Source organism: Vescimonas sp., assembly GCF_057856985.1.
In genome coordinates this window covers 1-42,668 of the sequence record NZ_DBLZXX010000015.1, presented here as the reverse complement: position 1 = coordinate 42,668, position 42,668 = coordinate 1, and the positions used below count along the sequence as shown (strand labels likewise).

The 42,668-nt window shown below is 61.7% G+C and carries 47 protein-coding genes, 3 tRNA genes, 1 other RNA gene and 1 pseudogene; 16 read left to right on the top strand and 36 right to left on the bottom strand.

What is annotated here, in order from left to right; genetic code table 11:
• From ACZM22_RS08900 to ACZM22_RS08860, 9 genes are all read right to left on the bottom strand, one after another.
• Positions 1-911, bottom strand: a 911-nt coding sequence (locus ACZM22_RS08900; RefSeq protein WP_489543804.1) for a winged helix-turn-helix domain-containing protein, incomplete at its 3' end; no start/stop codon positions are given.
• 145 nt (positions 912-1,056) lie between these two features.
• Positions 1,057-1,305 (bottom strand): hypothetical protein, encoded by a 249-nt coding sequence (locus ACZM22_RS08895; RefSeq protein ID WP_489543803.1) that lies wholly within the window; start codon positions 1,303-1,305, stop codon positions 1,057-1,059.
• Positions 1,306-1,631: 326 nt separating this feature from the next.
• Positions 1,632-1,901 carry a Veg family protein gene (locus ACZM22_RS08890; RefSeq protein ID WP_489543802.1) on the bottom strand — a complete coding sequence of 90 codons (270 nt, stop codon included), beginning with the start codon at positions 1,899-1,901 and terminating at the stop codon, positions 1,632-1,634.
• Positions 1,902-1,935: 34 nt separating this feature from the next.
• Complete coding sequence (locus tag ACZM22_RS08885) at positions 1,936-2,058, bottom strand: hypothetical protein (protein WP_489543801.1); 123 nt, start codon at positions 2,056-2,058, stop codon at positions 1,936-1,938.
• Between the two features lie 325 nt (positions 2,059-2,383).
• Positions 2,384-2,962: a cytidylate kinase-like family protein gene (locus ACZM22_RS08880; protein WP_489543800.1), complete on the bottom strand. Its 579-nt coding sequence runs from the start codon at positions 2,960-2,962 to the stop codon at positions 2,384-2,386.
• On the bottom strand, positions 2,959-4,365 hold the full coding sequence (locus ACZM22_RS08875; RefSeq protein ID WP_489543799.1) for an MATE family efflux transporter: 1,407 nt from the start codon (positions 4,363-4,365) through the stop codon (positions 2,959-2,961). Before ACZM22_RS08875 ends, ACZM22_RS08880 begins: the two co-directional genes overlap by 4 nt.
• A gap of 333 nt (positions 4,366-4,698) precedes the next feature.
• Positions 4,699-5,094 carry a hypothetical protein gene (locus ACZM22_RS08870; RefSeq protein ID WP_489543798.1) on the bottom strand — a complete coding sequence of 132 codons (396 nt, stop codon included), beginning with the start codon at positions 5,092-5,094 and terminating at the stop codon, positions 4,699-4,701.
• A gap of 338 nt (positions 5,095-5,432) precedes the next feature.
• Complete coding sequence (locus tag ACZM22_RS08865; RefSeq protein WP_489543797.1) at positions 5,433-6,095, bottom strand: sugar O-acetyltransferase; 663 nt, start codon at positions 6,093-6,095, stop codon at positions 5,433-5,435.
• Positions 6,096-6,109: 14 nt separating this feature from the next.
• Positions 6,110-7,282, bottom strand: a complete 1,173-nt coding sequence (locus tag ACZM22_RS08860) for a PucR family transcriptional regulator (protein ID WP_489543796.1) — start codon at positions 7,280-7,282, stop codon at positions 6,110-6,112.
• A gap of 121 nt (positions 7,283-7,403) precedes the next feature.
• Between ACZM22_RS08860 and ACZM22_RS08855 the strand changes: the two genes are divergently transcribed.
• On the top strand, positions 7,404-7,571 hold the full coding sequence (locus tag ACZM22_RS08855) for a hypothetical protein (protein WP_489543795.1): 168 nt from the start codon (positions 7,404-7,406) through the stop codon (positions 7,569-7,571).
• 53 nt (positions 7,572-7,624) lie between these two features.
• On the opposite strand, the gene ACZM22_RS08850 is transcribed toward ACZM22_RS08855, so the two are convergent.
• Positions 7,625-8,128 (bottom strand): YgjV family protein, encoded by a 504-nt coding sequence (locus ACZM22_RS08850; RefSeq protein ID WP_489543794.1) that lies wholly within the window; start codon positions 8,126-8,128, stop codon positions 7,625-7,627.
• 362 nt (positions 8,129-8,490) lie between these two features.
• Positions 8,491-8,567, bottom strand: a tRNA-Arg gene (locus ACZM22_RS08845).
• A 187-nt stretch (positions 8,568-8,754) separates the two neighbouring features.
• Between ACZM22_RS08845 and ACZM22_RS08840 the strand changes: the two genes are divergently transcribed.
• The 3 genes from ACZM22_RS08840 to ACZM22_RS08830 all read left to right on the top strand — a co-directional run bounded on the left by ACZM22_RS08840 (position 8,755) and on the right by ACZM22_RS08830 (position 10,285).
• Positions 8,755-9,384, top strand: coding sequence for a redox-sensing transcriptional repressor Rex (locus ACZM22_RS08840; protein WP_483268662.1), 630 nt, complete (start codon positions 8,755-8,757; stop codon positions 9,382-9,384).
• Between the two features lie 77 nt (positions 9,385-9,461).
• Positions 9,462-9,611, top strand: a complete 150-nt coding sequence (locus tag ACZM22_RS08835) for a hypothetical protein (protein WP_483268661.1) — start codon at positions 9,462-9,464, stop codon at positions 9,609-9,611.
• A 71-nt stretch (positions 9,612-9,682) separates the two neighbouring features.
• Positions 9,683-10,285: an NUDIX hydrolase gene (locus tag ACZM22_RS08830; protein ID WP_489543793.1), complete on the top strand. Its 603-nt coding sequence runs from the start codon at positions 9,683-9,685 to the stop codon at positions 10,283-10,285.
• 78 nt (positions 10,286-10,363) lie between these two features.
• Here ACZM22_RS08830 and ACZM22_RS08825 read toward each other — a convergent pair whose 3' ends face one another.
• The 3 genes from ACZM22_RS08825 to sfsA form a co-directional block, all read right to left on the bottom strand.
• The gene (locus ACZM22_RS08825; protein ID WP_489543792.1) at positions 10,364-12,130 is read right to left on the bottom strand and encodes a Na/Pi cotransporter family protein; all 1,767 of its coding nucleotides are present in this window, start codon (positions 12,128-12,130) and stop codon (positions 10,364-10,366) included.
• A gap of 323 nt (positions 12,131-12,453) precedes the next feature.
• Entirely contained in the window at positions 12,454-13,032 is a 579-nt protein-coding gene (locus ACZM22_RS08820; RefSeq protein WP_489543791.1) for a manganese efflux pump MntP, read from the bottom strand.
• Positions 13,033-13,049: 17 nt separating this feature from the next.
• Entirely contained in the window at positions 13,050-13,727 is a 678-nt protein-coding gene (gene sfsA / locus ACZM22_RS08815; RefSeq protein ID WP_489543790.1) for a DNA/RNA nuclease SfsA, read from the bottom strand.
• A 180-nt stretch (positions 13,728-13,907) separates the two neighbouring features.
• Here sfsA and ACZM22_RS08810 point away from each other — a divergent pair.
• From ACZM22_RS08810 to ACZM22_RS08795, 4 genes are all read left to right on the top strand, one after another.
• A tRNA-Lys gene (locus ACZM22_RS08810) sits at positions 13,908-13,983 on the top strand.
• 40 nt (positions 13,984-14,023) lie between these two features.
• Positions 14,024-14,098 (top strand) — tRNA-Glu (locus tag ACZM22_RS08805).
• Positions 14,099-14,335: 237 nt separating this feature from the next.
• On the top strand, positions 14,336-15,673 hold the full coding sequence (locus tag ACZM22_RS08800; RefSeq protein ID WP_489543789.1) for an MATE family efflux transporter: 1,338 nt from the start codon (positions 14,336-14,338) through the stop codon (positions 15,671-15,673).
• Positions 15,674-15,731: 58 nt separating this feature from the next.
• Positions 15,732-16,154: an RrF2 family transcriptional regulator gene (locus ACZM22_RS08795; RefSeq protein ID WP_484424195.1), complete on the top strand. Its 423-nt coding sequence runs from the start codon at positions 15,732-15,734 to the stop codon at positions 16,152-16,154.
• A gap of 43 nt (positions 16,155-16,197) precedes the next feature.
• Here ACZM22_RS08795 and ACZM22_RS08790 read toward each other — a convergent pair whose 3' ends face one another.
• The 5 genes from ACZM22_RS08790 to ACZM22_RS08770 all read right to left on the bottom strand — a co-directional run bounded on the left by ACZM22_RS08790 (position 16,198) and on the right by ACZM22_RS08770 (position 22,523).
• Complete coding sequence (locus ACZM22_RS08790; protein WP_489543788.1) at positions 16,198-17,547, bottom strand: peptidoglycan-binding domain-containing protein; 1,350 nt, start codon at positions 17,545-17,547, stop codon at positions 16,198-16,200.
• 15 nt (positions 17,548-17,562) lie between these two features.
• A complete protein-coding gene (locus ACZM22_RS08785; protein WP_483268868.1) occupies positions 17,563-17,943 on the bottom strand; it encodes a hypothetical protein in 381 nt (126 codons plus the stop codon).
• A 113-nt stretch (positions 17,944-18,056) separates the two neighbouring features.
• Complete coding sequence (locus ACZM22_RS08780; RefSeq protein WP_489543787.1) at positions 18,057-19,283, bottom strand: aminopeptidase; 1,227 nt, start codon at positions 19,281-19,283, stop codon at positions 18,057-18,059.
• A gap of 167 nt (positions 19,284-19,450) precedes the next feature.
• Positions 19,451-22,159 carry a M56 family metallopeptidase gene (locus tag ACZM22_RS08775; protein ID WP_489543786.1) on the bottom strand — a complete coding sequence of 903 codons (2,709 nt, stop codon included), beginning with the start codon at positions 22,157-22,159 and terminating at the stop codon, positions 19,451-19,453.
• Positions 22,152-22,523 (bottom strand): BlaI/MecI/CopY family transcriptional regulator, encoded by a 372-nt coding sequence (locus ACZM22_RS08770; protein ID WP_489543785.1) that lies wholly within the window; start codon positions 22,521-22,523, stop codon positions 22,152-22,154. The genes ACZM22_RS08775 and ACZM22_RS08770 overlap by 8 nt, the downstream gene beginning before the upstream one ends.
• Before the next feature lie 136 nt (positions 22,524-22,659).
• Between ACZM22_RS08770 and ACZM22_RS08765 the strand changes: the two genes are divergently transcribed.
• Positions 22,660-23,304, top strand: coding sequence for an RluA family pseudouridine synthase (locus tag ACZM22_RS08765; RefSeq protein ID WP_489543784.1), 645 nt, complete (start codon positions 22,660-22,662; stop codon positions 23,302-23,304).
• A gap of 44 nt (positions 23,305-23,348) precedes the next feature.
• Here the strand turns inward: ACZM22_RS08765 and ACZM22_RS08760 are convergent, their stop codons facing one another.
• From ACZM22_RS08760 to ACZM22_RS08685, 16 genes are all read right to left on the bottom strand, one after another.
• Positions 23,349-24,347, bottom strand: a complete 999-nt coding sequence (locus tag ACZM22_RS08760; RefSeq protein ID WP_489543783.1) for a hypothetical protein — start codon at positions 24,345-24,347, stop codon at positions 23,349-23,351.
• Between the two features lie 162 nt (positions 24,348-24,509).
• Positions 24,510-25,670, bottom strand: coding sequence for a peptidoglycan-binding domain-containing protein (locus ACZM22_RS08755; protein ID WP_489543782.1), 1,161 nt, complete (start codon positions 25,668-25,670; stop codon positions 24,510-24,512).
• Positions 25,671-25,687: 17 nt separating this feature from the next.
• Complete coding sequence (locus ACZM22_RS08750; RefSeq protein WP_489543781.1) at positions 25,688-26,935, bottom strand: DUF859 family phage minor structural protein; 1,248 nt, start codon at positions 26,933-26,935, stop codon at positions 25,688-25,690.
• Positions 26,936-26,938: 3 nt separating this feature from the next.
• On the bottom strand, positions 26,939-27,652 hold the full coding sequence (locus tag ACZM22_RS08745; protein ID WP_489543780.1) for a hypothetical protein: 714 nt from the start codon (positions 27,650-27,652) through the stop codon (positions 26,939-26,941).
• Positions 27,649-29,370, bottom strand: coding sequence for a hypothetical protein (locus ACZM22_RS08740; RefSeq protein ID WP_489543779.1), 1,722 nt, complete (start codon positions 29,368-29,370; stop codon positions 27,649-27,651). The genes ACZM22_RS08745 and ACZM22_RS08740 overlap by 4 nt, the downstream gene beginning before the upstream one ends.
• Before the next feature lie 12 nt (positions 29,371-29,382).
• Positions 29,383-29,742 carry a hypothetical protein gene (locus ACZM22_RS08735; RefSeq protein ID WP_489543778.1) on the bottom strand — a complete coding sequence of 120 codons (360 nt, stop codon included), beginning with the start codon at positions 29,740-29,742 and terminating at the stop codon, positions 29,383-29,385.
• Between the two features lies 1 nt (position 29,743).
• A complete protein-coding gene (locus tag ACZM22_RS08730; RefSeq protein ID WP_483267592.1) occupies positions 29,744-29,947 on the bottom strand; it encodes a hypothetical protein in 204 nt (67 codons plus the stop codon).
• A gap of 66 nt (positions 29,948-30,013) precedes the next feature.
• The gene (locus tag ACZM22_RS08725) at positions 30,014-31,237 is read right to left on the bottom strand and encodes a N4-gp56 family major capsid protein (RefSeq protein ID WP_489543777.1); all 1,224 of its coding nucleotides are present in this window, start codon (positions 31,235-31,237) and stop codon (positions 30,014-30,016) included.
• Between the two features lie 20 nt (positions 31,238-31,257).
• The gene (locus ACZM22_RS08720) at positions 31,258-31,869 is read right to left on the bottom strand and encodes a hypothetical protein (protein WP_489543776.1); all 612 of its coding nucleotides are present in this window, start codon (positions 31,867-31,869) and stop codon (positions 31,258-31,260) included.
• Between the two features lie 22 nt (positions 31,870-31,891).
• A complete protein-coding gene (locus ACZM22_RS08715) occupies positions 31,892-32,173 on the bottom strand; it encodes a ribosomal-processing cysteine protease Prp (RefSeq protein WP_489543775.1) in 282 nt (93 codons plus the stop codon).
• Positions 32,170-33,987, bottom strand: coding sequence for a portal protein (locus ACZM22_RS08710; RefSeq protein ID WP_489543774.1), 1,818 nt, complete (start codon positions 33,985-33,987; stop codon positions 32,170-32,172). The genes ACZM22_RS08715 and ACZM22_RS08710 overlap by 4 nt, the downstream gene beginning before the upstream one ends.
• A gap of 74 nt (positions 33,988-34,061) precedes the next feature.
• Positions 34,062-35,453: a terminase large subunit domain-containing protein gene (locus ACZM22_RS08705; protein ID WP_489543773.1), complete on the bottom strand. Its 1,392-nt coding sequence runs from the start codon at positions 35,451-35,453 to the stop codon at positions 34,062-34,064.
• Positions 35,450-35,827, bottom strand: a complete 378-nt coding sequence (locus ACZM22_RS08700; RefSeq protein ID WP_484424212.1) for a hypothetical protein — start codon at positions 35,825-35,827, stop codon at positions 35,450-35,452. Before ACZM22_RS08700 ends, ACZM22_RS08705 begins: the two co-directional genes overlap by 4 nt.
• 29 nt (positions 35,828-35,856) lie before the next feature.
• Positions 35,857-36,039 (bottom strand): hypothetical protein, encoded by a 183-nt coding sequence (locus tag ACZM22_RS08695; protein WP_483267585.1) that lies wholly within the window; start codon positions 36,037-36,039, stop codon positions 35,857-35,859.
• An 886-nt stretch (positions 36,040-36,925) separates the two neighbouring features.
• A complete protein-coding gene (locus ACZM22_RS08690; protein WP_489543772.1) occupies positions 36,926-37,180 on the bottom strand; it encodes a hypothetical protein in 255 nt (84 codons plus the stop codon).
• Positions 37,181-37,215: 35 nt separating this feature from the next.
• Complete coding sequence (locus ACZM22_RS08685) at positions 37,216-37,782, bottom strand: NUDIX domain-containing protein (protein ID WP_489543771.1); 567 nt, start codon at positions 37,780-37,782, stop codon at positions 37,216-37,218.
• A gap of 136 nt (positions 37,783-37,918) precedes the next feature.
• Here ACZM22_RS08685 and smpB point away from each other — a divergent pair, with 136 nt between their 5' ends.
• The 7 genes from smpB to ACZM22_RS08650 all read left to right on the top strand — a co-directional run bounded on the left by smpB (position 37,919) and on the right by ACZM22_RS08650 (position 42,586).
• On the top strand, positions 37,919-38,386 hold the full coding sequence (gene smpB / locus ACZM22_RS08680) for an SsrA-binding protein SmpB (RefSeq protein ID WP_489543770.1): 468 nt from the start codon (positions 37,919-37,921) through the stop codon (positions 38,384-38,386).
• A gap of 36 nt (positions 38,387-38,422) precedes the next feature.
• On the top strand, positions 38,423-38,962 hold the full coding sequence (locus ACZM22_RS08675; RefSeq protein WP_489543769.1) for a peptidylprolyl isomerase: 540 nt from the start codon (positions 38,423-38,425) through the stop codon (positions 38,960-38,962).
• A gap of 80 nt (positions 38,963-39,042) precedes the next feature.
• Positions 39,043-39,389: a transfer-messenger RNA gene (gene ssrA, locus ACZM22_RS08670) on the top strand.
• A gap of 271 nt (positions 39,390-39,660) precedes the next feature.
• Positions 39,661-40,323, top strand: coding sequence for a hypothetical protein (locus ACZM22_RS08665; RefSeq protein WP_472513349.1), 663 nt, complete (start codon positions 39,661-39,663; stop codon positions 40,321-40,323).
• 60 nt (positions 40,324-40,383) lie between these two features.
• Positions 40,384-41,088 carry a hypothetical protein gene (locus tag ACZM22_RS08660; protein WP_133304363.1) on the top strand — a complete coding sequence of 235 codons (705 nt, stop codon included), beginning with the start codon at positions 40,384-40,386 and terminating at the stop codon, positions 41,086-41,088.
• On the top strand, positions 41,085-42,281 hold the full coding sequence (locus tag ACZM22_RS08655; RefSeq protein ID WP_119979843.1) for an antirestriction protein ArdA: 1,197 nt from the start codon (positions 41,085-41,087) through the stop codon (positions 42,279-42,281). The genes ACZM22_RS08660 and ACZM22_RS08655 overlap by 4 nt, the downstream gene beginning before the upstream one ends.
• Entirely contained in the window at positions 42,278-42,586 is a 309-nt protein-coding gene (locus ACZM22_RS08650; protein WP_489543768.1) for a hypothetical protein, read from the top strand. Before ACZM22_RS08655 ends, ACZM22_RS08650 begins: the two co-directional genes overlap by 4 nt.
• Here ACZM22_RS08650 and ACZM22_RS08645 read toward each other — a convergent pair.
• Positions 42,570-42,665: pseudogene (locus tag ACZM22_RS08645) on the bottom strand (plasmid mobilization relaxosome protein MobC); the annotation flags it as partial. The gene ACZM22_RS08650 and the pseudogene ACZM22_RS08645 sit on opposite strands and share 17 nt — an antisense overlap.
• Between the last annotated feature and the right edge of the window lie 3 nt (positions 42,666-42,668).

Sequence of the window (42,668 nt, the reverse complement as noted above, 5' to 3'; positions counted from 1 at the left end):
CTGGTGTAGCATTCCAGGGCGTGGGCGTAGTCCTCCTTCAGCTCATAGTACAGCCCGCCCCGGCTGAAGAGCGCTTTGCGCTTTTCCTCGGTATACTCCCGTTCCATCTCCCAGCGGAGAAAAGCTCGGAACCCCGACCAGAAGCGGAAGCGCTGGCAGTCGTCGTAGCGCAGCATAGTGGTGTATCGAAGAAGCCAGTCCAGCCGTTCGCCGGCATGGGGATCGCCGCTGACCATCCGCGCCATTTCCAAGTCAAAGCTTTCAAAGGGAGCCAGCTCCAACAGGAAGCGCCGCACCGGCAGGTCAAAGCGCCGGTAGATGGCGGTCTCAAAGTAGAGGAACACCTCCCGGAACACCCGCGCCACCAGCTCCGGTGTCCACGGCTTGTCCGGGGACATGCACCGCGCCGTGATGGCCACACCCAGCGGATAGCCCGCGGATTCTTTCAAAATTCCGTCGATCTCGCTATCTGTTACGTTTGCTCCCGAAAGCTGAAACAGTCGCCGCACATCGTCCGCGTCAAAAAGCAGGTCGTCGGCCTCCAGCACCGTCATCAGCCCCGTGTACTGAAACGCCGTCAGGCAGCCGGGCGGCACACCGCGTGAGAGCAGCACGAAATGGCGCTCCGGACTTGAGCGAATCAATTCGCAAAGAGCCTGCTGTCCGGCTTCCTCCTGCATGAGCTGAAGATCGTCGATCAGCAGAATGTCCCAATCCTGCGCTGACGGTATGATCGTGCAGTCTGGGTCTGCCGCGCTTTGCCGCAGCACATTCCGCCCGCGCAGCAGCGCGTCCGCCAGTACGGTCTTTCCAAAGCCGCAGGGCGCGCTGAAAAAAAGGACTCTGCCGTGTGCCATGAAGCTGTCAAACCGTTTCTGAACGGAGGGCTTTATGATGATATTTTCGGTCATTTCTTCCCTCCCTTTGATACAGAGCGAGATTGTCATAAGCCTTTCGCTACTCATCTTAAGTTATATTATACGAGTCTGTTTCGAAATGTAAATCATCCCAAAGGATGAGACCCACTGCATAACAAACTGCTGTACATGTCAGCATTCATGAAGCATCCAACATTGGCTTCACCTGTATTGGATTTTCCCGTACAGGCACAGGTTTCTGTGCCTGCTCCTTCGGCAGCTCCAAAATGGTGTACTCGATGGCGCCAAGCTGTCCGTTCTCGTTGCGAACGCGCGCCCGGACGAGACAGCCGTGCGCCTCCAGCTCCCGGGCCCCGCCGCTGTCCCGCAGGTGGTAGTTGGACATGACCGTGTAATCTCCGGTCTTTTCGATGTGGAAAACTGCCATATCCGGCGCCTCCTTCCTCTGGTTTTGAAAAGTGCTGATTTTGACGCAAAAAGCCTCCGTCCTGCCTCCCGGACGCTCCCCATGGGGAAACACCCACGCCGCCTTTCAAGCGGCGCTCTGAGAGGAAAAAACAGAGGTTTTCGCACCTCAGAAAGGGAAAAGGCCGCAGCCTCCATAGCAGAGGTTGCGGCCAATCTCTCATAAGGAAATATATCCTTACGAACGGAATGTGTTCGTTTTGCCTGCGCGATTATGCCGCTCAGCACTGTCAGGCGATTTGCACCACCGTATCAGGATGCCCCCAAACCGGTCTACACGCCCACCGTTCAAATATCCAAAAGCTCAATATCGCGCGTCAGCACATCCGCGTATTGCAGCGCATGGCGCTTCGGCTGGCCGGACGAGTCTCCCTCCACCTGAAAGATGTGCCGATAGACGCCCGTGATCTTCACCGGAACATCGCGCAAATGCAGCCTTGGCTGCCGGAGGGACACATTGATGCGGATGTTGGGGTCGCTCCGGTAACGCTCCGAAATGCGCCGCCGGATCTGTTCAAGCTCATAAATTTCACTCATTATATCCACGCTTTCTATCACAAACCCGCCTGACTTCCATCGGGCGGGTTTGGTGTTAGTTGAAGTGTTCGCTTACATCAGCTTTGTCGTTATACTGCTTGCGGACGCGGACCAGCACAGATCCGTCGCTCTGCTCGGTTTCCTCGGTGATCTGATACCGGGTGCGGCTTCTGTCCATCGTCGCCTTGTAGCGGCTCACTTCGTCGTGGTTGACCTTGAACTGCTGCTCACGGGTCAGACCGCAATCGTCCTTCTATGCAAACCCCAGTGTTTGCAGGATGCACGCTGCCTTTACGCGCTTCATTGATTTCACCTCCCTCAGCCTCCGCCCGGTCAGAACGGATGCCCTTTTTCAGAGAGATGATCAGTGAACAAACAGCCTGTGCGCGCCAGTCTGCCGCCAACGCCCACTGCACCGGATGCACTCCCGTGATACCTTCGTATGGCTTAATTTTATCAAATTCGAAACTCGATTTCAAACGAATTTTTGAGAAAATGTCATCTCAATACAGCTCCGCGATGATGTCCACGCACTTGTCGATGCCGATAACGCCGCTGTCCAGCGTCAGGTGGTAGTTCTGGGCGTGGCCCCATTTCATATTGGTGTAGAAGCGGTGGTACGCGGCGCGGCGCTTGTCCTTATCCCGCAAACGCTCCTCCGGGGACTGCTCCCGCTCGCCGTAGACCTCCACGATGCGGTGGGCGCGGAACGCCAGATCCGCATGGATAAAGACCTTCAGGCAATCCGCCTTATCCTGCAAAATAAAGTCAGCGCAGCGGCCCACAATGACGCAGGAACCTTTTGCAGCAAGGTCCGTGATGACCTTGTACTGGTGCTCCCAGAGAATGTCCTCGTTGGTGGGACCGAACATCCGGTTAGAGAAAGCGTTCGAGAGGAAACCGCCGGGAGCGTACTCCCCCGCTTCCTTCACATAATCCGGCGCAAATCCGGTCTCCTTCGTCATCTCCTGAATGATCTCCGCGTCATAGCAGGGGATGCCCAGCTTTTCCGCCACCCTTTTGCCGATGGTGCGTCCGCCGCTGCCAAACTCGCGGCTGATGGTAATAACTCTGTTTTTCATGCGTTCTGCACTCCTTCCACATTCAATTCCCGATAGGTTTTCACGATGATGATGGCCGAGATGATAAAGGTCAGAATATCCGACACCGGCATGGAATACAGTACACCGTCCAGACCGAAGAACACCGGCAGCAGCAGGGCAAAGCCCACGCCGAACACCACCTCGCGGAACATGGACAGCAGTGTGGATGCCAGCGCCTTGCCAACCGCCTGCAAGAAGATAAAGCACGCCTTGTTGACGCAGGCCAGCACCATCATGCAGAGATAGGTGCGGAACGCCTTGATGGCAAAATCGGTGTAGTAGCTGCTCTCGTTGTCCGCGCCGAAAATGGCGATGAGCTGACGGGGAAAGCCCTCCGCCAGCACAAGCGCCACCGCGCCCACCAGCGCCTCGGCCACCAGCAGCTTGGTGAACAGTTCCCGCACACGAAGCTTTTTCTCCGCGCCCATGTTGTAGCCCACGATGGGGATGCAGCCTGCCGCCATGCCAACTACGATGGAAATGACGATCTGGAAGAACTTCATCACGATGCCCACCACCGCCATGGGGATCTGCGCGTACTGCTCCTGCCCGAACACGGCGTCCAGCGCGCCGTATTTGCGGAGCATATTGTTGATGGCCGCCATCGCCGCCACGAGGCTGATCTGGGAGAGAAAGCTGGTGATGCCCAGCGTCAGCATTCGTCCGCAGATGTTCCCTCGCAGGGCATAATCGCCGGACGCGGGCTTGATGATCTTCATATGCAGCAGATACCACAGTGCAAGGACTGCCGTGAACACCTGCCCGATGACCGTGGCCACTGCTGCGCCCATCATGCCCCATTTGAGGACGAAGATGAAAATAGGGTCGAGGATGATGTTGATGACGGCGCCTGCCAGTGTGGAGATCATGGCGAACTTGGGGTTGCCGTCTGCGCGGATAATGGGGTTCATGGCCTGCCCGAACATATAGAACGGGATGCCCAGCGTGATATAAAAGAAGTATTCCTGCGAGTGGTGGAAGGTCTCCTCATTCACCGTGCCGCCGAACATGGCGATGATAGTGTTTGCGAAAATGAGGTATACCGCCGTCAGGACAAGACTGCTGGTGACGCTTAACACCACCGCGTTGCCCACGCTGCGCTTGGCCTTGTCCGCCTCGTTTCTGCCCAGCGCCATGCTGACGAAGGCGCAGCAGCCGTCGCCCACCATGACGGCGATGGCCAGCGCCACCACCGTTAGCGGGAATACCACCGTATTGGCGGCGTTGCCGTAGGAGCCGAGGTAGCTGGCGTTGGCGATGAAGATCTGGTCAACGATGTTGTAAAGCGCGCCCACCAGCAGCGAGATGATGCAGGGGATGGCGTACTGGCGCATGAGCTTACCGATACGCTCCGTCCCCAAAAACTGATTTCCGGTTTCCATATAATTCACCTTTCTTTCAAAAAATAAAAAATGCGTAAGTCCCAACATATCCGGACTTACGCATTTCTGCTACACGATTTGCCTATGAAGTTTTCTCCCATCTTGCCATTTCTCACCCGATTCCGCAAAAAAGCGTGTGGCTGCTCTGCAACTGGATTTACGCAGAAACGCCACACGCTGTACGCTTATTATAGCAGAGGCAAATCGGAATTTCAAATGATTTTTTCACATCCGATGCCGCTTTTTATTCCATATTATTTCGAGAAGACTGCTGCGATGTGATGCTGCACAACAATGCTTTCTCAATCATGTCCACCTTCTGAGACCGTCCCATCAGCCGATAGTATTTGCACCATAACTGCGGCGATTGCAGCGGGATGACTTCTGTCCCAAGCGGCATTTTCTCCACGATCTGTTCTTCACGCAGGGAGCAATCATGACCGTTCCCTCATGCACGATGGCAAAGCCTGCCATGACATCGACCTCGATCGATTCTATGAGGAATTCCATAAAGGTCTTCGTCCGGTACATGGGATTCGGCACGGGGTCAGATGGGCGGAGTTCGCCCATTTCCAATAAAATCGTGCGGACACATTCGGCGTCATGGTCAGCAACCATTAAATCAATATCGTGGAACGCAGAGGTGATGCCCTTGAAATACAGCAGCATCGACGCGCCCAAGTCCCACTGCACATGGGCAGATTCGCATATCTGCTTCATGTCTGCCACCCGATATGCTCATTCTATCAAAAACGCAGAATAATCAAGTTCACCGACGAGCGCGGGCAGCTCATCCGCCCGGACACCTTCACCAAGCGGCTGCGGAAGATCTATGCCGCCCTCCACCACGCTGGACATCTACACCCACGCCTTCGACAAGAACAAAAAGGCCGCCAGCGCGGGATTGCAGGGAATGTTGGAGATATGAGCATTGGATAGCTCAGTTGGATCGCAAAATGTGCAGTAGTGGTCAAATCAGGTTTCAATTCCCATTACTTTTCGCATACAAAAACCGTCTCAAACGTATCGTTTGAGACGGTTTTTGTAATTGCTCCCAGATTTTGTTGTCACCGCTGCGCATCGGGCAGTTCGTTCTTCACATACTTCTCCCATACATGCAGGCGGTCGCGCTCGCCGATCTGCCGCAGCACTCTGGCGGGCACACCGGCAGCGATACTGTTGGGTGGGATGTCCCGTGTCACCACCGCGCCTGCGGCGATGATGCTGCCCGCTCCGATGGTCACGCCACCGCACACCGTCGCACCGGCGCACAGCCAGCAGTGATCCCCGATGGTGATGGGTTCGGCATACTCCAACGCATGGCAGCCGTTGGGGTAATCTGTATAGGCTCGTTCTTCGGCGATAAACGGATGGTTGGGCGTGGCCAGCGTCACATTGGGTCCAATGAGTACATTGTCCCCCAGCGTAATGGGCGCTACATCCAGAAATACGCTGTTGTAGTTGACGAAGCAGTTCCGCCCCACATAGATATTCACGCCGTACTCGCAGTAAAAGGGTGCAAACGCCTCGAAATTCTTCCCTTTTGCGGAGGGGATCAGGCGCTCCAGCGCACGCTGTTTGGTCTTTGCGCACCACAGCGGGAGGCGGTTGAACCGGTCACAGCGGCGCATACCAACCCGGTGCCGCTTGGCAATCTCCGGATCGACAGGCGTATAGAGACGCCCCGACACCATCCGCTCCCATTCACCGATCGTCCTGTTCTTATCCATGATCAGTCACTCCTTTATGTGCGCCTGTACCGGTACAGATACAGGGCCGTTTCCAATGCCAATCGCTTCATCGGATCGACCGGATCGGCCTCCAGCAGCATCCATAGCTGCTGAAGCCGGTAACTCACGGTGTTGTAGTGCAGGTGCAGCTCCCGTGCCATCCGGCGCTGGTTGCCCATACAGCGCAGCCAGCTCGCCAGCGTGTCCAGCAGCTCTTGCCGCCGCGGCTCTGGCTGCCGCAGGAGCGTTCCCAGCTGCCGATGGATATAGGCGTCCGTTTCCGCCGGGGAGGATTCCTCCAGCAGCCGTACCACCCCCGCTGGGTCGTCTGTCACGCAGGGTGCTTCCGATCGCGCCGCCATGCGGAGCGCCGCGCGGGCACTGCGGTCTGCTTTCTGAAAACCCATCGTACCGCCGTAGGGGCGGCTGATGCCGCAGATAACGCCGTGGACGGCGGCAAAGTCCGCCATCACCTGCCACAGCGGTATCTCCAGCGCGAACAGGTCGTCCGCCTCCAGCGCCAGCAGAAAGCCATCCTCCGACAGTGCGCCCCACATGTCCGCGCCCAACGCCCGGCAGCGCTCTTCTGCCTCGTGCAGCCAAGAGCGCCGCTGCAACTCCGGCGCATCAGCCCGTATCCACAACAGGATATGCGGACATTCCAAATGGATACCGGACTCCGCCGCCTGCCGCTCCATCGCTTCGCTCAGCGGCGCGCCAGAGATGAGATGGTGCAGTAGTACGGCCAGCTGCCGCTCCTGCTCCGCCGGTATTCGCCGCCGTGCGATCTCGCGGGACACCGCATCGGCCAACTCGGCAAAGCGCATATCGGTCGGCAGTTGGAGCAGCGGCAGTCCCAGTCGGTCAGCCTTCTCCGCCAGCGCCGCCGGCAGGGGGCTGGGCAGGTAACGCCCCGGCTTGATACCCACACCGGACAGGCCTTTTTCTGCCGCCGTGGGCAGCAGCGCATCCACGGCCTGCGGATCGTCTGCGATGGCAAAGCCAGTGGTGATGAGCAGTTCTCCCTGCGCCAGCCAGCGCGCGTAGTCCGGTGTGTCCGTCAGATTGACACCGCTGACCCTACGGCCAAGTCCCGCCGCGCCGCCGCAGACCGTGCAGCCCGCGAACACGGGCAGGCGCAGCACCTCCTGCAGTGTGGGATAGTCCGCTGTGTGCTGTGATGTCATGGCTTCTGCCCCCTTGTGATACTATCACAATTTTCAGAGAAATGTTCATTTATTTTTGCCAATGGAACAGACCGTCCGTTGTTTTATGATAGCGGTAGTAAAACGAACGGAGGTATATTCCATGGCAAAGCAAATGAAACAGGATACTCCCTCAGTCCCCCGCAAGCGGAGACTGGCCGCGCTGATAGCAGCCACCCGGTGCGCCGGAGAGAAACGTGACACGCTCTCCTGCCATGCCCGCCGCTGCACCGCCTCATCCATGGCGCAGGGTCTGAAGCACTACGCCTGACGCGGCGCACCCCTTCGGCAGACTCCCCCGGCAATGTGCCGGGGGCTGTCCGTTCAGGACCTTCTGGATTCCTTCTTCAGCAGGGACGCCGCCGTGATGATGGTCAGTACCGACTCTGTCACCATGCCGGAATACGACCGTACCGCAATGACATACACCAGCCACGACAGGCCGCTGGCAATGCCCGCCGCCTGTATCACCCGCTGCCTGGACTGGAAGAACGGCAGCAGCGCCACCAACGATGCCACGATGGGCAGTACCGTCACTGGCGTCTCATAGGTCACCACGGCAATCAGCAGAAATACTGCCACGATGGGTATCGCGGTGACCAGTCTACTCCAGTTGAATTTCTCCTGCAATAGGAAAAGCAGCAGCACGACGATCTGGAAAAAGCTGCACAGTGCGCCGGAGCGTGCGTGGAGCAGCGTGTAGTGGATGGCGAAGATCAGGTTGGCCACCACCTGCCACAGCAAGATGGTACGCTTGTCATTCTGCCAGTAGCTGAGACCCATGGCGATCAGTGCGCCGAACCCGATGAGTTGGTAAAATATGTTCATCCGTCGTTCCTCTTAATAAAAAACGCCGCACACCCTGTCGGATGCGTGGCGAAAAATGAAGGCAATGCTCCAGAAAAATCCACACTTGTTTTGGAGTTTCATTGTACCATGGGACAGCCGTATTTGTCAATTGCGGCAAAGGACAACCTCCAAAAGCCATGGGCTTTTGGAGGCGAGTGTGATTGCCCACAACTTTTGTTGTCCGCACCCCCGCATATCGCAAGGAAGGGGGAGCGTGAGGGGGGAACCTTTGACGGGTTCCCCCACTCGTGTTCAATCACCCGCCCGCAGGCGACCGGTTTTGCGCTGCAAAACCGTACCAACACGAAAAAAGACACGCTTCTGCGTGTCTTTTTTCGTGTTGGTACGCCCGACTGGATTCGAACCAGCGGCCTTTAGAGTCGGAGTCTAACGCTCTATCCATCTGAGCTACGGGCGCATATTGGGTTGTGTGCTGTCCATCAGCCAGAGTATTATAGCAGTTCTTCCGCCGGATGTAAAGCGATTGAAAAAACTTTTTTCAAAAAGATTGTTAAAAAAGTTGACAACTATCGTCTCATGCGGTAGAATATCACTATATTTCAGGTGCCCCCGCACCGCATCCTATCCCAAAAGAAGGTTTTTGTATGAAGAAACAGAAGATCTCCGACGCGGTGATCCATCGGCTTCCCCGCTATTACCGCTATCTGGACGACCTGTATAACAAGGGTGTTGTCCGCATCTCCTCCAACTCTCTGGGCGCAAAGATGGACATCACCGCCTCCCAGATCCGCCAGGATCTCAGCTGCTTCGGCGAATTCGGCCAGCAGGGCTACGGTTACAACGTGGCGGAGCTGCGCGCCGAGATCGGCCACATTCTGGGCATCGACAGCGGCCACAAGATCATCGTCATCGGCGCCGGCCACCTGGGCCACGCGCTGCTGCAGAACTTTGATTTTGATAAGGTGGGCTTCCGCATCGACTCCGCCTTTGACGTCTCTCCCGCCCTTGTGGGCACGGAGATCCGCGGCATCACTGTCCGCGCCATGGACGAGCTGGAGGAATATGTCTCCAACTACCACCCCGACGTGGCGGTGCTCACCGTACCTCAGAACGTGGCCCAGTCTCTGGCTGACCGGCTCATCGCTCTGGGCGTCCGCGGCTTCTGGAACTTTACCAATGTGGAGCTGTCTACCGATGAGCCCGGCGTGTTCTTCGAGGACATCCACTTTGTGGACACCCTCCTGACCCTGAGCTACCGTATCTCCCGCCCGTAAGGGCACACTTTCCCGCGACCGGCATACTATGGGAATGAGACCGGCAAGACGGTCAATTCTTCATAGGAGGTCACACTATGTGTAATCAGAATTCCTGCTTTGGCGGCGGCAGCTGCTGCTGGATCATCATCGCCATCATTCTGCTGTTCCTGTTCTGCGGCAACGGCTGCGGGAATGGCTGCGGCTGCGGGAACAACGCCAGCAACGGCTGCGGCTGCGGCTGCTGATCCACTCCGCCGGACCATCGGACTCCCCCGCCTTGCGGCGGGGGAGCTTTTTCAGAAAGGACGTACAAGCCATGGATCTCTCCTCCCTGCGCCGTGCCTACACCGGCCACGTGCCCGACCTGATGGGCGCACGCGGCGGTTCCGCCGTGCTGGTTCCGCTGGTGGACGCGGCGGACGGCCCCAGCCTTCTGTATGAAATACGCTCTGCCACGGTCCGGCAGCCCAATGAGGTCTGCTTCCCCGGCGGCAAGACCGAATCCGGCGAAACGGCGGTGCAGTGCGCCCTGCGGGAGACATGGGAGGAGCTGTCCATCCCGCCGGAAGCGGTGGAGATCATCGGCGAGATGGACTTCCTGCACATCCGCTCCAACTGCCTGCTGCGGCCGGTGCTGGGCCGCGTGGACGGCGCTGCGCTGGCCGATATACGCCCCTGTGCAGCGGAGGTAGCCGAAACCTTTCTGGTGCCGCTGGCCTGGCTCCGCGACCACCCGCCCGCTGTGTATATCCACCGCCAGCCGGTGTCCATCTCCGACTTTCCCTATGAGGACGCGGGCATCTCCGCCGACTACCTCTGGCGGCCCTATTATATGGAGGTGCCGGTGTACCACGGTCTGCCCCACCCGCTGTGGGGTCTGACCGCCCGCATCACCATGGATGTCGTGGCCCATCTGTAAATGCCGCACTTCCCCCTCGATATTGTGCGAAAAGTCCGTATTCCCGGTGGAATACGGACTTTTTCCATCTGTTTCGGCTCACGCCTTCTCCGGCGCGGGCAGGGCGTATTTTTCCGCGTAGGCGTTGAACCGGCGGCGGTAGTCGCCATCGCTGTGGCGCACGTTGTGCAGCGTCTCGTGGAGGTTCAGGTCGTGCTGGGCCGCGTCGATAACGCAGCCGGCGATGTTGGAGCAGTGATCGGAGGTACGCTCCAGATCCGTCAGCAGGTCGCACCAGACGAAGCCCGCCTCGATGCTGCAGCCGCCCTGCTGCATCCGCAGGATGTGCCGCGTCCGCATCTGTTCCTTCAGTGCGTCGATGACCTGCTCCAGCGGCTCCACCTGAGCGGCGGCGGACACATCGTTGCTGCGGAACGCCTGCACGGCGCTGGACAGGATATCCTGCACGGCGCCGGACAGCACTGCCAGCTCCTCCTTTGCTGCGCCGCTGAACGTCAGCCCCTTATCCCGCAGCTCCTCTGCGGATTCCAGCACGTTCACCGCGTGGTCGGAAATGCGCTCCAAATCACCGATGGTCTTCAGCATCTCCGTGGCCTCCTCGCTCTCCTCCGCGCCCATCTGCTGCGTGCTGAGCTTCACCAGGTAGGTACCCAGTACATCCTCGTAGTGGTCACAGCGCTGCTCATCGCGGCGGATGCGCTCCGCCAGTTCCGGCGTATAGTGGTCAAAGCTGTCCAGTGCGGCATCCAGCGCACCGGCGGCACAGGCCGCCATCTCCTCCGCCACGGCGCGGCAGCGCTGGAGCGCCAGCGGCGGCGTGGCCAGCAGGCGCTGGTCCAGCTCCACCGGCTTTTCCGCCTGCTCCTGTGGGCCGTCCGGCACGATGCGGATGGCTAATTTTTCCAGCAGCCCACCGCAGGGCAGCAGTATGGCCGTGCAGATGACGTTGAAGCAGGAGTGGGCGATAGCAATGCCGTACATGGTGGCACTGTCGTGGAGGATGCCGGGATCGAATATGGCCTTGACGACGCAGAACCCTGTCAGCAGCACCGCCACGCCGATGACATTGAACAAAAGGTGTACCACAGCCGCTCGTTTTGCGTTTTTACTGGTGCCTACGGAGGATAAAAGTGCGGTGACGCAGGTGCCGATGTTCTGCCCCATGATGATGGGGATGGCGGCGGCATAGCTGACCTGACCGGTGACGGCCAGGGCCTGCAGGATACCCACGGAGGCGGAGCTGGACTGGATGATGCCGGTCAGCACGGCGCCGGCCAGCACGCCAAGCAGCGGATTTTTGAACAGCAGAAACAGCTGTGAAAAGGCGGGCACATCGCGCAGGCCCGCCACCGCACCGCTCATGGTGTCCATGCCGAACATCAGGGTAGCGAAGCCCAGCAGGATGGCGCCGGTATCCCGTTTTTTCGGATCTTTGCCGTTCATGTAGAAGAAAATACCGATCAGGGCCAGGATCGGCGTAAAAGAGGTGGGTTTCAGCAGATTTACCCACACATTTCCCCCATCAATACCGGCTAAACTCAGCAGCCACGCCGTCACCGTGGTGCCCACGTTTGCTCCCATGATGACATTTATGGCCTGCCGCAGGGTCATCAGGCCGGAGTTGACGAAGCCCACCACCATCACCGTGGTGGCCGATGAGCTCTGGATCACCGCCGTGATGGCAAGACCTGTCAGAAAACCCGTGAATACGCGGCCCGTCATCCGGTCCAGCAGCGTCCGCAGCTTGCCGCCGGCGCGGCGCTCCAGCGACTGGCCCATCAGATCCATGCCGAACAGGAACAGGCACAGGCCGCCGATCATCGTCAGCACATCAAAGATACTCATATTGTTCTCTCCCGTTTACTCATTCTCATATTTTACACATTCCTGACCGATACCATCGTAACAGGTCAATGTCAAATCCAACGTATCGGTTTTGTAAAATCCATGTAAAATTTTATCGCCTGCGGCGGCGAGCATCGGGGCGGGAGAAGTCGCCGGAGCGGGACACGGCAGGGCAGGGCGGCGCGGCGAGACGAGGCGGGCGAGGCGAAGGGTACAAAAAAGGGGGCACGCGGCGCGTGCCCTCTTTTTTGACGCTTTTGGCAGATATGCTCGAGGATCGCTTTTGTTTTTTTGCAGCGATTTTCAATGAGCTTTTGCAGCTTTCACAGGACGCCGAAGTGCTCCAGCAGGATCTTCAGGCCGATGAGGATCAGGATGGCGCCGCCTACAAATTCCGCGCGGTTCTTGTACCGCGCACCGAACAGGTTGCCCACGAACACACCGGCCACGGAGATGGCAAACGTGGTACAGCCGATGAGGGCGGCCGCGGCGTAGATGGGGACGGTCAGTTCCACCATGGAGAAGCTGACGCCCACAGCCAGCGCGTCGATGCTGGTGGCGATGGCCAGCATCAGAAGCTCCCTGTGCCGCAGCTCCGCCGGCTCCGGTTTCTCCTCTTCTTTCTCCTTTGCGGACAGGCTCTCGCGGATCATGCTGCCGCCGATCCAGGCCAGCAGTACAAAGGCGATCCACGGGGCCATCTTCGTCACATGGCGGGCAAACTGGGACCCCAGCAGCCATCCGGTCAGGGGCATGACGGCCTGAAACACGCCGAAATACAGGCCAATGAGCAGGGTCCGCTTCCGGTTCACCCTGGGCATGGCCAGCCCCTTACAGATGGCCACGGCGAAGGCGTCCATGCTCAGGCCCACGCCCACCAAAAAAATCTCCAGCAATGTCATCGTATCGTCCCTCTCCTCTATAAGATCACCGGTACCGGCCGGTCTATCACGATGCTGTCCGGCGCGACGCGGCAGGTATACGCCGCCGCCTGCACCCCCGCGGCTACCGCCTGACGCAGGGCCTCGCCGAAGGCGGGGTGGGTCGCATCGTTGGGCGCGAAGTCTGTGACCTCCGCCATCTGTATCACAAAAAACACCGTGGCCCGATGGCCCAGCGCCACGGCGCTCGCCAGCTCCCGGAGGTGGCGGACGCCCCGCTCCGTGGGGGCATCGGGAAACAGGGCGTGGCCGCCGTCCTCCAGCGTCACGCCCTTCACCTCCACCAGGTGCAGGCCCTGTGGTCCCTGCAGGCAGAAATCCAGCCGCGACCGGCCAAAGGTGAACTCCGGCTTCACCAGCCGGGCCGCAGGGTCAAAGATATGCGCCCACTCGGCGAATACGCGGTTGGGCGCCTGGGCATCCATGTTGATGAGCTTATCGCCCTTTTCCACAGCGATGAGATCGTAGGCCGTGCGGCGGTCAGGGTTGGCCGCCCGCTCCAGATACACTGCGGCGTCCGGCGTCAGCAGCTCCCGACAGCGGCCCGTGTTCTTCACATGGCAGACCACCGTCTCCCCGCCGGGCAGCGCCACATGGGCGATGAATCGGTTGGGGCGGGTCAGGAAGCGGCCCCGTATCACCTGTCCGTACTGCATGCTCTCCCGCCTCCTCTGATGATATAGGCTTGTATCGTATCACAACCGGCGGTATTTGGAAAGCGATATTTCCGCATTTCTGCCTATTCTCCCGAAAAATACGAAAATTTTCAGAGACCACGCAAAAAACTCTTGCAAATCGGAAAACAATCTATTATAATAGCCGTGTCAATCAGACATGCACCTTTAGCTCAGTTGGTAGAGCACCTGACTCTTAATCAGGGTGTCCAGGGTTCGAGTCCCTGAAGGTGTACCAGCAGAAGATCACCGACCCCATCGCCGGTGATTTTCTATATGGCCCGTTGGTCAAGTGGTTAAGACAGAGGCCTCTCACGCCTTTAACATCGGTTCGAATCCGGTACGGGTCACCACAAAATAAAAGGACACACAATGTGTGTCCTTTTATTTTGTGGTGACAGTTCTTTTGCGGCGCAAAAGGACTGCGCCTGCGGGCGGGTGACTGCACGCGCAGGGGAAACCCGACGACGGTTTCCCCTGCACACGTCCCTTTCCCTGCGTTCTCTTGCCGCTTCCCGCGGTCCCACATACGCCACAGCGTACATCCGCCTGCCGGAAAGGCAGGCCATTACTGCATACAGGAGAATTTTATGGCCAAAAATATTCGCTTATCCGACCACTTTACCTATGGCAAGCTGCTGTGCTTCACGCTGCCGTCCATGGTGATGATGGTGTTCACGTCCATCTACGGCGTGGTGGACGGGCTGTTCGTATCCAACTTCGTGGGCAAAACGGCCTTCGCTTCGGTGAATCTGGTGATGCCGTTTGTCATGATCCTGGGCGGCATGGGCTTCATGATCGGCACCGGCGGCACGGCGCTGGTATCCAAAATTCTGGGCGAGGGCGATCCGGAGAACGCCAACCGGACGTTCTCCATGATGGTGCTGTTCACGTTGGCGCTGGGCGTGGTGCTGTCCGGCATCGGCATCGCATTCATGGGCCCTGTGGCCCGCTTCCTGGGCGCTACGGACGCCATGATGGCGGACTGCGTGCTGTACGGCCGCATCGTCACCGGCTTCACGTTCGCCTTTATGCTGCAAAACGTGTTCCAGAGCTTTTTCATTGCAGCGGAGAAGCCCAAGCTGGGTCTGAAGGTCACAGTGGCCGCGGGTGTCACCAACATGGTGCTGGACGCCCTGTTCATCGCGGTGTTCAAATGGGGCGTGGCCGGTGCGGCGCTGGCCACCGGTCTGAGCCAGTGCGTGGGCGGTGTGCTGCCGCTGGTGTACTTTCTGCAGCCCAACACCAGCCTGCTGCGCCTATCCCCCACCCGCCTGCGTATCCGCCCCATTCTGGCCGCCTGCGGCAACGGCTCGTCGGAGCTGATGAGCAACATCTCCTCATCGCTGGTAAGCATGCTCTACAACTTTCAGCTAATGCGGCTGGCCGGTGAGGACGGCGTGTCCACCTACGGTGTGCTGATGTACGTGCAATTCATCTTCATCTCTCTCTTCGTGGGCTACTCCATCGGCTGCGCGCCGGTGGTAGGCTATCACTACGGCGCGCAGAACCACGGGGAGCTGAAAAATCTGCTGGGGAAGAGCGTGCTGCTGATGGGCGGCAGCGGTGTGGTGCTGACGGCGCTGGCGATGGCGCTGGCCCAGCCCATGGCCCACCTGTTCGTGGGCTACGATGCCGGTCTGTTCGCCCTGACGGTCCACGCCTTCCGGCTGTTCGCGTGGTCGTTCCTGCTGGCGGGCTTCAACATCTTCACTTCCGGCTTCTTCACGGCACTGAACAACGGCGCCGTCTCCGCCGCCATCTCGTTCCTGCGGACGCTGGTGTTCCAGTCCGCATCGGTGCTGATCCTGCCCGTTTTCTTCGGCGTGGACGGCATCTGGTGGGCCATCACCGTAGCGGAGGTATTCGCGTTCCTCATCTCCGGCATGTTCCTGCTGCTGAAGCGGAACAAATATCACTATATGTAAGACTTGCGTTTTCTTCAACATACTGATATACTATGTAACTAAGAAAGGGGGGACCCAAATGCTGGTTTCCACCAAGGGGCGGTACGCCCTGCGTGTCATGCTGGAGCTGGCCCAACGGCCCGCGGACAGCTATACGCCGCTGCCGGTGATCGCGGAAAGGCAGTCGGTGTCGGAGAAATATCTGGAGAGCATCGTGGTCCTGCTGTCCCGGGCGGGGCTGGTAGAGGGCGTCCGCGGCAAGGGCGGCGGCTATCGTCTGACCCGCAGCATCGACCAGTACTCCGTGGGCGAGATCCTGCGGCTGACGGAGGGCTCGCTGGCTCCCGTCACGTGTCTGGAGGGGGCGGAAAACACCTGCCCCCGGGCCGGTCAGTGCCACACCCTGCCCATGTGGGAGAAGCTGGACAGCCTCATCAACGGCTATCTGGACAGCGTATCGCTGGCCGACCTGCTGAAGCAGACCGACGGCAGCAGCCTGTAAGCACAAAAAACAGGACCGTTTCAACGGTCCTGTTTTTTTGTGCTCAGAACACGCCGTAGCCCTGGCCCTGGGTGATGATGTAGGACCAGAGCACAGGCCCCACAGCGCCGGTGGCGCTGTATCCCAGTGAGCGCTGGACGGCACGGACGGCGCGGGCCGTCTCCTGCCCGTACACGCCGTCCACGGCGACGGCGGGGATGGTACTGTCCCGGGCGGCCATCTGGTTCAGCCGCGTCTGGAGCAGCGTCACCTCCGGCCCCGTGTCCCCCAGCACCAGAAAGCGGCCCGGGTACACCTCCCGCGCAAACTCCTGATAGTCGGCGGGCAGGGTGTAGAGCGTCTGCTCATACACGTTCTGCAGGGCGTTCCACGTATTGCGGCCCACCACGCCGTCTACCGTCAGGCCGTAGGCGCTCTGGAAGGCGTAGACCGCGTCCAGCATGGTCTCGTCGAAGGTGTCGGTGATGGGGATGGGCGGCACCTGGGGCAGGAAGTAGCCCAGAAACGCCAGATAGAACCGCACCGTCTCCACGTTCAGCCCCGTGTCGCCCAGCCGCAGCACCTCCGGATACACCCGCTGTGCCTCCGGGATGGTAAGTCCCTCGCTGGTGATCTCCGACAGGCTCTTGACGCCGTTGTAGATCATCTTGATCTTGTACCACGTGGCCTTGCCCACGATGCCGTCCTCCTCCAGATTGAAGATGCGCTGGAAGGCGCGGACGGCGTCCTCCGTCTCCTGATCGAACACGTTGGAAATTTCGGTGATACGGGGGATGGCCGGGTAGTTGCGGCGGATACGCTCCAGCTGCTGCTGGATGGTGCGCACGTCCTCCCCCACGGAGCCGCGGGTCAGCGGGCGGCCCGGGTACGACGGGGTGCCGTCCCCTACCGGCGCGTTGAACACGATGTTGATATTGTCGCCGAAGTAGCGCTGCAAAATCTCATAGGGCGTCAGGCCCTGCTCCGCCAGGTCCACGCTGCCCCACTGGGACAGACCCGGGCACTGAGTGCGGACACCATCGCAGAACTGGGCGTACAGCGGCTCCACGTTACCCTGCCGCACAATGTAGTCGTTGAAGCTGTCGTCCACCAGCCGGTCGATGTTCTCAAAGGTGCTGCGCCCCGGGACGTAGGCCTGATCGTAGCGGGTAGAGCTGGTAATGTCGAAATCGTAGCCGCGGCCGCGGTAATACTCGGTGTAGATGCGGTTCAGCGCCACGGAGATCTGGGCCAGAATATTGGCCCGCAGGGCGCTCTCCGGCCACGTAGGGTAGATCTCGCTGCTGGCCACGTTCTTGATGTAGTCGGTAAACGGCACCGTCACGTTCTCCGCCGTCTGATCCGGCGGGCCCAGATGGACGGTGATATACTCCGGCACCACAGGAAACGGCATGGCTCCTCCCTCCTCTCAGGCCAATTCCAGTGACACCGCCAAAATCGTTTCGATCCGTGGGAACACCGCAACCTGTCGGGCGTCCACCGTGCTGTACTGCGGGTGGCGCACCGATGCCTGATACGCGGTGCCGCTGATCCCCGCCGTCTCCGATGACTGGGACCAGCCTGTCGGCAGGGCCGGCAGGCAGATGCCCTCCACGATGCCGGAGCTGTCCGTGACCCCCTCGTAGAACACGGTGCGCTCCGGCCCGAAATACCGGTAGATCTCCACCTGCGCCCCCTCCACGGGGAACAGGCCCCGCCCCGTGGACACCTGCACCCGCAGGGTGCCCCGCTCCGGATGGGCAGCCAGGAACCACTGCTCCGGCCCCTTCTGCACGCTGCTGCTCTCCATATCTAAAGCCTCCCTTTCCTTGTCGTCTCCCTTCATGCTATGCGTCAGGACGCAGGAGGGTGCAGAAAGAGGGAGCGGTCCCTGCGGGACCGCTCCCTCTTTTTTATGTTGGCTCAGAACGCCCAGCTGCCGTTGCGGAAGATGGGGACGGTGCGTCCGTCCTCGCACACGGCGTCGATGCTCATGTCGGCAGAGCCGATCATAAAGTCCTCGTGTACCATGGAATCGTTGACGCCCAGGGCGCGGCACTCCTCCAGCGTCTTTTTCTCGAAGCCGCGGATGGTGTCGGCAAAGCCCATGCCCAGCGCCAGATGGCAGGCCGCGTTCTCATCGAACAGCGTGTTGTAGAACAGCAGGCCGGACTGGCTGATGGGGGAGTCGTAGGGCACCAGCGCACACTCGCCCAGATATGCGCTGCCCTCGTCCATAGTGATGAGCTTGGTCAGCAGGTCGTTGTTCTTCTCCGCGTGCCACTCCACGGCCTTGCCCTCGTGGAACCGGATCCAGAAGCCGTCGATGAGCTGGCCCTGATAGCTCAGGGGCTTGGTGGCGTAGACGATGCCCTCGGCCTTGCCCCGCATGGGAGAGATAAAGCACTCCTCCGTGGGGATATTGGGGTTGAAAACGATGCCCTGCAGGCTCTTTTCACAGCCGCCGCAGAACTGGGCCTCGGGGATCATACCCACCTGAAAATCGGTGCCGTTGGCGCTCTTGTAGCGCAGCTCCCGGATGTGCAGGCCGTTGAGGTAGGCGCAGCGGTCGTGCATATCCTTGTTGTGGGCGTCCCAGTTGGCCACGGGGTCGCCCTCCAGAGCGCGGCTGGTGGACAGGATGGCCTCCCACAGCTTCTCCACCGCCTGAGACTTCCGCAGGTTGGGGAACAGCTTCTTGGCCCACGCCTCGCCGGGTACGGCGGCGATGCACCACTGGTACTTGTTCTCGATCTGGTCGCGGTACTTCTTGATGATGGGGTACTTGCGCTGCTGGCTCTTGGCCATCTTCTCCTGATTGATGCCGTTGAGACCGTCCGGGTCCTCGCTGAGCAGGTAGATGCGGCAGGGGATGGTGTCCACATAGTGCTGCCAGCGGGCCTCCTCGTAGTTGTCCAGCTTGGACAGGCTGGTCAGCGTGCGGTAGCGGAAGTGCAGCTTCTGGAGGGGCTGGTAGCTCCAGTCCACCACTACCTTACTGGCCTTGCACCTGTAACACTCCTCCACCAGCATCTTCACGAACTCCGGCTGATCCAGCTCGGCGGTGATGAACACCTCCTGACCCGGCTGGATATTGACGCCGCTGCGGGCGATCAGGCGGGCATATTCCCGCAGGATACTTTTCTTCATGGAAAAACTCCTTTCGTGTCTTTCAGCTGCGTACTATTGTACCATCCTATGCCCGTTTTGAAAAGACATCTTCCGAAAAAAATCCGGTATTGTCCCAAAAATCTCTCTAAAAGGGACAAAAAGGGACCCGCGGCGTTGCCGCGGGCCCTCCCCCGTTTTTCTGTCTATCATGCGCCCACATCCAGCGCCAGCACCTGCTCATAGGCGTCCGCACCGGCGGGCGAGCCGATGGGCAGCACCGCGTAGAGATGTCCTGCGGCGTCCGCGTAAGCCGGTACGTCCCTATTGATATTGGCATCGGACAGCGTCCACGTCCGGCGCTCCGCCGCGGCATCGCCAGTCTGTCCGTACAGCGCATCGAACGTATCGGCGGCGGCCTGCCGCACCGCATTCAAAAACGCCGTCTCGTCCACGCCCTGCGCCGTCAGCAGCTCCGATGTGGTGAGCCGGACGCCTCTGGCCGTATCGTAGAGGTACACGCTGTACTGGTTGCTGTCGAAGCTCCAGCCGCAGGATACCACCAGCGACAAAATGTCGCCGCAGCGATAGCTCTCCCACATCACGTACAGGCAGGACAGGCTGACGCCGGAGGCGCGGTCATCCAACGTCTCCTCCACGATGGGGCCGTACTCGTCGGCGATGGCCGCGTTGATGGCGCGGGCATCCGCCGTGTCCGCCAGCAGCTGGGGCACGCGGTAGGTGTAGTGCCCGCTGTTGCCCACGCCGTCGGAATAGTCGAAGGACTCGTTATACAGCAGCCCCACCAGCGGATCGGCGGAAGTGCCGTTCTCCGCGCCGTAGAGGCTCTCGGCGGCCAGCCGGATCTGAGACAGGAGCTGCCGGTCCACGCCGGCATACTTGGCCGCCAGCGTGTTCAGATAGTTCTGCACCGTGTTGGGCGCCTGCCGGTACCGCTGGGCCAGCGTGTCCATAGCGCCCTGGGCATACGCGCCGTCCGCTCCCAGATAATAGGCGCACAGATAGCTGAGGGGACACGTCTCCCAGTCCGGCATGTGCTCCGTATCATACACGATGCCGTAATCCGCCGGATCGATGCTGACGGGGTCGTTGTCGCCCTCTGAGGGCCACGGCGTGATCTCCGATGCCGCGGCGCCCTCCGCGGTGACCTCCGCCAGCAGGGGGCCCAGCTCCCCGGCCCAGAATCGCACGGTGAAGCCCTGAGCCGTGGGGATCTGGATACCCAGAGAGAAGGGCTGGCACAGGACGGTATCCTCCCCGTTCTTCTCGATGCGGACATCCTCTGCCACGGCGTTTTTGGGGCCGTCGTCCGTCTGGGCATACAGTGTAAAGTCGTTGAGCAGCGATGCGGTGCCGCCCTCCCCTGCGTACCGGGCCGATGCCGCAGCGGGCAGCGTGACCCGCATCTCGCCGTTGAGCCAGTCATTCTGATACGTCACGTTCACCAGCTCGGCCTTCACGCCGTCGTCGCGGGTCATGGACGCGGGACCGAAGTACATCTGCCGCCCGCCGCCCACAGAGCCGCTGTCCAGCCCGGTCTCCAGCGCCGCGATAAGCTGCCGCAGGCCGTCCACGCTCTGCCGCGCCGCGGCGATGTCGTAGGTGCCGTCGTTGGTGACGCGGCCGGACTCCACGCCGTCCATCTGCCACGCCACCCAGTCCAGATTATCCACAAGGGCCATGGCCAGATAACCGCCGGCCTCCATTCGCAGCGTGATCCCTTCGCCGGCCCCCACCACGTTCTCGTAGCTGGTGCCGTAGCACAGCGTCAGGCCGTAGGGCTCCTGCTCCGTGCTGAGCCGGATGGAGAAATCATCCCAGATACCCGCGCCCAGCTGATCCAGCCCGATGGCGCTGATGATGCCGCCCACAGCGCTGTTGTCGCCTACGTAGGGCGTCCGCAGAGCGTACAGCGTCTCCGCGTCCCAGTCGCCGTCGGCGGCAGGCTGCTGCCGCTGGGGACTGGTCAGGAAGCACACACCGATGACCGCCGCCGCGATCAGCAGCAGCACCGCCGCCCACAGCGCCGGTTTCCGATAGCTCATGGCGTTCTTCACACGCTCCTTCACCGCCGTCTCGCCGAAGGCCAGGGGGCACACCGCCGCCGGACGCTGCCGTACGGCGCAGGCCACCAGCGCACGGGAGTAGGCCGCCCGTCCCGCGCCGTCCAGCGTCCGCAGTACCCGCTCATCGCAGGCGTTCTCCATGTCGCGGCCCAGCAGGACATACGCCGCCCACAGCACCGGATTGAACCAGTGTACCGTCAGCAGCAGGAACGCCAGCGGCTTCACCACATGGTCGCCCCGCCGGATGTGGCTCCGCTCGTGGGCCAGCACCTGAGACAGGTCCGTCTCGTCCAGTCCCGCCGGTATATAGATGCGGGGCCGGAGCATGCCCAGCACGAAAGGAGTGCCCCACCGGTCGCAGCGGCAGACGTTATCCTCCACTCGCACCGCCGTCCGCACCTGCCGGTAAAGCCGCAGATAGCTGACCAGCATATACGCCAGCATGAATGCCGCGCCCGCCAGCCATACCGCCGTCAGCACCTCCACCGTCATAACGGGGCGGGCCGCCTGCACCGGCTCCGCGGACGTGACCGATCCCACAGGCTGGACGGGTGTCAGGACCTCCCCGCCGCTGGGCAGGATGGCGTCCGCCGTCTCCTGTGTCTGGGGCAGCTGCTCCAGCGCCGCCGTCACGGGGCTCTGCTCCGCCTGCAAGCTGACGCGGCTCTGCAAGGAGACCGGCACGATCAGCCGCACCGCCACCAGCGCCCACAGCATGCACACCGCCCACTTGGGCGCGCGGCGCAGCGCCAGCCGCGCCAGCATCACCGCCAGCGCCAGCACGCCGGCCTGCCACGAAAGCTCCACCACTCTCAGAAACAGATCAGTCATGATTTTTCTCCTCAAGATCGGCGATCATCCGCCGCAGCTCGTCTGCCTCCTCCGCCGACAATCCGCGCCCGCCCACGAACGCGTTGAGAAAGCCGGGCAGACTGCCGCTGAAATTCCGCTCTACAAAGGCGCGGCTCTCCGCCCGCTGCACCTGGTCGCGGGATACCAGCGCCGTTACCACGGCGTCCTCCGTCTGCACCACGCCCCGCTCCGTCAGGCGCTTGATGACGGTATAGGTGGTGGATTTTTTCCACCCCAGCTTCTCCGCGCACAGGTGCGCCAGCTCGCTGCTGCGCACCGGCTGATGCTCCCACAGGATCTCGCAGAACCGCAGCTCGCTGTCAAAGATCTTCGGTGTCTCCACCCGCATCTCCTCCTTTCGATAGGTCTACTTAGTTAGACCTCTTGCCGGTAGTCTAACCCATTAGACCCATCTTGTCAAGGGAAATTTGCATCCCGCCCCGATTTATGCTACACTCACCCCGTAAGGAGGTGATGCCATGGACATTCTCTATCAGGACGACCGCATCGTGGTGGCGGTAAAGCCCGTGGGCGTACTGTCCACCGATGAGCCCGGCGGTATGCCGGAGCTGCTCCGCGCCCAGCTGCACACCGACTGCATCCGCACCGTCCACCGGCTGGACGCCCAGGTGTCCGGTGTCATGGTCTTTGCCCGCAGCCGTATGGCGGCGGCCCTGCTGTCCCAGCAGATACGGGAGCGCCGCTTTACCAAGGAGTATCTGGCTGTTCTGTGCGGCACGCCGTCCCAGTCCTCCGGCATCCTGACGGACCTGCTGGCCCGTGATCCCCAGCGCCGTCTGACCTATGTGGCGGACACCCCCTCCCCCAGCACGCGGGAGGCCCGCCTGTCCTTCGCCACTGTGGACAGCTCCGACGGTATGACGCTGGTGCGCGTCCGGCTCCACACCGCCCGTACCCACCAGATACGGGTACAGTTCGCCTCCCGCGGTCTGCCTCTGGCAGGTGACCGCAAGTACGGTGCGTCCGACGCGCCGTATCCCATCGCCCTGTGGTCCTGCCGCCTGACCTTCGTCCACCCCCAGACCGGCGAGCCCGTGACCTTCACCTGCCCGCCGCCGGACACGGCGCCCTGGGACCTGTTCACCCTCCCCGAAATGCTGTAAAGGATCGCAAAAGCCCTCTCCCGCCAGGCGGGAGAGGGCTTTTCTCAGTTGTCCTTTTTCGTGGTATCCGTCTTTTTGGAGGTGTCGGTTTTCGTGGTATCCGTTTTGGCCGTATCCGTCTTGGCGGTGTCGGTCTTGCCCGTCGTATCCGCCGCGGCGTCGTCCTCCGCCGGCGCCACGCCGATGATGCGGTCGGTCAGGCCGGCCTTTTCCGCCTCCTCGCGGGTCATGCGCAGGGGCTCGGCGGAGTCCTCCACCAGCTTGGCCATCACCAGATAGCGGTGGGCGTCATCGCCGTTCTTGCACACGGACAGGACCAGCACCTTGTCGCCCCACTTGGGCAGATCGTCGCGGTTGACGTTGACGCTGCCGGCGGAGGGTGCAAAGCCGTTCTTATGGTCGCTGCCGGAATAGCTCTTGTCCGTGGCTGCCTTGTCCAGCGCCGCGAAGAAGTCTGTAAATACCTGCTCATCGGTGAAATCGTGGTAGTACAGGATGTGGGTGGTGTCGTAAGGGATGCCCGCGAAGATGCGGTACGTCATCTTCCGGCCGCTCTGATAGACCTCCACCACCGCCTTGTCGTCAAACTTCAGCGTCTCGGCGTAGCTCTGGAGGCCGCCGAACATGGTGCGGTTGGCCATATTGTGGCCGTAGACCACGGTGACGGGATCGTCCAGCTTCGTATCGTTGTAGGTAGCCTCGGTATACAGCGTACCGGCCTTGTTGTCGTTGCCGTCCAGGTCGCGGTACAGATACCAGCCGTCATCCACCGGATGCTGGGCGATGAAGCCGCCCTCGCGGATGGCGCAGCCCGTGGCGTTGGGGATCTTCATATAGGCGTAGGCGTCGGGCCACGCCTTCTGCGCCGTCTCGAAGTCCACCGGCACGTCGGCGGCCTCCGGCTGCACCAGCACGATCTCCTGCGCCGGGTCGGTGTCCGGCTTGTTCTTATCTTCCGCATCGTTGTTCTTACCGCAGCCGGCCAGCAGCGTCAGTGCCGCCAGCAGGGCTGCGCCTGACAGAATATACCCTTTCTTTCCCATGATGGTCTCCTTTCAGCAGTGCGGATACCATCAGCTGACAAGGGCACGCATGCCTGTCACCTGATGGCAAGAAATGCGGGACAGCGCGCCCGCTGCCCCGCACCTCTGCGCTGGGGGTATCTTACCATATGCCGCCCGCAAATGCAAGACCCATTCGATCGCTCACAGCGACGCTGTCTCATCGTAGCCTTGGAGCATCAGGGTAAACTGCCGCTGCTGCATGGGCGTCATCCGGTCCTTGTAGGATGCCAGCAGGGCCTTGGCCTCCGCCAGCTTCCCCTGCCTCAGATAGCTGGCCACTGTGCGGTGCAGACTGGCGGCAGCCACGGAGCTCAGTGACTCGCCGCTGCTGCTGGAGCCGCTGCCGGAAGAACCGGAAGCGCCGGAAGGACCGGACGCGCCGCCGTATGGCAGCCCATCGCTGACCTCCGCGCCGGAGGCCGACAGCTTCTGCTCCTGCTGGGCCTTGCTGCGGTAGTGGCCCAGCATGGTCTCATAGAGCTTCCGATCCTCCGCGCTGGCGTTGTCATACTCCTCCTGCGCCAGAGCCAGCTGCTTCTCCCACAGTGACACATCGTCCTGCCAGCGGCCATAGGCGTTCTGCTCCCGCTGATCCAGCAGGTCGTAGCGGGCGCGAAGGTCGTTCCCCTCCTGCTGATAGGCGCTCCGTGCCCGATCCTCGAACTCCGGCAGCAGGGCCATCAGCTCCTGCATGTATCGGCTGTACGCCTGCTGCCCCGCGCCTTGGGCATAGCTGGAGCCGTACCCGCCGGTAAGCGCCGCCGCCTGACCCATGGTGTCCTCCATGGCGGCACGGCCCCGCTGAGTATACAGCTGCGTATACTGCTGAAAGCCGCCGTCCGCCTCGGGATCGTAGGAAAATGGCGCACGCCCCGTCAGCTCCTCGTACAGCTGCGCCAGCTGCTGCTCGTACAGGGACTCATAGTCCCCGGGCCGCTGGGATGCCACGCTGTCGCGATGGGCCAGCGCCTCCTTTACGCTGTCCGACGGCTTGTAGCCGGCCTCCAGCTCTGCCAGTGCCTTGGCCGTTCTGGCCGTAGGCGCGGCCTTGGGCACGGATGCCTGCGGCTCCTCCGCCGCCGATGCCGACGCGCTCATCAGGCTGCCCCACGTCTCGTCACCGGCGATGCCGTCCCGCTTCAGGGAGTTCTTTTTCTGATAGTCCCGCACCGCCGCGCGGGTCTTTTCGCCGAACACACCGTCCTCGTCCAGCTGATAGCCCTGCTTGTTCAGCTCGCTTTGCAGGCGGCGCACAGACTCGCCCTGCGAGCCATAGCCCACCATGGTATATGTCGATGCCATCGTTCCGTCCTTTCTCCTCAAGTGATCCTGCGCCAGGCATAGATACCCGCCATGCCGCAGTCCACGCGCTCCCATTCCGCCCCCTCCGGCGACGGCTGGGGCTCCGTATCCTCTGCCGTCAGCCGCACGCAGCCCACGGGCCACAGCGCGTCCGCCAGCGCCTGTCCGCCCAGGGTCAGCCCGCCGGACACCTCCACATCGCCGTAAAACACCGCCGGCCACGCGCACTCCAGCGCTTCACCGGTGCTTCTCTTGCCGAAGGCCGCGCCCCTGCCGCCGCTGTGCAGGTGCAGCGTCACCGGCGATACCGGCGGCAGCATCTGCCGCACCGTCCGGACGCCGCCCGCCGTATCCACGGCGGATACCTCCGCCTCATAGGCCGCGTCCGCCGCCAGGCCGCCGCCTACCACTGTCTCCGCGCCGCTGACCAGTGTGGTATAGCCGCTCCAGCTGCCGCCCGCAGGACGCCAGCGCACCCGCACCTGCACGGTGTTCCGTCCTCCTACGGAGGCGCAGGACGCGGTGCCCGTCACCTTCAGGTACGCGCCGTCCTCCGCTGCCGTACCGCCCGCCTTGCACCGGATGACCTCCGCCGCCAGTGTAGGCCGGTGGTAGGCATACACCGTCACCGCCTCGCTTTCCGCCGTCACCGAGCGGCCTCGGCTGTCCGTCACTACTGCGGAGGGGATCAGCGTCCCTGCCGCAGCGATGGGTGCTGTCTTTCCCGACAGTCCCGCCACGGTCTGACCTCCGCAGGTAAAGCGGCACGCCTGCACCGATGCGCCGCCGGCCCCTGCCGCCGTCACCGTGTACTGCACGCGGCTGAGTCCCTGCACGCACACGCCCCAGCCGCTGACCACCGTGTTATCGCTGACCGCCGACACCTGCACCGACGCCGTGGGCGCCATAGACGGCGGCACATAGGCGGTAAACGCCGTCTGCACACTGCCCACCTGCTCTGCGCCGCTGTATACCGCCATGGACATGGTCCCTGTACCCCGCAGGGCGTCCGGGATCTGCTGCACCAGTTCCTCCGGCACGCGCCAGCGGTACACCGCCCTGCCCGCCGCATAGCTGACCTGCCGGACATCGCCGCTTTCCAGCGTGCCGGACGCCCCGCCGAAGGCGTAGGAGAATCGGAATGTGTACCCGTTCCCCGGCTTCACCACCGTCAGCGTGCCGCTCTGCCCGATGACAGCGTCCCTCGCCGTCAGTTCGAACCCCGCCATACTCACGGTGCGGCTGCTTCTCTGTGCCGCGTTCATCTCTCACCCTCCGATCCAGCGGATTGCCAATCCGTCCCCGTTGTCCTCCATGCGCCAGCCGCCCACATCCGCGCCGCCCAGCGCCGCCATACCGTTGACGTGCAGTCTGCCGTCCGCCACACGAGCTACCTCCTGAGCGTCCTGCCGCAGCGACAGCTCCTCGCCGGTAAAGACGGCACGGAAGCCGTTAGGCTCCACCTCCGTCTCCCCGTCTGCATCACGGCAGGCCAGCCCGAAGCCCACCGCCGTGCCGTACACCGGCGCGGTCCCGTCGTACCCTACGACGCCCGTCCGAACGCAGGCCGCCGCGTTCTCCCTGTACCGGTCGAAGGCGTCCGCCAGCGCTGCCAGGCCGTTCCTCAGCGCCGCGGCAAAGCCGTAATACGCTCCCAGCTTCTCCGGCTCCGCCTCCAGACGGCCGCTGAGCGCCGCCGCCTGCCCCTCAAAGCTGTCCGCCGCCACGTATTCCGTCTCCACTTGCGCCGCCAACTCCTCCACGGCCCGCTTCAGCCGCTCCTCCCCACCGGCGATGAGGCTCCGCAGCTTCCGGTACTGCTGCTCCGTCCCCTTTCCGCCGGAGGACGCGCCGGTGCCCTGCTCCAGCCGCTCCAGCGCCAGATTCAGCTGCTGGGCCATCTGGAACAGATACGAGTACTGCTGCATCACCTGCTGCTGTACGCTGCCTGCGGGACACGCGGGCATAGGGATGGTGCTCACGGGCCGTCACTTCCTTTCTCATACACCGCCGACATGCTGAACACGCGGCACCGGCCGGTGCCCTGCAGCCGCAGCCGCACCTGCCTGCATCGTCTGGGCCGCAGGTGCAGCAGATACCCGCGGGTCTGTCCGTCACCGCCGATGACCTGTCCCAGCGTCTCCCAGCTGCGTCCGCCGTCATAGCTGGCGCTGGCCTCCAGCCGCGCCCGATCCTCCGGCTGCACCCGCAGCTCCAGCCGCGCCAGATACTTGTTCTCCGGCTGAGAGAGTCCCAGCTCCCCCGTCTCCGCCATCCACCGCAGCGCCGTCTCCTGCTGTCCGCTGCCGCCGGTCATGTCCAGCAGCCTGCCGTCCCTCGCCAGACCGTACAGCGCCCCGTCGCACACGGTGAACGCCATGATGTCGGCGTCGTCCTGCCGGTGCCACAGTCCCCGCGCCGTATCGTATACCAGCAGGTGCCGCTTCCCGTCTCCATCCCGCGCCGCCAGCCAGTACTGCCCGTTCCAGCCCGCCGCCGCGCCGTCCTGATACCGTACACTGCCCAGCGGCATGGACACGCAGCCGGGCATACTGCCATCGAAGGCGTACACACCGCCCAGCCCCAGGTAGAACAGCGTCCCGTCCACCACGGCGGCCGCACCGTGGCACCCCTTCTTCACGCCCGGGCAGCGCAGCGTCACGATCTGATGCGCGCCGGTGGCGCTGGGGTATACCCGCTCCATACAGTCCTCCTTGAAGAAGATGACGCCGCCCAGACATGCCGCCGCGCCGGTAAACGCCCCGTCAGAGCCGCGGGACGCCGCATAGCTGTCGGTACTGAGCCCTGCGAAGCTGTTCCAGTTCCGGAAATCCCCCAGCTTGCTGGCGTAGATCTCGTTCACCGGCCGCCCGTCCACGATGCCGTACTTGCAGCCCCACAGCCGGTTACCCTGCTCCACCACGAAGTCCATGTCCGGCACGCGCCGCGCCGCCGTCACCTCCGCCGTCTGGCTCCTCACCTTGGCTGTCGCCGCCGGCACCGCGATCCAGTCATCGCCCGCCGCATCCAGCACGTGCAGGCCGTTGAGGGTCTGGGCCTCGCAGCCCTCCACCGTTACGCCGTCTCCGGCGGCAAAGCCCCGTCCGATACCGGCGGCGGATATTTTTGTACACACGTTTTCCACGTCCAGCCACGCGCTGCCGTCGTACCGCTTCATCACCGGCTCGGCATCGGAGGTATCCAGCCACAGAGTGCCCGCCTCCGGCGCATCAGGGGCCGCCGCCCCTGCGGCATAGTCCCCCAGCTCCTCGCCGCCGCTTCTGCACAGCGCCGTCGTCACCTCTCCCGCGGTGACGTTCCGGTTCTCCATGCTGCCGAAGTCCGACAGATCCTGCGTGTTGATGTACTTTCTGTCCGGCCAGATCAACAGGTACGCCCCCATGTTCACCAGCTGCTTTTCGCCATCGGACAGCGCCAGTCCCGTCTTTTCTCCGCCTACGTACAGCGCCGTGCCGTCCACCCACACCAGCGCATCGCGGCACGTCAACCCGTTGGGCTTACTCAGCACTGCGGTCTCGCCTCTGGCCGGACGGGTCTCCAGCGCCGGGTACCCGCCGCTCCACAGATTCTCCATATTCTGAAAGCAGCCCATGGCGCTGCCCGCCCGCCGGTCCAGCCCCAGGAACCGGTCCACCGTCACGCGCCGCTGCGCCGGCGCCGTCAGCTTGGGAAAATACATCCCCCCACCTCCTTAAAACAGGCGCAGTGCCGCCGCGCTCCGCTGAGGCCGCTCCCTGCGGCACCGATAATCCTTGTAGGTCAGAAAGGCGTTGTTCCATTGGGCCGCCGCGTTGTTGTACCGCGCCATCTCGCCGTTGGCATAGTGGATCTGCGCCTCCACATAGTGGCGGTACAGCTCGTCGTAGGGCGCCTCTGCCGTCAGCACGTACTCCTCCGTCACCTCCGGCAGCGTCCCCGTGACCTGCTCCGCTTCCCGCAGCACGAAGCCCTCGGCCTGCGCCAGCCACTGCATCTTTTCCTCTCTGCCGTACTGGTTGGGCAGCAGGGCGTCCACCCTGCCCAGCATCTGCCCCGCCGTCATTCTGTCCATGTCAGTTGGCCCGCTCGTCCACATAGCGGCGGGCGGTCTCCGCCATCATGCGGCTGTTCTCCAGTACCTCCGCCACGTAGTCGGGCACCTGTACCTGCACGCCCTTCATGATCTTCCAGCTCCGTCCGTTGACGGACACGATCACAAAGTTCTCCTCATTCTTTCTGCCGCGGGGCAGGAAGATGGACACCATATTTTCCTTCATCACGCCGTTCTCCTTTCATCGTTTCCCTGAGCTGCGGGAGGGGCCTGCCGCCCCTCCCGTGCCCTGTCAGTTGGCCTTGTCCTCGCCGGAATAGCTGGAGCCGCACTCCACGCGTACCATGTACTCATCGTACAGGATAGCGGCGGCGTGGACACCCTTCCAGCCCACGCTGGAGCGCTGGTCCAGGGGGTCTGCGGTGCCGGAGGAGCCGCGGGGCTTCACGATGACCTCCGTGCCCTCGCTGAGATCCACCACGCCGTAGGCGCCCTTGCCCAGGAACAGGCAGCCATACACGGCACAGCCGTCCTTGCCGCCCTCGCCCGGGCAGATGGCGGCCTTGTCCGATGCGGTGACGGCCTGCTCCAGCACCAGCTTGGCCGCAGTGTTGGACTTCACCTTCACGCGCTGGCCGCCAATGAGCACATAGCGGCCCGCCAGTGCGTCGGCGGCCACCGTGCCGCCGGTAAAGCTCACCTCGGTACTGTTGGCCGCCGCGCCGCTTACCGTCAGGGTGCGTGCGTCCTGCGCCAGGTCCTCGCCACGGTAGATCTTGGCCTCGGTGGTCTCCACGAAGCGCACGCCGTGGAGCTCGCCGATCTCGCCGGAAAACAGCTCCGTGGCGGCGGCGTACTGATGTGCGGCGATCCATGCCTCGTCCTGCCGCAGGTCGAAGGCCACGCTGGGATGGATGATGCACACGTACTTGCCGTCGAACGTGGGGGCATTCATCTTCTTCAGCTGGGTGGCCGCCTTGGCCACCAGCTCGCTGGTCATCTTGCACGTCCCGTCCAGCGCGTAGCGGTTCAGCACCTCGGCGGAGGTGCCGTCTGCCTTCTTCTGGGGCGCGTAGATGACCTGGTTGCCCTGCTGGATCTCGTTGCGGGTCACGGTGTCCAGCGTCAGGCCCATGTTGCTGCCATGGCGGTCGGTGATCTCCAGCACCACGTCGTCGATGGCCGTCAGGTCCAGCATATCGGACACGGTGGTGTAGTCGCCGTACTGTGCCAGATCCTTGGTGATGTAGCTCACCGAAATACCGCTGCCATCGGGGGTCACGCCCTCGGTCAGCGGCGTCAGCGCCTTGTCGAAAGCACCGAACTTACGCCACTCCACGGTCTTGCCGCCGCCCACCGGCAGGCCCTTGGTGGCCGCGAACTGGTTGTGTACCAGCTGGGGCTTGGCGTTCTCCAGCAGTTCCATGCCGTAGTAGGTCTTCATCTCGGCGCTGAGAGCACCGGTGGTCTGTGTGTTCATCTCCCCTGCAAACAGCTGCAAATTCATCTTCTCCATGCTCGTCCTCCTCATTTTGTTCAGAATCGTATCTTCTCTCCGTCCTGTACCCGTTTCCGGATGTCCGCCAGCTCGCGGCTGGTCAGTCCTCTGGGATCGCTGCGGGTCACGGAGCGGCTGCCGCCGCGGTTCTCCGCAGCCCGCCCGCCGCCGGAGGCGATGGAACGCGCCATCTGACTGCGTGCCTGCGCCGCGGCATAGCCCATGGCCGCCTTCAGAAGCTCCTGCCGGTGTACGATCTCATAGGCGGTCCTGCCGTCCACACCTGCCGTCACCAATCGCCCGAACCGGGGTGATGCCATCTCCCGCCGCCAGTCGAAATCAGGATACACCTGCCGGATGCGTCCCTCCTCCGCCTGCAGGCGCAGCACCGCGCCGGCCTGGGATTCCCGCCGCGCCTGCACCTCCTGGCGCAGCCGTGCGTTCTCCTGCCGCAGTCCCCGCAGCCGCCCGTCCAGAATTTTCTGCACACGGGCGTCAAACTGCTCCTTGTACTGCCCGCGGATCAGGGCGCTGAACGCCTCCTGCTCCCCGGCGTCGGGAGCCGCCTGACCGCCTGTCTCTCCGCCCGTCTCCTGACCGGCCTCTGCATCCTCCGCAAACGTCTGCCAGTCCATCCAAAGCTGCTTCATAGCCTCTCCTTCCCGTGGTAGGTCACGACCCTGTTACCTGCACACACGCGGGATACTGCCGTGCCAGCTGCGCAAGCCCGCACCGCACCAGAGCGAAGGCAGCGCCGCAGTCCCCTGCGCCCTCCACCTCCGCAAAACCTCTGCGGATGCAGATCCGCGCCGCCTGTCCCGTCTCCTCCAGGCTGCCCGCCAGCGCGTACACCAGCGCCGACACGGCGGCGCAAACGATGTCCTGCCCCGCCGGAGCATGCCCCGCGTGACCGCATACCGTCACATGTGCCCCGTCGAATACCGCCTGTATCATCGCGGCCTCACGGCCTCACGGGACTGCTTTCTCTGCCGCTCCATGGCGTCCGGCGCGCTGCCCGCCTTCACCGCGCCCACGTCGGGCGCCTCGCCGCCGTTCATCTCCTGCTCCAGCGCCTGCGCAAGACTTGTCCCCTGTTTGGCGTCCAGCAGCTGCACCGCCGTCAGCAGCTGCCGCTGGAGCCACGCCACCTGCCGGGTCCGCTGCTGTCCCTGCCGGATGACCGATGCCAGCTGGTCCTTGTTCTTGAACTCCATCAGCTCCAGACACCGCAGGGCCTGCTCGGCCATATCTGCGCGGAAAAACCCCATCTGGAACAGCTGCAGCGCCAGCTGGTTGTACTCCATGGTCTTGTAGGGTGTCTCGTCCTGCGCCGCGATCTCCAGATCGAACTCCGGTACCCGATAGCCGCCCAGCGCCAGAGCCTTGGGCTGCATACCGCCGTTGTCGAACATGCGGAACTCCCGCTCCGCCCCGCGGCCCAGCAGCCGGAACTGCCGGGGTGCGCTGTAAAACTGCCGCACCAGCTCGATGCACAGCGTCATCACCTGCGCGAATGCCTGGTACCCGTCGTCGATCATATTGCGGGACAGCTTGCCACCCGCCTCCTGCAGGGCCGCGATAGCCGTGGCCGCCGTGACGCCGCCTGCAGTGCCGCCGCTCATCACGTCGCGGTTGCCCGCCGTCTCCTTCATCTCTGCCACCTTGTTCTGCAAGACGGCCACATACACGCTGTCCAGCGTGGGTACACGGATAGGCGCGATGGAATCGGCCCCCAGATTGCCGTTGGTGTGGACGAAGGGCTGCGTCCAGTCGGCGTACTCCTCCTCGTTCACCGCCCCGTCGGAGCGGATGAAGAACCGCGGCGTGGCGGCGGCCAGCGTGTTCTTCAGGATGGCTTGGTTCATCAGGTCGATCTGCTTCTGCGCCGGCTTGCACAGGTCCACGTAGCCGTAGCCGCAGGGCGTCCCCTCCTCGGGGAACAGCACGTCGAACACGAAGGGATACTGCCCGTGGTCGTACCATCCCCGCTTTTCGTACTGCGGGTCGTTTTCCGAGGCGTACAGCACCGTCTCTCCCACGAACTTGCAGTAGTGCAGCACCTGCCGCCCCTCTGTCACCGTGTGGTAGTACCAGTCCACCACCAGCGACTGGTCGGAGGTATCCACCCGATCATCATAGAGATAGCGGCTCACCTGGGACGCGCCGCCGCGCCCCAGCTTCCCTTCCAGCTGGGGATAGTCCTGCAGCAGCCGGTGGTTGGGTGTCAGCTCCACGGAGAAGAAATTCTCCGATGCCTGGATATCCTGCACTCCCGGCTCCCAGAACAGATTCAGCACGTCCATGCTGCGGATGTCGATGTCCCCCAGCCCGTGGAGCTTGCCCCCGTCCCAGAACACGCCGTACACGGCGCAGCCGGACTTCAGCTTGTTCCACCACGCCCTGGCATACTCCTTCTTGAACCGGTTGTTCTGCAAGATCACCGGCAGGATGCGGGTCAGCTTCTCCGCCTCCTCCCGATCGTCCGGCTCGCGGGGCAGCACCGTAGGCTCGGGATAGCTGTCCATGGCGTCCGCGTGCTTGGACAGGATGCAGTTCACCAGCCACCCGCTGGCGGGGCGGGGATCGTGGGGATTGCCGCCCCGCCCCTCCTTCTCCATCTGCTCCCAGTGCCGCATCTTCCAGAACTGCTCGTTGTCGATGATGCGCTTGTCCAGATTCTCCTTGCCGCGCCGGTATTGCCGCAGGATCTCCGCCGCGCGGACCACCTCCTGCGTGCCGATCCTTGGCCGCATGACCTCCTGTTCCATGTCGCACCTTCCTTTCCTTGTTACTGCCTCTGCCCGCCACAGGTCCAACGTTGCACGCTCCGGTGCAGCGCTCCTCAAATTCTTCTCACGCCGCCCCAGCTGCCGAACCGCCCCGACCGCAGGTCCAGCGGATCCTCCGCGATCTCCCGTGCCTCCGCCCGCACCGGTGCGATGGGCCGCGTCATGCAGAAGTACCGGCTCTCGTCGGCCACATGGTCCTCCTGTGTGGTGTCCACATCCTCCGGCACCGTCTCGCTGTATAAAAGCTGCGGGATGGTGCGGATAAATGCCCGGCAGTGCTGGAATACGTACAGCATGGGGTATCCCTCGCCGTCGAAGCTCATACGGTAGTGCATCTGCATCCACCCCGCGATGCGCCGGTTGTCCCCCTTCACGAAGAAGATACGGTGCTTCAGCGCCGTCTCATAGATGCTCTCGCCGCGGCTGGCGTCCCAGATGGCGGGGTCCGCCACGCCCTGTATGCTCCGCCCCCGCAGCAGCGGGTGCTCCTCCTCCACTCTCCGGATCTCTGCGAACTGCCGCTCCGGCGTCCACAGCACGCCCTCGTCCGGCGTGCCGGTGCAGCCGTACAGCTCCGCGATACGGTACACGCACCCATCGTGGTCCACCGCCCACCAGCCGCAGGAAAACGGCCTTGCGTAGCCGAAGTCATAGCTGCGGTAGATGTTCCATTCCCGCGGCACGTCGAAGGGCCGTATCACGTGGGTCCACCGCCTGTCATCGTAGTGATCGGGGTCATCGGTGAACTCCTGAAACACCTGCCCCGCGAACACGTCCCACCGTCCCTCCAGCCACGCCCGCCTCAGCTTGTAGGGCAGGGCCTCCAGCGTCTTGAGATAGTCCGGCTGCCGCGCCAGCAGCGCCGTGTTGTCCGTGACCCGCGCCGGAATAAAGGCGTAGTCCTCCGGCTGCTCTCCGTCCTCGAACCGCCTGTCGATGAACAGCCGCTTGATGTACCCGTGCCCCGGCCCGCCCGGATTGCACGTATAGTAGATGCGCTTGGGGAAGTCGTTGACCCCTCGGACGCAGGCGGCGATCTGCCGCATCCACTGCTCCTTCAGCTGCGTGGCCTCGTCCAGAAAGATGACGTCGTACTCCGCGCCCTGGTACCGGTCCAGATCGCGGTCGCACCCGCAGTAGCCGAACTGCAATACGCTTCCGTTGCAGAACCGGAACTGCCGTTCCCCTGCCCGATACTCCGCCACATCTGCCAGCTCCTGCCGCAGAAACGCCAGATGGTTGGCCTCCAGCTCCGCCAGACTCCGCCGCACCAGCAGGATACGTATCCCCGCGTACCGCAGCGCCAGCAGCTTGGCCTTGCACCGCACCGCCCAGCTCTTGCCGCCGCCTCTGGCCCCGCCGAAGGCCACATATTTCTTCTCGCAGGCCAGGAATTCCCGCTGCCGCGGGTTGGGCGTCCCCAGCGTCATGACCTCCGCCCTCATTGGCTCAGCTCCTCCGCCTCGCCGGACAGCACCACCCGCACCGTGCCTCCGCTCTTTTTCTCCGGCGGCTTCGGGGGCTCCAGCGACTTCCCCAGCCCCACCAGCGCCTGCAAAAGTCCCGCCAGCTCCTTGATCTCCCTGACGTCCGCCTCGCCCATATCCATCCGCTCTGCGGCGGACGCGGCAGCGCGGTTCAGCTGCCGCGCCACATTGGCCAGACATGTCTGTGTCTCCATCCGCTTCGTTCGGCTCCAGCGCCGCTGGCCGTACCAGTCCTCGTCCTGCGCGTGCCGGCTGACGGCCCGCTCTGTCACGCCGTACAGCTTCCCCAGCGCACGGAAGCTGATGCCGCCCGCCTCGTATCTCTCCCGCATCTCCTCCCACGGGATACCCTTCTTCCTGCCTATCTCTCCTCTCCTCCTCTCACCTCGTACACCGCCAGGATCTGGGCGGCGAAATCCGCCAGGCACTTCCGGCACACGTTCTCACCGGCCACGCGGTAGTAGCGATCACCCCGCCGGATCTCCCCGCCGCACAGATCACATTCCGTCCATACGCCGCGCTCCTGCTCTTTGTCTCTGCACATATGTACACCTCCCCTTCACCTCTCCCCCGCCGCGACCCCCTCCGGTTGCCCTTTTCCGTCCACATCAGGAAATTATTTTTTCTTTTCCTGTCCTTATTCTCCGGCGCACCCCGACGGACACACCTCGTAGGGGCTGGGGTCTGTCCCTCTGTTTGCCCTGCCGTGGCCCCGTTCTCGCACCCCGTAGGGGCCGGCGTCCTCGACGGCCCGCATCGTTTTTCTTTCATGCCTACGGCGGGGATATTTCGCGCTCCGGCGCGACATCCTTTTGCCCACGGCGGCAAAAGGATGCAAAAACGCCGCCAAAGGCCCATGGTCTTTGGAATTCCTTTCGTCCGCTTGCAATCACGGCGCAAAAAGGTCCCACAACGAATCGCCTGTACTTCTATCCCCGCTGCCGCTCCCACGTGCCGCAGGATAGCGCCGCATCCTACCGCCGCGGAACAATGCTGCGGTCGCTTCTCTACACTGCGATGTACCATGATCTTAAATTTTCCGCGGCCCAGCGGGCCGCACATACACTTGCCGCCGGCGGCGGCAAGTGCGCGATTTGATAATCGCCCAAACGGTAGACCAGCACACCCACCGCGCCGTATGCGGGAGCGGCAGCGATAAGAGGACCGCAAGCGATTCGTTGTGCGGCTATCAGCGCTATTCGGATTTTCGCGTGGTACACGGTCACGTTTCCTGATGCACCCAGCCGCGCAGGAAGTCTTGAAACCTGCGGTTTCAAGCAGCGTTTTTGGTCACTTTTGGGGCTGCGGCCAAAAGTGACCCGCGCTCGGAAACGCGGAATCGTCCTCTCCGCTGCGGGAAGAAATGGGGCCGCCGGAGGCAAAAAAAAGAGACGGACGCTTCAAAGCGTCCGTCTCTTTTTTCTTTCTGCTTATGCCACGAAATTCCTGATCTCCACCACAGCTGCCACGATACAGAACAGCCCGAACGCGAAGATGAGCGTGCCGCCCACCTTCTTTTTCTCCTTGAGCTGGAACATGATGGAGCCCACCAGCAGCATGCTGACCGCCAGCAGGATCATACTCAGTCCCGGCACATACAGCACATTCAGCTTTCGCAGCGCCCACAGCAGCATGGCCAGCGCCAGCAGCCCAATGGACACATTTTTCTTCGTATTCATCGACATCTTCTCTACCTCCCTGACGGCCCTGACCGTCCCTCTCAGTGTATCGCATCCGCCGCCGGAGCGCAAGCCCTCTCCCGCAGCAATCTGCCCTTCAGTACCGCCGCCACGGTCTTGGCGTCCGTCAGCGTCCCGTCCATACACTGCCGCACCGCTTCGTCGAACGGCACCCGCAGCACCTCCAGGAACTCATCCTCATCCGGATGGGTCTCCCCGAACGTCAGATCCTCCGCCATATAGAGATACAGCGTCTCTCCGTAGCACCCCGGCGACGCGATGAGCGCCCCCAGCTCCGTCCACCGTCCGGCCTCGGCGCCGATCTCCTCCTTCAGCTCCCGCCGCGCCGTGAGGAACGGCTCCTCGCCGGTCTCCCGCTTGCCCGCCGGGATCTCCGTCAGCACCCGCTCAAAGGCGTACCGGTACTGCCGCACCAGCACCACGCGGTCCTCCCCATCGATGGCCAGGATACCCACGCCGCCCGGGTGCTCTACCACCTCGCGGCTGCTCTCCTTCCCGTTGGGCAGGCGCACCGTGTCCTGCCGCACCCGAATGATGCGGCCGCGGAACACCTCCCGACTGTCAATGGTCCTCTCCGTCAGATCCATGCCGTACACTCCTCTCGCCGTTTTTCCGCAGTATACCACACCCCGCGGCAAAAAGCCAGTCCCATGATCCTCTTGCGTCCCGCCGCAGGATGTGCTATACTATACGAATCAGCCCACAGGGAAAGGAGGTCCTCCCATGGAAAAGTCCGGCGTCAAGATCGCCGCCCAGAACCGCAAAGCGTTCCACGACTATTTTGTGGAGGACCGCTACGAGGCCGGCATCGAGCTGTTCGGCACGGAGGTCAAATCCATCCGCGCCGGCACGCTGAACCTGAAGGATTCCTTCTGCGTCGCCAAGGACGGCGAGATCTATGCCTACAGCCTCCACATCTCTCCCTATGAGCAGGGCAACATCTTCAACCGCGACCCCGACCGTCCCAAGCGCCTGTTGCTGCACAAGCGGGAGATCCGCAAGCTCCACGCCATGCAAAAGCAGGATGGTTACGCCCTGATCCCCCTGTCCGTCTACTTCAAAAACTCCCGCGTGAAGGTGGAGCTGGGCCTGTGTAAGGGTAAGAAAACCTACGATAAGCGGGATGCCGTGGCTAAGCGGGATGCCAAACGGGAGATGGACCGTGCCATGCGGGAAAAGAACCGCGGCTGATACCACCTTATATTTTGCAGAAACGAGGACACTGTTATGGCCAATCCTATCGTCACCATCGAGATGCAGGACGGCGGCATCATCACCTGCGAGCTGTATCCCGACATCGCACCCCAGAGCGTGTATAACTTCATCTCCCTGGCCAACGCCGGCTTCTACAACGGCCTGATCTTCCACCGCGTCATCCCCGGCTTCATGATCCAGGGCGGCTGCCCCGACGGCACCGGCATGGGCGGCCCCGGCTACTGCATCAAGGGTGAGTTCGCCGCCAACGGCGTCAGCAACGACCTTCGCCACACCCGCGGCGTCCTCAGCATGGCCCGCGCACAGGCCATGGACTCTGCCGGCAGCCAGTTCTTCATCATGCACAAGGACGCCCCCCATCTGGATGGGCAGTACGCCGCCTTCGGCTGCGTCATGGACGGCATGGACGTGGTGGACCGCATCGCCAATCAGCCCCGCAACATGATGACCAACAAGCCCAAAAAGGACCAGATCATCGCCAAAGTCACCGTGGACACCCACGGCGAGACGTATCCGGAGCCGGAGAAGCTGGCGGACCCCTTCCGCAGATAATTTTCGCATTTCACAGCATTTATCAATTTTTTCACAGCGTTTGCACCGGCGGGGAGCATCCCCTCCCCGCCGTCCCATACGGGGCTGTACCGGTTTCGACGGGGGTGTGGAGGCTGGATAAGCGGGCGGCGGCGCCTGACCGCCATAAAACGGGCAATTTAAAATTAACTGACAACACTAACACTGTTGCCGTCGCTGCTTAAGCAGTGACCGTCTGAACCAGAGAGGCCACCGGCTGGGGAAGGCGTCGTTAAGGTGGCGTCCGTGAGGCGGGTAAGAGTTGCCCCGCCCATGCATCATGACTCTACTGAACTGCAAAGTCTGTCCGGTGTCTTTGCAGGGAGGGAATGCTGAAACCTGACTGCGCCCGGAGAAAGTCCTGTCAAAGTGCTTTCGGACAGGGGTTCGACTCCCCTCAGCTCCACCAAAAAGGGAGGCCAAAAAAGATATTGGGGATAAAAACCCAGTGTTTTCAAGGCTTCCGAGGCCCGTAGATCAGTAGATCTACGGGCCTTATTTTATCGATATTTGACCTCGCACGATTCACTCAGACGGGAGTAAAACCCGCAGGTATTAAATGATATAGAGGACAGAAAAAGAGCGGCGATATTTTCTGTTGGAAAATATACGCTGCTCTTTCTTTTTGCCGGGGCCTCAAAAGAGGTCCCGGCTTTTTCATTTTCAGGGGAGGAATGAGTTTGGAAAATAAATATTTTACAGAGTTGGCACACCGCCTGCAGGCAGCCGGGATCACCACAGGACATCCGGAGAGGAACCAGCTGACAGTGTTGCTGAACGACCAGCCGGTCCTCTTTGTTTCATCAGAGAGCGATGTGTTCCTCCTCCCTGCCGGAAGCAATCCTCCGGAGGCCAGTGAACTATACCACAAAGTTGCCCAGACTGCAGAAGAAGTGTATGCCTATGTTGAGGCGATTCAGACCGCTCCCCTCCTTCATGCCAGCGGTCTGAGTGAGAAATTCCATCTGCTGGCGGATTTTGGCGGTGCGGTGCTGGCTGGGCGTGAATTGGGAAATGGCTGGGGTTATCAGTTTGTCACCTGGATCTGGGATCATGACAGGACCGGGGTGAGTCACGGACACTATTATGAGGAGGATTTCCAAGGAGCCAAACAGGACTTCGCCGTCCGCTCCGGGCTGATCTCCAAGGCCCAGCTTTTTTTGCCGGAGGAGTTAACGCAGCTCTATCGGGCCACAGACTATCTGCTGGATGAAGGACCTGAGCCGGAGGATGGCCAGCTCAAGGCCCTGCAGACTTCAAGAACAAAGATCGAATACACTGTCCCGGATCTGGTAGAGCGTTTGGAACAAAGCCAGGGACAGGAGCCACAAATGAATCTGTAAACGCACCGGAAGAATGGGGCCTGCATCTGCCGATGGGCAGAAAAGCAGGCCCCGTTCTTTATGCAGAAAGGAACAGCAATGACAAAATATTTTTCAAAAGACACTCCGTTGGCCAGTTTGGAGCGGATGATGATGAGTGTTCCCGGCTTTCAGAAACGGGGTGGCGGGATGATGGTTCTGTGCAGATTCCATTACAAAAAAGAGGATGTGGACTGCGCCTACTGCCAGAGCTATATGCGGCATACCTGTCAGGCGTCTGTTTGCCCATACATTCCGGAGCGGTTGGAAGCAGGGACTGTTAGCTACCAGGAACTTGCGGAGGGATGCCTCCACATGGCAGGCCACCAAAAGCTATGGAACCGGCTCAGCTCTCTTCCCAAAGGAAAGTCGCTTCCTCTCGTGTTGGAACCGGCCCATCGGCGCAGGCTGTCTGAGTGGCTGGAGGCTGGCATAGCCACCAGCTGCCCCCACGAGCTGGCGGCTGCCTATCTGCTCTCTTCCCGCGCCGGGCTCTGGCGGAGAGTGCTTCCCCATATATCTCACGGCAGGATCGATTTCTCCTCCATTTCCCTGCGGGGGATCGACCCGCGGGACTATCCTGTGTACAGGGCGGCCAAGGGCCTCTACTGCGGGACGCTGCTCATTACTTCCTCAGAATTGGCGGACGAGGAACAGGTCAGCAGCGAAGCCTTCGGTGATATTCTCAACGCTATGCTAATCGCGCGGTATGGAAAATCGATCATGGCTGCGGAGGTGAGAAAATGAGCTATGTGATCCAAGCGGTGCTAAGCAACGCCCAGCATCCGGAATATGGCCAGGTCACGATACCCTTCCCCATCCCCAATCAGAACTATGACTGCACGATAGAGCTGCTGGAACCCCTGGAGATCGGCGATACGCTCCGGCAGGATTGTCAGGTGGATGAGTTGGACAGCTTCTATACCGTCCTGAACGCTCTGATCGGCACACAGGTCACCCTTGATGAACTGGACTATCTGGCCAAGCGGCTGGACAGCTTTGATGACGGAGAGGCCGCCCAGTTCCAGGGGATGGCCCACAAGCTGGGGCTCTCGAAAATAAAGGACCTCATCAATCTGACCTTCTGCTGCCAGAAGGCCACTGTGATCACCGATTTTTCCGACCTTGAAAAAATCGGGCGGGAACATTACATGAATTTGAATGGCGGCTGTGCCAGAACAGAAGATCTGGAGGCGCTGGATGGGACCGAAACTGCCTATTTGCTCATTGACAGCGGAGCCGGGACAGTCACTCCCTATGGTGTGGCCTATGACAACAGCATGAAGTTGGAGCCGCTCTACAATGGGCGGCAGTTTCCGGAATATCTTTATGACAACAGCAGCATGGGATTGAAAATTGTACCAGCAGAAAACCAAGCCCCGGAACTGCTTTGGCTCCCCGCGTCAGAGCAGCAGATTCGCCGCACCCTGCTGCGGGCAGGCTGGCAGGATCCTGACCATGCGGACTACACGATAGATGTATTCCTGCTTCAGAAGGAGGCCGGCAGGATACTGAATGAAAAGCGAGACAGCCTGCATTCACTCAATGCCATGTGCGGTGCCATTGCAAAACTGGAGCAGAAAGACAGGGATAAGCTGGAAGCTGTGATCGTATTTGCAGAACCTGAGAATGCCGGTGCGATCCGTCGTCTGGCTGAAAATCTGGAGCAGTTCGACTTTATTCCCGGCATCCACACTCCAGAAGAATATGGAAGATACATGATCCGAGAGTCCGGCCGGTTTGAATATGATGATATTCTGGAGGCCTTCTACGATTACGAGGGCTATGGGCAGCACCGCATCCAACAGGAAAATGGCCGCTTCAGTGGCTATGGTTATGTGTCCTATCCCGGAACAATGGCGCTGGAGGATCTGATGGCAGAAGACCCAGCCGAAGCATATCAAGCGGAACAGGGCCTTCAGATGGGTGGGCTGGAATGAAACAACAGAAAAAGAACTGGCCTGCTGAAAGCAATATGACTGCCCTAAAAACACTGTCGCACACACTCCTGCATCTTGATATCCAACCTACAAAAATGTCACCGCTGGTGGTCAAGCACCCCTTTACAGACAGCGGCCTGGCTGGGATATATGCCGAGGATGGCAGCCTTTCGGTGGGAAATCTGCTGGACAGCCCTGATGCACTCCGCACTTGGAGGGAGAATTTCAGTCGGCGGATCAATGAAGCAGAAACGGCCATGAACCTCTTTTGTATGATTACGAAACCCTATGGTCTGTCTGAATGATATACCCGTCAATGGCAATCTTGCGAAGATACGCCGCCATGTTCCGGGTAGGGACAAGCTTCATTTTCTGTTCAATCAATGC

What these genes read in the sequence shown, in the direction of transcription:
- ACZM22_RS08710 (WP_489543774.1), bottom strand. Translation starts at nt 33,987, where the DNA reads ATGGAACAGGAGGTCATGCGGCCAAGGATCGGCACGCAGGAGGTGGTC.
- ACZM22_RS08790 (WP_489543788.1), bottom strand. Translation starts at nt 17,547, where the DNA reads ATGCCGTTTCCTGTGGTGCCGGAGTATATCACCGTCCATCTGGGCCCG.
- ACZM22_RS08650 (WP_489543768.1), top strand. Translation starts at nt 42,278, where the DNA reads ATGAAACAACAGAAAAAGAACTGGCCTGCTGAAAGCAATATGACTGCC.
- ACZM22_RS08855 (WP_489543795.1), top strand. Translation starts at nt 7,404, where the DNA reads ATGGCAAAGCAAATGAAACAGGATACTCCCTCAGTCCCCCGCAAGCGG.
- ACZM22_RS08800 (WP_489543789.1), top strand. Translation starts at nt 14,336, where the DNA reads ATGGCCAAAAATATTCGCTTATCCGACCACTTTACCTATGGCAAGCTG.
- ACZM22_RS08785 (WP_483268868.1), bottom strand. Translation starts at nt 17,943, where the DNA reads ATGGAGAGCAGCAGCGTGCAGAAGGGGCCGGAGCAGTGGTTCCTGGCT.
- ACZM22_RS08840 (WP_483268662.1), top strand. Translation starts at nt 8,755, where the DNA reads ATGAAGAAACAGAAGATCTCCGACGCGGTGATCCATCGGCTTCCCCGC.
- smpB (WP_489543770.1), top strand. Translation starts at nt 37,919, where the DNA reads ATGGAAAAGTCCGGCGTCAAGATCGCCGCCCAGAACCGCAAAGCGTTC.
- ACZM22_RS08750 (WP_489543781.1), bottom strand. Translation starts at nt 26,935, where the DNA reads ATGAACGCGGCACAGAGAAGCAGCCGCACCGTGAGTATGGCGGGGTTC.
- ACZM22_RS08895 (WP_489543803.1), bottom strand. Translation starts at nt 1,305, where the DNA reads ATGGCAGTTTTCCACATCGAAAAGACCGGAGATTACACGGTCATGTCC.
- ACZM22_RS08735 (WP_489543778.1), bottom strand. Translation starts at nt 29,742, where the DNA reads ATGGACAGAATGACGGCGGGGCAGATGCTGGGCAGGGTGGACGCCCTG.
- ACZM22_RS08715 (WP_489543775.1), bottom strand. Translation starts at nt 32,173, where the DNA reads ATGATACAGGCGGTATTCGACGGGGCACATGTGACGGTATGCGGTCAC.
- ACZM22_RS08725 (WP_489543777.1), bottom strand. Translation starts at nt 31,237, where the DNA reads ATGGAGAAGATGAATTTGCAGCTGTTTGCAGGGGAGATGAACACACAG.
- ACZM22_RS08660 (WP_133304363.1), top strand. Translation starts at nt 40,384, where the DNA reads ATGCAGAAAGGAACAGCAATGACAAAATATTTTTCAAAAGACACTCCG.
- ACZM22_RS08700 (WP_484424212.1), bottom strand. Translation starts at nt 35,827, where the DNA reads ATGCGGGAGAGATACGAGGCGGGCGGCATCAGCTTCCGTGCGCTGGGG.
- ACZM22_RS08835 (WP_483268661.1), top strand. Translation starts at nt 9,462, where the DNA reads ATGTGTAATCAGAATTCCTGCTTTGGCGGCGGCAGCTGCTGCTGGATC.
- ACZM22_RS08860 (WP_489543796.1), bottom strand. Translation starts at nt 7,282, where the DNA reads ATGACATCACAGCACACAGCGGACTATCCCACACTGCAGGAGGTGCTG.
- ACZM22_RS08850 (WP_489543794.1), bottom strand. Translation starts at nt 8,128, where the DNA reads ATGAACATATTTTACCAACTCATCGGGTTCGGCGCACTGATCGCCATG.
- ACZM22_RS08695 (WP_483267585.1), bottom strand. Translation starts at nt 36,039, where the DNA reads ATGTGCAGAGACAAAGAGCAGGAGCGCGGCGTATGGACGGAATGTGAT.
- ACZM22_RS08825 (WP_489543792.1), bottom strand. Translation starts at nt 12,130, where the DNA reads ATGAGTATCTTTGATGTGCTGACGATGATCGGCGGCCTGTGCCTGTTC.
- ACZM22_RS08875 (WP_489543799.1), bottom strand. Translation starts at nt 4,365, where the DNA reads ATGGAAACCGGAAATCAGTTTTTGGGGACGGAGCGTATCGGTAAGCTC.
- ACZM22_RS08885 (WP_489543801.1), bottom strand. Translation starts at nt 2,058, where the DNA reads ATGGACAGAAGCCGCACCCGGTATCAGATCACCGAGGAAACCGAGCAG.
- sfsA (WP_489543790.1), bottom strand. Translation starts at nt 13,727, where the DNA reads ATGCAGTACGGACAGGTGATACGGGGCCGCTTCCTGACCCGCCCCAAC.
- ACZM22_RS08830 (WP_489543793.1), top strand. Translation starts at nt 9,683, where the DNA reads ATGGATCTCTCCTCCCTGCGCCGTGCCTACACCGGCCACGTGCCCGAC.
- ACZM22_RS08730 (WP_483267592.1), bottom strand. Translation starts at nt 29,947, where the DNA reads ATGAAGGAAAATATGGTGTCCATCTTCCTGCCCCGCGGCAGAAAGAAT.
- ACZM22_RS08760 (WP_489543783.1), bottom strand. Translation starts at nt 24,347, where the DNA reads ATGGGAAAGAAAGGGTATATTCTGTCAGGCGCAGCCCTGCTGGCGGCA.
- ACZM22_RS08685 (WP_489543771.1), bottom strand. Translation starts at nt 37,782, where the DNA reads ATGGATCTGACGGAGAGGACCATTGACAGTCGGGAGGTGTTCCGCGGC.
- ACZM22_RS08740 (WP_489543779.1), bottom strand. Translation starts at nt 29,370, where the DNA reads ATGTATTTTCCCAAGCTGACGGCGCCGGCGCAGCGGCGCGTGACGGTG.
- ACZM22_RS08865 (WP_489543797.1), bottom strand. Translation starts at nt 6,095, where the DNA reads ATGGATAAGAACAGGACGATCGGTGAATGGGAGCGGATGGTGTCGGGG.
- ACZM22_RS08780 (WP_489543787.1), bottom strand. Translation starts at nt 19,283, where the DNA reads ATGAAGAAAAGTATCCTGCGGGAATATGCCCGCCTGATCGCCCGCAGC.
- ACZM22_RS08655 (WP_119979843.1), top strand. Translation starts at nt 41,085, where the DNA reads ATGAGCTATGTGATCCAAGCGGTGCTAAGCAACGCCCAGCATCCGGAA.
- ACZM22_RS08775 (WP_489543786.1), bottom strand. Translation starts at nt 22,159, where the DNA reads ATGACTGATCTGTTTCTGAGAGTGGTGGAGCTTTCGTGGCAGGCCGGC.
- ACZM22_RS08705 (WP_489543773.1), bottom strand. Translation starts at nt 35,453, where the DNA reads ATGAGGGCGGAGGTCATGACGCTGGGGACGCCCAACCCGCGGCAGCGG.
- ACZM22_RS08820 (WP_489543791.1), bottom strand. Translation starts at nt 13,032, where the DNA reads ATGACATTGCTGGAGATTTTTTTGGTGGGCGTGGGCCTGAGCATGGAC.
- ACZM22_RS08880 (WP_489543800.1), bottom strand. Translation starts at nt 2,962, where the DNA reads ATGAAAAACAGAGTTATTACCATCAGCCGCGAGTTTGGCAGCGGCGGA.
- ACZM22_RS08755 (WP_489543782.1), bottom strand. Translation starts at nt 25,670, where the DNA reads ATGGCATCGACATATACCATGGTGGGCTATGGCTCGCAGGGCGAGTCT.
- ACZM22_RS08690 (WP_489543772.1), bottom strand. Translation starts at nt 37,180, where the DNA reads ATGTCGATGAATACGAAGAAAAATGTGTCCATTGGGCTGCTGGCGCTG.
- ACZM22_RS08720 (WP_489543776.1), bottom strand. Translation starts at nt 31,869, where the DNA reads ATGAAGCAGCTTTGGATGGACTGGCAGACGTTTGCGGAGGATGCAGAG.
- ACZM22_RS08795 (WP_484424195.1), top strand. Translation starts at nt 15,732, where the DNA reads ATGCTGGTTTCCACCAAGGGGCGGTACGCCCTGCGTGTCATGCTGGAG.
- ACZM22_RS08765 (WP_489543784.1), top strand. Translation starts at nt 22,660, where the DNA reads ATGGACATTCTCTATCAGGACGACCGCATCGTGGTGGCGGTAAAGCCC.
- ACZM22_RS08675 (WP_489543769.1), top strand. Translation starts at nt 38,423, where the DNA reads ATGGCCAATCCTATCGTCACCATCGAGATGCAGGACGGCGGCATCATC.